The sequence below is a fragment of the Streptomyces roseoverticillatus genome, assembly GCF_000719265.1.
Taxonomy (GTDB): domain Bacteria; phylum Actinomycetota; class Actinomycetes; order Streptomycetales; family Streptomycetaceae; genus Streptomyces; species Streptomyces roseoverticillatus.
Window position 1 is genome coordinate 112,027 of record NZ_JOFL01000012.1, and the last position, 51,152, is coordinate 163,178.

49 protein-coding genes and 1 riboswitch (1 of these 50 running past the window's edge) are annotated in these 51,152 nt (G+C 72.6%); of the genes, 20 read left to right on the top strand and 29 right to left on the bottom strand.

Annotation, left to right across the window (positions count from 1 at the left end; all coding sequences use genetic code 11):
- Positions 1 to 1,145, bottom strand: the 5' portion of a protein-coding gene (locus IF61_RS0116710; RefSeq protein ID WP_052392748.1) for an MMPL family transporter. It extends 1,027 nt beyond the left edge of the window; 1,145 of the gene's 2,172 nt are visible here — the first part of the coding sequence; the start codon lies at positions 1,143 to 1,145; its stop codon lies beyond the left edge, outside the window.
- 220 nt (positions 1,146 to 1,365) lie between these two features.
- On the opposite strand from IF61_RS0116710, the gene IF61_RS0116715 reads away from it, so the two are divergent.
- Positions 1,366 to 2,511 (top strand): aminopeptidase P family protein, encoded by a 1,146-nt coding sequence (locus IF61_RS0116715; RefSeq protein ID WP_030367195.1) that lies wholly within the window; start codon positions 1,366 to 1,368, stop codon positions 2,509 to 2,511.
- A 69-nt stretch (positions 2,512 to 2,580) separates the two neighbouring features.
- Here IF61_RS0116715 and IF61_RS0116720 read toward each other — a convergent pair whose 3' ends face one another.
- The 3 genes from IF61_RS0116720 to IF61_RS0116730 form a co-directional block, all read right to left on the bottom strand.
- On the bottom strand, positions 2,581 to 3,075 hold the full coding sequence (locus IF61_RS0116720) for a GNAT family N-acetyltransferase (RefSeq protein WP_030367196.1): 495 nt from the start codon (positions 3,073 to 3,075) through the stop codon (positions 2,581 to 2,583).
- Positions 3,076 to 3,139: 64 nt separating this feature from the next.
- Complete coding sequence (locus IF61_RS0116725; RefSeq protein WP_078660266.1) at positions 3,140 to 4,783, bottom strand: MFS transporter; 1,644 nt, start codon at positions 4,781 to 4,783, stop codon at positions 3,140 to 3,142.
- A gap of 140 nt (positions 4,784 to 4,923) precedes the next feature.
- Positions 4,924 to 5,931 carry a zinc-binding dehydrogenase gene (locus IF61_RS0116730; protein ID WP_030367198.1) on the bottom strand — a complete coding sequence of 336 codons (1,008 nt, stop codon included), beginning with the start codon at positions 5,929 to 5,931 and terminating at the stop codon, positions 4,924 to 4,926.
- Between the two features lie 119 nt (positions 5,932 to 6,050).
- On the opposite strand from IF61_RS0116730, the gene IF61_RS0116735 reads away from it, so the two are divergent.
- Entirely contained in the window at positions 6,051 to 6,743 is a 693-nt protein-coding gene (locus IF61_RS0116735; RefSeq protein WP_052392756.1) for a pentapeptide repeat-containing protein, read from the top strand.
- A 76-nt stretch (positions 6,744 to 6,819) separates the two neighbouring features.
- On the opposite strand, the gene IF61_RS0116740 is transcribed toward IF61_RS0116735, so the two are convergent.
- The 4 genes from IF61_RS0116740 to IF61_RS0116755 form a co-directional block, all read right to left on the bottom strand.
- A complete protein-coding gene (locus IF61_RS0116740; RefSeq protein ID WP_030367200.1) occupies positions 6,820 to 7,317 on the bottom strand; it encodes a hypothetical protein in 498 nt (165 codons plus the stop codon).
- 151 nt (positions 7,318 to 7,468) lie between these two features.
- Positions 7,469 to 9,019, bottom strand: a complete 1,551-nt coding sequence (locus IF61_RS0116745) for a M4 family metallopeptidase (protein ID WP_397945925.1) — start codon at positions 9,017 to 9,019, stop codon at positions 7,469 to 7,471.
- A gap of 462 nt (positions 9,020 to 9,481) precedes the next feature.
- Positions 9,482 to 10,204, bottom strand: a complete 723-nt coding sequence (locus IF61_RS0116750) for a response regulator (protein ID WP_030367202.1) — start codon at positions 10,202 to 10,204, stop codon at positions 9,482 to 9,484.
- A 35-nt stretch (positions 10,205 to 10,239) separates the two neighbouring features.
- Entirely contained in the window at positions 10,240 to 11,367 is a 1,128-nt protein-coding gene (locus tag IF61_RS0116755) for a sensor histidine kinase (RefSeq protein WP_078660272.1), read from the bottom strand.
- Between the two features lie 272 nt (positions 11,368 to 11,639).
- Here IF61_RS0116755 and IF61_RS0116760 point away from each other — a divergent pair, with 272 nt between their 5' ends.
- Both IF61_RS0116760 and IF61_RS0116765 read left to right on the top strand, forming a co-directional pair.
- The gene (locus tag IF61_RS0116760) at positions 11,640 to 12,185 is read left to right on the top strand and encodes a GlcG/HbpS family heme-binding protein (protein ID WP_030367204.1); all 546 of its coding nucleotides are present in this window, start codon (positions 11,640 to 11,642) and stop codon (positions 12,183 to 12,185) included.
- A gap of 41 nt (positions 12,186 to 12,226) precedes the next feature.
- Positions 12,227 to 12,790, top strand: coding sequence for a GNAT family N-acetyltransferase (locus IF61_RS0116765; protein ID WP_030367205.1), 564 nt, complete (start codon positions 12,227 to 12,229; stop codon positions 12,788 to 12,790).
- 63 nt (positions 12,791 to 12,853) lie between these two features.
- On the opposite strand, the gene IF61_RS0116770 is transcribed toward IF61_RS0116765, so the two are convergent.
- From IF61_RS0116770 to IF61_RS0116785, 3 genes are all read right to left on the bottom strand, one after another.
- Complete coding sequence (locus IF61_RS0116770) at positions 12,854 to 13,048, bottom strand: antitoxin (RefSeq protein WP_030367206.1); 195 nt, start codon at positions 13,046 to 13,048, stop codon at positions 12,854 to 12,856.
- A gap of 239 nt (positions 13,049 to 13,287) precedes the next feature.
- Positions 13,288 to 13,488 carry a hypothetical protein gene (locus IF61_RS0116780; RefSeq protein ID WP_030367207.1) on the bottom strand — a complete coding sequence of 67 codons (201 nt, stop codon included), beginning with the start codon at positions 13,486 to 13,488 and terminating at the stop codon, positions 13,288 to 13,290.
- 329 nt (positions 13,489 to 13,817) lie between these two features.
- On the bottom strand, positions 13,818 to 14,393 hold the full coding sequence (locus tag IF61_RS0116785) for a TerD family protein (protein WP_030367208.1): 576 nt from the start codon (positions 14,391 to 14,393) through the stop codon (positions 13,818 to 13,820).
- A 226-nt stretch (positions 14,394 to 14,619) separates the two neighbouring features.
- Here IF61_RS0116785 and arfB point away from each other — a divergent pair, with 226 nt between their 5' ends.
- Positions 14,620 to 15,048, top strand: coding sequence for an alternative ribosome rescue aminoacyl-tRNA hydrolase ArfB (arfB, locus tag IF61_RS0116790; RefSeq protein ID WP_030367209.1), 429 nt, complete (start codon positions 14,620 to 14,622; stop codon positions 15,046 to 15,048).
- Positions 15,049 to 15,087: 39 nt separating this feature from the next.
- Here the strand turns inward: arfB and IF61_RS0116795 are convergent, their stop codons facing one another.
- A complete protein-coding gene (locus IF61_RS0116795; RefSeq protein ID WP_374206277.1) occupies positions 15,088 to 15,648 on the bottom strand; it encodes a flavin reductase family protein in 561 nt (186 codons plus the stop codon).
- Positions 15,649 to 15,979: 331 nt separating this feature from the next.
- Here IF61_RS0116795 and cdgB point away from each other — a divergent pair, with 331 nt between their 5' ends.
- Complete coding sequence (gene cdgB / locus IF61_RS0116800; RefSeq protein ID WP_030367211.1) at positions 15,980 to 17,740, top strand: diguanylate cyclase CdgB; 1,761 nt, start codon at positions 15,980 to 15,982, stop codon at positions 17,738 to 17,740.
- Positions 17,741 to 17,881: 141 nt separating this feature from the next.
- The gene (locus IF61_RS0116805) at positions 17,882 to 18,823 is read left to right on the top strand and encodes a carbohydrate-binding protein (RefSeq protein ID WP_030367212.1); all 942 of its coding nucleotides are present in this window, start codon (positions 17,882 to 17,884) and stop codon (positions 18,821 to 18,823) included.
- Here the strand turns inward: IF61_RS0116805 and IF61_RS0116810 are convergent.
- The 5 genes from IF61_RS0116810 to IF61_RS0116830 all read right to left on the bottom strand — a co-directional run bounded on the left by IF61_RS0116810 (position 18,807) and on the right by IF61_RS0116830 (position 23,978).
- Positions 18,807 to 19,652: a class II fructose-bisphosphate aldolase gene (locus IF61_RS0116810; protein ID WP_030367213.1), complete on the bottom strand. Its 846-nt coding sequence runs from the start codon at positions 19,650 to 19,652 to the stop codon at positions 18,807 to 18,809. The two genes, IF61_RS0116805 and IF61_RS0116810, sit on opposite strands and share 17 nt — an antisense overlap.
- 128 nt (positions 19,653 to 19,780) lie before the next feature.
- Entirely contained in the window at positions 19,781 to 20,713 is a 933-nt protein-coding gene (locus IF61_RS0116815) for a 1-phosphofructokinase family hexose kinase (RefSeq protein ID WP_030367214.1), read from the bottom strand.
- Positions 20,714 to 20,853: 140 nt separating this feature from the next.
- A complete protein-coding gene (gene nagA / locus IF61_RS0116820; protein WP_030367215.1) occupies positions 20,854 to 22,014 on the bottom strand; it encodes an N-acetylglucosamine-6-phosphate deacetylase in 1,161 nt (386 codons plus the stop codon).
- Positions 22,014 to 22,961, bottom strand: coding sequence for an ROK family protein (locus tag IF61_RS0116825; RefSeq protein ID WP_030367216.1), 948 nt, complete (start codon positions 22,959 to 22,961; stop codon positions 22,014 to 22,016). The genes nagA and IF61_RS0116825 overlap by 1 nt, the downstream gene beginning before the upstream one ends.
- Before the next feature lie 96 nt (positions 22,962 to 23,057).
- A complete protein-coding gene (locus IF61_RS0116830; protein WP_030367217.1) occupies positions 23,058 to 23,978 on the bottom strand; it encodes an SIS domain-containing protein in 921 nt (306 codons plus the stop codon).
- Positions 23,979 to 24,149: 171 nt separating this feature from the next.
- Between IF61_RS0116830 and IF61_RS0116835 the strand changes: the two genes are divergently transcribed.
- The 3 genes from IF61_RS0116835 to otsB are packed head-to-tail and all read left to right on the top strand — an operon-like array spanning position 24,150 to position 26,698.
- Positions 24,150 to 25,433: an ABC transporter substrate-binding protein gene (locus tag IF61_RS0116835; protein WP_030367218.1), complete on the top strand. Its 1,284-nt coding sequence runs from the start codon at positions 24,150 to 24,152 to the stop codon at positions 25,431 to 25,433.
- Positions 25,434 to 25,443: 10 nt separating this feature from the next.
- Positions 25,444 to 25,821 (top strand): DUF3263 domain-containing protein, encoded by a 378-nt coding sequence (locus IF61_RS34225; protein ID WP_030367219.1) that lies wholly within the window; start codon positions 25,444 to 25,446, stop codon positions 25,819 to 25,821.
- A 31-nt stretch (positions 25,822 to 25,852) separates the two neighbouring features.
- Positions 25,853 to 26,698 carry a trehalose-phosphatase gene (otsB, locus tag IF61_RS0116845; protein ID WP_030367220.1) on the top strand — a complete coding sequence of 282 codons (846 nt, stop codon included), beginning with the start codon at positions 25,853 to 25,855 and terminating at the stop codon, positions 26,696 to 26,698.
- A 14-nt stretch (positions 26,699 to 26,712) separates the two neighbouring features.
- Here otsB and IF61_RS0116850 read toward each other — a convergent pair whose 3' ends face one another.
- The 3 genes from IF61_RS0116850 to IF61_RS0116860 all read right to left on the bottom strand — a co-directional run bounded on the left by IF61_RS0116850 (position 26,713) and on the right by IF61_RS0116860 (position 30,113).
- Positions 26,713 to 27,510: an RAD23 family protein gene (locus IF61_RS0116850; protein ID WP_030367221.1), complete on the bottom strand. Its 798-nt coding sequence runs from the start codon at positions 27,508 to 27,510 to the stop codon at positions 26,713 to 26,715.
- A gap of 111 nt (positions 27,511 to 27,621) precedes the next feature.
- Positions 27,622 to 29,097 (bottom strand): alpha,alpha-trehalose-phosphate synthase (UDP-forming), encoded by a 1,476-nt coding sequence (locus IF61_RS0116855; protein ID WP_030367222.1) that lies wholly within the window; start codon positions 29,095 to 29,097, stop codon positions 27,622 to 27,624.
- Between the two features lie 41 nt (positions 29,098 to 29,138).
- On the bottom strand, positions 29,139 to 30,113 hold the full coding sequence (locus IF61_RS0116860; protein WP_030367223.1) for a glucosyl-3-phosphoglycerate synthase: 975 nt from the start codon (positions 30,111 to 30,113) through the stop codon (positions 29,139 to 29,141).
- 160 nt (positions 30,114 to 30,273) lie between these two features.
- A riboswitch (SAM riboswitch) is annotated at positions 30,274 to 30,426 on the top strand.
- On the opposite strand from IF61_RS0116860, the gene thrC reads away from it, so the two are divergent.
- Together thrC and IF61_RS0116870 are read left to right on the top strand one after the other, a co-directional pair.
- A complete protein-coding gene (gene thrC, locus IF61_RS0116865) occupies positions 30,420 to 31,736 on the top strand; it encodes a threonine synthase (protein WP_078660268.1) in 1,317 nt (438 codons plus the stop codon). (Overlaps the previous riboswitch by 7 nt.)
- A gap of 121 nt (positions 31,737 to 31,857) precedes the next feature.
- On the top strand, positions 31,858 to 32,133 hold the full coding sequence (locus IF61_RS0116870; RefSeq protein ID WP_030367225.1) for a MoaD/ThiS family protein: 276 nt from the start codon (positions 31,858 to 31,860) through the stop codon (positions 32,131 to 32,133).
- 32 nt (positions 32,134 to 32,165) lie between these two features.
- Here IF61_RS0116870 and IF61_RS35280 read toward each other — a convergent pair whose 3' ends face one another.
- Positions 32,166 to 32,342 carry an antitoxin gene (locus IF61_RS35280; RefSeq protein ID WP_107043050.1) on the bottom strand — a complete coding sequence of 59 codons (177 nt, stop codon included), beginning with the start codon at positions 32,340 to 32,342 and terminating at the stop codon, positions 32,166 to 32,168.
- A 36-nt stretch (positions 32,343 to 32,378) separates the two neighbouring features.
- On the opposite strand from IF61_RS35280, the gene IF61_RS0116875 reads away from it, so the two are divergent.
- The 3 genes from IF61_RS0116875 to groL all read left to right on the top strand — a co-directional run bounded on the left by IF61_RS0116875 (position 32,379) and on the right by groL (position 36,297).
- A complete protein-coding gene (locus tag IF61_RS0116875) occupies positions 32,379 to 33,581 on the top strand; it encodes an RNA-guided endonuclease InsQ/TnpB family protein (RefSeq protein ID WP_030367226.1) in 1,203 nt (400 codons plus the stop codon).
- Positions 33,582 to 34,036: 455 nt separating this feature from the next.
- Positions 34,037 to 34,243, top strand: coding sequence for a cold-shock protein (locus tag IF61_RS0116880; RefSeq protein ID WP_030367227.1), 207 nt, complete (start codon positions 34,037 to 34,039; stop codon positions 34,241 to 34,243).
- Positions 34,244 to 34,674: 431 nt separating this feature from the next.
- Positions 34,675 to 36,297, top strand: coding sequence for a chaperonin GroEL (gene groL, locus IF61_RS0116885; RefSeq protein ID WP_030367228.1), 1,623 nt, complete (start codon positions 34,675 to 34,677; stop codon positions 36,295 to 36,297).
- Between the two features lie 94 nt (positions 36,298 to 36,391).
- Here groL and IF61_RS0116890 read toward each other — a convergent pair whose 3' ends face one another.
- The 3 genes from IF61_RS0116890 to IF61_RS0116900 are packed head-to-tail and all read right to left on the bottom strand — an operon-like array spanning position 36,392 to position 40,060.
- Positions 36,392 to 37,954 (bottom strand): PTS transporter subunit EIIC, encoded by a 1,563-nt coding sequence (locus tag IF61_RS0116890; RefSeq protein WP_397945876.1) that lies wholly within the window; start codon positions 37,952 to 37,954, stop codon positions 36,392 to 36,394.
- A 7-nt stretch (positions 37,955 to 37,961) separates the two neighbouring features.
- Complete coding sequence (gene murQ / locus IF61_RS0116895; RefSeq protein ID WP_078660269.1) at positions 37,962 to 39,134, bottom strand: N-acetylmuramic acid 6-phosphate etherase; 1,173 nt, start codon at positions 39,132 to 39,134, stop codon at positions 37,962 to 37,964.
- Positions 39,135 to 39,178: 44 nt separating this feature from the next.
- Positions 39,179 to 40,060 carry a MurR/RpiR family transcriptional regulator gene (locus IF61_RS0116900; protein ID WP_043189454.1) on the bottom strand — a complete coding sequence of 294 codons (882 nt, stop codon included), beginning with the start codon at positions 40,058 to 40,060 and terminating at the stop codon, positions 39,179 to 39,181.
- Positions 40,061 to 40,279: 219 nt separating this feature from the next.
- On the opposite strand from IF61_RS0116900, the gene IF61_RS0116905 reads away from it, so the two are divergent.
- Together IF61_RS0116905 and IF61_RS0116910 are read left to right on the top strand one after the other, a co-directional pair.
- Positions 40,280 to 40,648: a hypothetical protein gene (locus IF61_RS0116905; RefSeq protein WP_030367232.1), complete on the top strand. Its 369-nt coding sequence runs from the start codon at positions 40,280 to 40,282 to the stop codon at positions 40,646 to 40,648.
- A gap of 10 nt (positions 40,649 to 40,658) precedes the next feature.
- Complete coding sequence (locus tag IF61_RS0116910; protein ID WP_030367233.1) at positions 40,659 to 40,925, top strand: DUF4031 domain-containing protein; 267 nt, start codon at positions 40,659 to 40,661, stop codon at positions 40,923 to 40,925.
- Between the two features lie 25 nt (positions 40,926 to 40,950).
- Here the strand turns inward: IF61_RS0116910 and IF61_RS0116915 are convergent, their stop codons facing one another.
- Positions 40,951 to 41,619: an HD domain-containing protein gene (locus IF61_RS0116915; RefSeq protein ID WP_030367234.1), complete on the bottom strand. Its 669-nt coding sequence runs from the start codon at positions 41,617 to 41,619 to the stop codon at positions 40,951 to 40,953.
- Between the two features lie 58 nt (positions 41,620 to 41,677).
- Here IF61_RS0116915 and IF61_RS0116920 point away from each other — a divergent pair, with 58 nt between their 5' ends.
- A complete protein-coding gene (locus tag IF61_RS0116920; protein ID WP_030367235.1) occupies positions 41,678 to 42,376 on the top strand; it encodes a copper homeostasis protein CutC in 699 nt (232 codons plus the stop codon).
- Positions 42,377 to 42,450: 74 nt separating this feature from the next.
- On the opposite strand, the gene IF61_RS0116925 is transcribed toward IF61_RS0116920, so the two are convergent.
- Positions 42,451 to 43,659 (bottom strand): MFS transporter, encoded by a 1,209-nt coding sequence (locus IF61_RS0116925; RefSeq protein ID WP_107043051.1) that lies wholly within the window; start codon positions 43,657 to 43,659, stop codon positions 42,451 to 42,453.
- 129 nt (positions 43,660 to 43,788) lie between these two features.
- Between IF61_RS0116925 and IF61_RS0116930 the strand changes: the two genes are divergently transcribed.
- Positions 43,789 to 44,109 (top strand): ArsR/SmtB family transcription factor, encoded by a 321-nt coding sequence (locus IF61_RS0116930; protein WP_030367237.1) that lies wholly within the window; start codon positions 43,789 to 43,791, stop codon positions 44,107 to 44,109.
- Positions 44,110 to 44,158: 49 nt separating this feature from the next.
- On the opposite strand, the gene IF61_RS0116935 is transcribed toward IF61_RS0116930, so the two are convergent.
- The gene (locus IF61_RS0116935) at positions 44,159 to 46,219 is read right to left on the bottom strand and encodes a HelD family protein (protein WP_030367238.1); all 2,061 of its coding nucleotides are present in this window, start codon (positions 46,217 to 46,219) and stop codon (positions 44,159 to 44,161) included.
- A 290-nt stretch (positions 46,220 to 46,509) separates the two neighbouring features.
- Here IF61_RS0116935 and IF61_RS35900 point away from each other — a divergent pair, with 290 nt between their 5' ends.
- Positions 46,510 to 46,650, top strand: coding sequence for a hypothetical protein (locus tag IF61_RS35900; protein WP_157848616.1), 141 nt, complete (start codon positions 46,510 to 46,512; stop codon positions 46,648 to 46,650).
- A 57-nt stretch (positions 46,651 to 46,707) separates the two neighbouring features.
- On the opposite strand, the gene IF61_RS0116945 is transcribed toward IF61_RS35900, so the two are convergent.
- On the bottom strand, positions 46,708 to 48,354 hold the full coding sequence (locus tag IF61_RS0116945) for a DNA repair helicase XPB (RefSeq protein WP_030367239.1): 1,647 nt from the start codon (positions 48,352 to 48,354) through the stop codon (positions 46,708 to 46,710).
- A 192-nt stretch (positions 48,355 to 48,546) separates the two neighbouring features.
- Positions 48,547 to 51,048: a helicase C-terminal domain-containing protein gene (locus tag IF61_RS0116950; protein WP_043189458.1), complete on the bottom strand. Its 2,502-nt coding sequence runs from the start codon at positions 51,046 to 51,048 to the stop codon at positions 48,547 to 48,549.
- Positions 51,049 to 51,152: the final 104 nt, after the last annotated feature.

Below are 51,152 nucleotides of genomic sequence, written 5' to 3' on the forward strand. Positions count from 1 at the left end.
GCGAGGGCGGCGAGGACGGCGGCGGAGAGGGTGGCGATGACGGCGGGGCGGCGGGCGACGAGCGTGCCGAGGCCGCCCGAGACGCGGTTGCGTGGGCGCTTCTTCCAGGCCTTGGAGGGCCAGAAGGCCTTGGTGCCGAGGAGGGAGAAGACGGCCGGCACGAGGGTGAGGGCGGCGACGAGGGTCACGCCGACGGCGATGGCGAGCGAGGGGCCCATCGCCCGCATCATGCCCATGGTGGAGAGCAGGAGGGCGAGGAAGGCGACGATGACGGCGCCGGCGGCGGAGGCGATGGTCTCGCCGACGCGGGCGACGGCGTTGGTGAGGGCCTCCTTGGGCTGCTGCCCGGCGCGCAGTTCTTCGCGGTAGCGGAAGAGGAGGAAGAGGATGTAGTCGGTGCCGACGCCGAAGAGGACGACGATGAGGATGGCGGAGATGGAGTTGTCGGCCTTGAGTCCGCCGAGGTGGGCGGCGGTGCCGATGAGTCCGAGGGCGACGGCGAAGACGAGGGCGATGATGAGGACGGGCATCAGCGCTATCAGCGGGCTGCGGAAGATGACCAGCAGCAGGATGATGATCAGGAGGAGCGTCGCCGACATGATCATCGCGTCGGTGTCGCCGGAGGACTCCTGAGCGTCCAGGTTGGTGGCGGCCTGTCCGGTGAAGCCGGCCTTCAGGTGGGTGCCGTCCAGCAGGCCCTTGGCGTCTTCGCGGAGGTCCTTGACGGCGTTGGGCAGGGTGGCGTCCTGGGAGTTCCTGTCGGTCGCGACGACGTTGGCGAGGGCGATCTCGCCGTTGGGGGAGACGGCCTGCGGGTTCGTCACGATGCGGGCGACGCCCTTGCGGTGCTTGTCGTCCAGGCCGCGGGTGACCTTGGCGACGTCGGCGCGGTCGGCCTCGGTGAGCTTTCCGCCGTCGGAGCGCTGGAAGACGACGATGGCGGAGGGCTGTTCGGTCTTGGGGAAGGCCTTTTCCTGGAGTTTGCCCGCCTGCACGGATTCATAATGCGAAGGAAGGAATTCCGTTTCATCGGTCGTGGACTTCAGCCCCGGGGCCAGCAGGACGAGGGCCACTGCGGCGACGATCCAGCCGGCGATGGTCAGCCATGGTCGGTGGACGGCGAACCGCCCGACTCGTCGGAACATGCTTGGTGCTCCTAGCTAGGTGATTCCCGCGGTCGCTTCAGGTGGGCGGACGGCAGGCAAGGCATGAACACGCTAGACAGCCCCGAATTGCCTCCACAACAAAATCGCCGGGAAATCGGTCCTGGGTCGGGGTCGCTCTCATCCGGCCGGATGAGGGAGTGTCACCCGAGAGGTAGAGAAACGCGGCGCCGGGCGCCTTCTCCCGGATTACTCTGCCCCCATGAGCGATGCCGCCGCCCCCGCCCCGACCCCGCCCGGTGGATCCGCGGGCGGGCCGGCCTATGCCGACCGCCTGGAGCGTGCCGCCGTCGAGGCCGCTGACTCCGGCCTGGCCGGTCTGATCGTCACACCGGGCCCCGACTTGGACTGGCTCACGGGCTACCGTCCGCCCCCCACCGAGCGGTTGACCGCCCTGCTGATCGCGCCGGGCGAGCGGCCGCGGCTGCTCGTTCCCGCCCTGGAGCGTCCCGACGCCGAACAGGCCCCGTCGGCCTCGTCGTTGTCGGTCACCGGCTGGAGCGACGGCCAGGATCCGTACGCGGCACTGGCTCCGCTGCTCGGGCCGAAGGGCCGCTACGGCGTCTCGGACAACGCCTGGGCGCTGCACCTGCTGGGTCTGCAACGGGCTTGCCCGGAGGTGTCGTACGGGGCGTTCACCGAGGTCATGCCGATGTTGCGGGCGGTGAAGGACGCCTACGAGGTGGAGCGGCTCGCGGCCGCGGGCGCGGCGGCGGATGCTGCGTACGAGGACGTGTCGGGGTTGCAGTTCGAGGGGCGGCGGGAGCGGGAGGTGGCGGCCGATCTGGCGCGTCTGCTGCTCGAACACGGCCATAGCCAGGTGGATTTCACGATTGTCGGATCGGGCCCGAACGGGGCCAATCCGCATCACGACGCGGGTGACCGGGTCATCGAGCTGGGCGACATGGTCGTCATGGACTTCGGCGGGCTGAAGGACGGCTACGGCTCGGACACGACGCGTACGGTGCACGTGGGGCAGCCGACGGCCGAGGAGCGCAAGGTGCACGACGTGGTGCGCGAGGCGCAGCAGGCGGCGTTCGAGGCGGTGCGGCCGGGTGTGGCGTGCCAGGAGATCGACCGGGTGGCGCGGCAGGTCATCCGGGCGGCGGGGTTCGGGGAATACTTCATTCACCGTACGGGGCACGGCATCGGTGTGACGACGCACGAGCCGCCGTATCTGGTGGAGGGTGAACACCTGCCGCTGGTACCGGGGATGTGTTTCTCCATCGAACCGGGGATTTACCTGCCGGGACGTTTCGGTGTACGGATCGAGGACATCGTGGTGTGCACGGAGTCGGGCGGGCGGCGGTTGAACAATACGGCGCACGGGATGCGGGTGGTGGCCTAGCGGCCACCGGTTCCGCTCCGGTGGCTTCTTACGGCTGCAGCCCCGGAGGTTTACGGCCGATGCGGCGGCTTACAGCTGCAGGTACATGATGTGCAGGCCGGTGTACGTGCCGTCGGGGAGGCGGTAGGCCTCGGGCAGGGTGCCGATGATGCGGAATCCGAGGGATTTCCAGAGGGCGACGGCGCGGGTGTTGGTCTCGACGACGGCGTTGAACTGGATGGCGCGGTAGCCCTGCTCGCGGGCCCGGGCGATGACGTGCTCGCCGAGGGCCCGGCCGATGCCGCGGCCGGCGGCTTCGGGGGAGACCATGAAGCTCGCGCCGGCGATGTGGGAGGCCGGGCCCATGTGGTTGGGGTTCATCTTGGCGGTGGCCAGGACGGTGCCCTCTTCGTCGACGGCGACGACCGTACGGCCGGGGGCGTCGAGCATCCACATGGCGCGGCCGGTGCCCTCGTCGAGGTCGCGCGGGAAGGTGTAGGTGAGGCCTGCGGCGGCGGTGTCGCGGACGAGGGGCCAGATGGCGGGCCAGTCGGTGTCGCGGGCGTCTCTGATCTCGGTCTTCATGGGGCTCAGGATGGGGGCGGATGCGGGGCGGGGCCAGCGATTTTCGCCGAGGGGCGCGGGGCGGTCACTGGGGGCCGTCCTCCGGCTCGTAGGCGCGCATGTGGTGCCGTTCCTCGGCCTCGGCGGTCTCCGCGCCGGGTGTGCCTGCCTCGACGTCCCCCAAGGGGCTCGCGTGCTTGGGCGGTCCGGCCGTGACCAGGATGCCGCCGGCGAGGCCGGCGAGGAGCATGATGCCCGAGCCCCAGGCGATGGCGATGTGGAAGCCGTGGACGACGCCGGACTTGACGACGGTGTCGCGGTCGGCGGGGGTCAGGGCGCCGCCGGTCGCCGCGGCGGTGGCGGCGGCGCTCTTGAGGTGCGCGGCGATGTACGTGGCGCCGGCTGACGTGGCGATGGTGTTGAGGAGGGCGGTGCCGATGGAGCCGCCCACCTGCTGCGCGGTGTTGACCGTGGCGGAGGTGACGCCGGAGTCGTGCGGGGCGACGCCGGAGGTGGCGGTGGCCATGACGGGCATGAAGATCAGGCCCATGCCGAGGCCGACGAGGAGCTCGGCGGGCAGGACGTGGCTGACGTAGGCGGGTTCGACGGGCAGGAACGTGAGCAGGAACAGCCCGCCGGCGGCGAGGACGGCGCCGGGCACCATGAGGGCCCGCGGGGGCACCTGGTTCAGCAGGCGGGCGGAGATCTGGGTGGACCCGGCGACGATTGCGGCGGTCATGGGGAGGAACGCGAGGCCGGTCTTCACGGGGGAGTAGCCGAGGACGACCTGCAGGTAGTAGGTCATGAACAGGAACATGCCGAACATGCCGATGACGGCCAGGCCCATCGTCAGGAACGCCCCGCCGCGGTTGCGATCGCGGACGATCTGCAGGGGGAGCAGCGGGCTGGGGGCGCGGCTCTGCCACCAGGCGAAGACGCACAGGAGCGCCACGCCGCCGCAGAGCAGGCCGAGGACGAGCGGGTCGCTCCAGCCGCGCGGCTCGGCCTCGCTGCAGGCGTAGACGATGGAGACGAGGCCGCCGCAGCCCAGGAGGACGCCGCGGATGTCCAGGCGGGGGCGTTCGCCGCGGCGGCGCCGGTCGTCGTGGAGGAAGGCGCCGGCGCCGAGCAGGGCGGCCAGGGCGATGGGCACGTTCACGTAGAGGCACCAGCGCCATCCGAGGTACTCGGTGAGCAGGCCGCCGGCGATCAGTCCGATCGCGGCGCCGCCGCCCGCGATGGCGCCGTAGATGCCGAAGGCCTTCGCGCGTTCCTTGCCGACGGTGAAGGTGGTGGTCAGCAGCGAGAGCGCGGAGGGGGCCAGGAGCGCGGCGAAGGCGCCTTGCAGGGCGCGGGCCATGAACAGCAGGCCGGAGGTGTGCGCGGCGCCGCCGAGGGCGGAGGCGGCGGCGAAGCCGACGAGGCCGGTCATGAAGGTGCGTTTGCGGCCGGCCAGGTCGGCGATCCTGCCGCCGAGCAGCAGCAGGCCGCCGAAGGCCAGGGTGTAGGCGGTGATGACCCACTGCCGGTTGCCGTCCGACACGTGGAGGGCGCGCTGTGCGGACGGCAGGGCGATGTTCACGATGGTGGCGTCGAGGACGACCATCAGCTGGGCGGTCGCGATGACGACCAGGGCCCACCAGCGGCGGGGGTCGGGTGCGGAGGGGGATATCGGTATGGGGCCTGTGTCCGAGGAACTCGTGGAACCCGTGGAACCCGTTGAACTCATGGGACCTGCCCTCACGGCCGTACGTGCAGAGATCCGCACTCCAGAGTAGGCCGATCGGGTGAGGGGCGCCTGTCGAACGCGGGGCTCCTTTTACGGCCCGGGTGCTACGGCACGGGTTCTACGGGGCGGGCGCTACGGGATTACGGGACGAGCACCACCTTGCCGACCGTCCGCCGGGTTTCGAGGGCCCGGTGGGCGTCGGCGGCCTCGGTGAGGGGGAAGCGGGTGACCAGCGGGGTGACGCGGCCCGTGGCGGCGTCGGCGAGGGAGGCGGCCTCCAGGCGGCGCAGTCCTTCGGGGCCGCCGACGCGCTCCAGCATGGCGGGGCCGAGGACGTTGCGGGAGGTGATGCCCCGCTCGGCGAGCTCCTCCTCGCTGAGCGTGAACGACGGTCCGCTGCTGGTCAGGCCGTCGGCGGACCAGCCGAAGACCAGGTGGTCGCCGCCGGGGCCGAGGAGGCCGACGGCGGCGCGGGCGGCCTCGCCGCCGACCCCGTCGAAGACGACGGTGGCGGCCCGTCCGCCGAGGGCCGCGCGGGCGGCGTCCGGCCAGGCGGGGTCGTTGTAGTCGAGGGCGACGTCGGCGCCCAGGGCGCGCACGCGCTCCGCCTTGACGGGGCCGCCGGCGAGGCCGACGACGGTGGCGCCCGCGTTCTTGGCGTACTGCACGAGGAGGGCGCCGATGCCGCCGGCGGCGGAGGTCACCACGGCGACGTCCTTGCTGCTCAGCTCGGCGAAGCTGAGGACGGCGAGCGTGGTGCGGCCGGTGCCGATCATGGCGATGGCCTCGGCTTCGCCGAGCCCGTCGGGCAGTTCGTGCACCTTCTCGGCGGCGGCGACGGCGAGCTCGGCGTAGCCGCCGGGGACCATGCCGAGGTGGGCGACGACGCGCCGGCCGAGCCAGCTCGCGTCGACCCCTTCGCCGAGGGCGTCGACCGTGCCGGCCACCTCGCGGCCGGGGATGGTCGGCAGCTCGGGTGCGGTGTGGACGGCGCTGCTGTAGCCGGAGCGCAGGGCGGTGTCGAGCAGGTGCACGCCGGCGGCGGCGACGGCGATCCGGAGCTGCCCGGGGCCGGGCACGGGGTCCTCGGCGTGCTCGTGGACGAGGTTTTCGGCGGGGCCGAAGGCGTGCAGTCGTACGGCGTGCATGGCGGTCTCCAGGGCGTTCTGCGGGGCGCGTGTCGCGCTGTTGATGTCTTTGAGTCTTCAACCTCAGCCAAGGTTGAGGTCAAGCGCCGCTGTCAGTGCTCTGTGTCACCGTGGACGGCATGACGACTCACGGCAGGAAGCGGACGCGTGCGACGTTCCCGGAGGTGAAGGTTCCGGAGGTGCGGCTGCCCCCGCTGCGGCCGCACGACGGTGCGGAGCTGGAGCCCGAGGGCGACTACGACGGCCTCGCCTTCACGGACGCCGGCTTCGCGGGGCAGTCGGGCATAGGCGCCCGCTTCCTGGACTGCGGGCTGTACCGCTGCGCGCTGGATGGGACGGAGCTGGTGGCGGCCCGGTTCACGGACTGCGTGCTGGACGGCGTCCGTGGCGTGGGCACCGACCTGTCGAAGGCCGGCCTGCGGGACGTGGAGATCCTGGACGCCCGGCTCGGCGGCGCGCAGCTGCACGGCGCGTCGCTGGAGCGGGTCGTCGTCCGCGGCGGCAAGATCGACTATCTGAATCTGCGCGGGGCCGCTCTGAAGGACGTCACCTTCGAGGGCGTCGTCCTCTCCGAGGCCGACTTCGGCGGTGCCCGGCTGGAGCGCGTCGTCTTCCGCGACTGCGCGCTGCGCCGCGCCGACTTCACGGGGGCCCGGATGACGGACGTGGACCTGCGGGGGGTGACGCAGCTCGACGTCGCCCGCGGCATCGAGCACCTGTCGGGCGCGGTGATCAGCCCGTCCCAACTCCTGGATCTTGCTCCGGCGTTCGCGGCGCAGATAGGCGTACGGGTGGAGCCGGCGGCGGGGTGAGGCCCGGGAGGGCTGTACGGCTATAGGGCTGCACGGCTACAGGGCTCTACGGCTACAGGGCCGCACGGCTATGCGGCTATACGCGCGGGAAGCGGGCCTGCAGGTCCCAGACGACGGGGTTGTCGGCAAGGCCCTCGTGCATGTCGCACAGGTCGGCGATCAGGTCGTGCAGGAAGTCGCGGGCCTCGCGGCGCAGCGCCCGGTGGTCGAAGGTGAGCGCGGGCTCGTCGGCCGGCATCCAGTCGGCGGAGACCTCCACCCAGCCGAAGCGCCGCTCGAAGAGCATGCAGTCCGTGGACTCGGTGAAGTCGAGCTCGGCGAACTGCGTGGCCGCCGAGCGGTTGCCCCGCGGGTCGCGGTCGATCTGCTCCATGACGTCGCACAGCGCCCACGCGAAGTCGAGCACCGGCACCCATCCCCAGGCTGTGGACAGCTCGCGGTCCGTCTTCACATCGGCGATGTAGACGTCCCCGCAGAACAGGTCGTGCCGCAGGATCCGCACGTCGGCGGTGCGGTAGTCCGTCTGCGGCGGGTCGGGGAAGCGGCGGGAGAGCGAGTAGCCGAGGTCGATCACGCCTCGATGGTGTCACGGCGGCGGGCCGGACGCGTAAACGTGTGCGAGCGGACCGGGCGAACGCGGGCGGGCGGGTCCCGGGCGGACGCGGACGAGTCCGGGGTGCCCCGCGTCGGCGGCGGGGCACCCCGGACTCATGTGCGGTTGATCGTTACTTCACGTTGATCGCGGTCCAGGCGGCGGCGACCGCCTTGTACTCCGCGCTGCTGGAGCCGTAGAGGTCCGCGGTGGCCTTCAGGGTGCCGGTGCGGGCCGCCTTGTAGTTCGTGGTGGAGGTGAAGTACGTGGTCAGGGCCTTGTACCAGATCTTGGTGGCCTTGTCCCGGCCGATCCCGGTGACCTTGGAGCCGTCGGCCGTCGGGCTGTCGTACGTCACACCGTTGATCGTCTTCGTGCCGCTGCCCTCGGACAGCAGGTAGAAGAAGTGGTTGGCCGGGCCCGAGGAGTAGTGGACGTCCAGGCGGCCGAGCGAGGAGGACCAGGAGTCCTTGGACTTGCCGTCCTTGCTGGGCTTGTCCATGTAGCGCAGCGGGGTGCCGTCGCCGCGGATGTTGATGGCCTCGCCGATGAGGTAGTCGCCCTTGTCGGTCGAGTTGTTGGCGTAGAACTCGGCGGCGGTGCCGAAGATGTCCGAGGTGGCCTCGTTGAGGCCGCCGGACTCGCCGCTGTAGTTCAGGCCGGCCGTGGCCGAGGTGACGCCGTGGCTCATCTCGTGGGCGGCCACGTCGAGCGCGGTGAGCGGGTTCTTGTTGCCCTCACCGTCGCCGTAGGTCATGCAGAAGCATTCGTCGTCCCAGAAGGCGTTGACGTAGTTGTCGCCGTAGTGGACGCGGGAGTACGCGGCGACGCCGTCGTTCTTGATGCCGGTGCGGCCCAGCACGTTCTTGTAGAAGTCCCAGGTGACGGCCGCGCCGTAGTGCGCGTCGACGCCGGCCTTCTGGTCGCCGTCGCCCCAGGTGTCGCTGGAGTTGGTGAAGAGGGTGCCGGTGCCGTCGGTGCCCTGGGCCAGGTTGTAGGTCTTGTGGCCGCCGCGCTCGCCGTCCACGAGCTGGTAGCCCGAGTCGCTCTTGGTGGTGGAGAGCGAGACGGTGCCGCTGTAGGTGCTGGTGCCCGAGCCGGTCTCGATGGCCTCGCGCTGGAACAGCTTCTTGCCGGTGTTGGCGTCGGTGATCACGTGCAGCTTGCTGGGCGTGCCGTCCTTCTGGACGCCGGTGACCACGGTCTCGTAGGCGAGGACGGGCTTGCCCTCGGCCGCCCAGATGACCTTGCGCGGCGCGCGGTCGGCGCCGGCCTTGGCGGTCTTCTCGTCCGCGGCGGCGCTGAGCGCGCTCTTCTTCGCGGCGGCGGGGGCCTGGGCGGGGGTGGTGCTGGGCACGGCTATCTGCGCGTCGGTCGCCTTGTCGACGCTCTTCGAGCCGCTCTTCGCCTCGTGCACGACGAGGTCGCCGCCGAGCACCGGCAGACCGTCGAAGGTGCGCTCGTAGCGGGTGTGGACCGTGCCGTTCGCGTCCTTGATCACGTCACGGACGACGAGCTTCTCCTTGCCGCCGAGGCCGAGCTTCGCGGCGGTGGAGGGAGCCGCGGACTGCGCGTCCTTGATCGCGGCGACCCGCTGCCCCGCGGAGACGGCGAGGGGCGAGGCCTCGCTCGCCTTGTCGGGGGTGGCGCTCGCGGAGCCGGTCTGCACGGCCACGACGACCATGGCGGCGGAGGCGACGAGCGCGGCGGCGCGCAGGGTGTTCTTGCGGGAGGTGGAGGTGACGCTTCTCAACTCTGTCTCCTATGTGCGGGCCGTGAACTCACGTCCCTTTGAGGGGGGTTAGGGCAGCACGGGTTACGGCTGCCCGGTGGTGCAGGAGTGGTGCAGGAGTGGATTGAGGAGAGAGTGCCATCCCCTGACCGACATTGACAGGGGCGCAACAAGGATTTGATCTGCCGTTCTCCGAAACGCGGTTGATTGGTTCCGCTATGCGGTGAACTGGCCGAGGCTGGTCTGGACTTGAAATCCGCCGCATCTCAGTTCGAGGACGGTAGTTGTATGCGATCTGATGAGATTGCATACAAGCGGAGCGATGCGGACCGCTACGAGGCCGCCGCCAGGCTAGGGCCGGCGGCATCAAGGTGGCGTGAAGTCAGGCCAACGAGTTGATAAAGCCCGGGGGTGTCAGGGCAGCAGGCGCTGTTCCTTCGCCACGGCGACGGCGCCCGCCCGCGTGTCGACGCCCAACTTGTCGTAGATCCGCCCCAGATGGGTCTTCACCGTCGCCTCGCTGATGAACAGTGCGCGAGCAATCTCCCGGTTGCCCACCCCGCGGGCGAGTTGGCCGAGGATGTCCCGCTCGCGGTCCGTGAGTGAGGGCCGTGCCGCGCCGCGCGCCCGTGCCATGACGCGGCTCGCGACGGGCGGCGACAGCGTCGTACGCCCCTCGGCCGCCGCGCGGATGGCCGAGAACAGCTCCTCCGGGCGCTCGGCCTTCAGGAGATAGCCCGTCGCGCCGGCCTCGATGGCGCGGGTGATGTCGGCGTCCGTGTCGTACGTGGTGAGGACGAGGACGTACGGACCGCCGCGTTCCGCTCCTGCGGCTGCGCGGGGTGCGGTTGTTGGGGTCGTGTGACGTGAGTCCGTGCGGGTCGCGGCCTCCGTGACGATGCGGCGCGTCGCCTCGATCCCGTCCATGCCCGGCCCCAGTTGAAGGTCCATCAGGACGACGTCGGGACGCAGCCGGGCGGCCAGCGCGACCGCCTCCTCGCCGCCGCCCGCCTCGCCCACGACCTCGATGCCGGGCGCGCTGGCCAGCAGCGCCAGCAACCCGGCCCGGACGACGGCGTGGTCGTCGCACAGGAGGATGCGGATGCGGGCGGGAGGACGGGCTTCAGGGTCGGTCACTGAGGTTCCAATCGGTTACTGAGGTGCCAGGTCGGTCACTGAGGTGCCAGGGGAATGCACACGGAGACGACGGTGCCCTCGCCGGGCGCCGACTCGATGGTCAGGGTGCCGCCGAGCTGCCGCACGCGCGCCCGCATCGCGGGCAGGCCGTGCCCGCGCCCGCCGGCGGGGGAAGGGGGCGCGCCCGGCGCGAACCCGCGCCCGTCGTCGGCGACGTCGAGGACGACCTGGTCGCCGAGGTAGCTCAGGGTGAGGGCGGCCGTCGCCGCGCCCGCGTGCTCGCGGACGTTCGCCAGGGCGCCCTGGGCGATCCGCAGCAGCGCGGCCCGCGCTCCGTCCGGCAGCGCGACCGGGACCCCGTCGAGGTGGAAGAGCACGGGCGCCCCGGTCCCCTCGGCCGTCTCCGAGGCGGCCAGCGCCCGCAGCGCGTCCTCCAGCCGCGCGCCGCCGTCGAACTGCGGAGCGGCCAGGTCGTTGACGAACCGGCGGGTCTCGGCCAGGCCGCGGGCGGCGATGTCGGCGGCGGTACGGGTGTGGCGCCGGGCGGCCTCCGGATCCGCCTCCCAGGTCCGGTCCGCGGCCTGCAACAGCATGCGCTGGCTGGACAGGCCCTGGGCCAGGGTGTCGTGGATCTCCATCGACAGCCGCTGCCGCTCGGCCAGCGCCCCCTCGCGGCGCTCGGTCGCGGCCAGTTCGCGGCGCGTGCGGACCAGGTCGTCGATCAGGGCGCGCTGCCGCTCCGTCTGGCGCTGCGTGTGGAGGAAGACGGCGGTGGCGATCGCGGCCACGGCGGGCGGGGCGAGCACGAGGGTGGGGTCGAAGCCGTGCGGCAGCCGGAGCTGGGCCACCACGACCAGGCCGGTGAGGAAGGCGACCAGGAGGACGGCGGCGCGGGTGGGCAGCGTGCGCAGCCCCGTGTAGAGCAGCGGCACCGAGCACCACGCGAAGCTCGGCGCGAGCACGACGAGGACGACCCACGTCGCGACGACTGCGGCCAGCCACAGCAGCTGCGGCCGGGGGCGGGCGAAGGCCGGGCTCAGCACGTAGAGCAGGGCGAGCAGCACGCTGAGGACGGTGATCCACGGGGTGCGGGGCTCGCCCGGGTGCCGGATGAGGAAGCGGGCGAAGGAGGCGGAGAGGAGCAGGAAGAAGGCGGCGTGCATGACGAGGGCGAGGCGGCGGGCGCCGGGTTCGTCGCCGGGATCGGGGCCGGGGCCGTCGTCGAGGCCGTCGTCGGGAAGGGTCACCTCCTGTTCCTAACCCGCGCAGGGGCCTCTCGCATCAGCCGATCGGTTGACCCCGGGGGCAGCCGGGACGCCGATGCCGGGGCGCCCGCGGTCGCGAACGATGGAGGCACAAGCAACCACTGGCCTGTTGAGGAGCCGAAATGAAGTCTGCGAAGCCTGCGGAGTCCGCGGAGTCCGCGAAGTCCGTGCTGCGGAAGCTCTCCGTCCGGAGCCGGGTGCTCGTGGGTGCGGCAGGGGCGGCCGTCGTCGCGGCCGGTACGTTCGGCGCGGTCTCCGCGACCGCCTCGCCCGCGGCGGAGCGCCAGGCTCCGGTGTCCGTGGCCGGCGGCGGCGTGACCGAGTCCGCGCACCTGTCGGTGGACGCGGCGACGCGCGCCGCCCAGGCCGCCCTGGCCGCGGCGAAGAAGGAGGGCCAGAAGGTGTCCGTCGCGGTGGTCGACCGCAACGGCAACACGCTGGTGACCCTGCGCGGCGACGGCGCGGGTCCGCAGTCGTACGAGTCCGCCGTGCGGAAGGGCTTCACGGCCGTCTCCTGGAACGCTCCCACCTCGGAGCTCGTCAAGCGCCTCCAGAGCGTCCCGAACCTCAAGGACATCCCCGGCACGCTGTTCCTGCCGGGCGGCACGCCGGTCCAGGTCAAGGGCGCACCGGTGGCCGGGATCGGCGTGGCCGGGGCCCCGAGCGGCGACCTGGACGAGAAGTTCGCGCAGGCGGGCGCGGCGGCGCTGCGTTAACCTGCGGCGACGTACAGGGCAGGGGTCAGGGAGGGGCGCACATGCGGATCGTCACGGTGCCGGAGCCGGAGACTCCGCCGGAGCTGCGGGCCGGTGCCGAGGCCCTGCGCGAGCAGGCATGGCCCGGCGGCGGCCCCCACGACCCGGCCCTGCGGCCCGTCGCCATGCTGCTCGTCGCACCCGACGGCGGCGTACGGGCGGCCCTGGACATCCTCTCCAAGGAGATCACCCACGGTGGCCGGACGTACCGGGCGTCCGGCCTCAGCGCGGTCGTCACGGACACGGCACACCGCGGCAAGGGACACGGGCGGCAGCTGGTGGCCGCCGCCCGTGAGGTGATCGCCGCGAGCGGCGCGGACGTGGGACTCTTCACCTGCGACCGCCCGCTGCAGCCCTTCTACGAGAGCGCGGGCTGGCGGACCCTCCCCGGTGCGGTGCTGATCGGCGGCACGCCGCAGGACCCCTTCCCCAGCGACCAGCCCGGCTTCGACAAGGTCACCATGGGCGCGTTCTTCACGGCGCGGGCGCGCGCGGACGCGAACGCGGGCATCTTCGAACAGAGCCGCATCGAGCTCTACCCGGGTGAGATCGACCGTCTGTGGTGATCGACCGCCTGTGGTGACGGCCCTTTGAACCCCGGGACCGAACGCCGGGACCGAGCCCCGGGATCAGGTCGGCGGCCGGTCCTCGGGCCGGTCCTGAGTGCCCAACTGCTCGTTGAGCTTCTGCTGGGCAGTGTCGACCTGACTCTGGTACTTGTTCTGGGTCTTGGCGTCCAAGGCGTCGCCCGCCTTCTCGACACCCTGCCGAGCTGTGTCCTCATGGCCCTTGAGCAGGCCCTTGAGCTTGTCGAGCATGGACATGGCCGTCCTCCTGACGGATCGCTGACCCAACCAGCATCTCCGCATTCGGCGCGGCCCGCATCCGCGGCCATAGCCCTGGGCTTCACCCAGCGATTATCCGGGTCACCCGGTGCACCACCCCGTGGATCACCCGGTGCCTCACCCCGTGCTGGTGTATCCGCAGCTCCAGCACTTGTACACGCCATTGCCCATCTGCTGCATCATGTTCTGGCAGTTCGGACAGGCCAGGGCCAGGTGTTTCAGGGGGCCGCGGCGCCCAGCCCCTTGGGGCACACGGGGCATACGCCGCGCACGATCACCGGGGACGTCGCATCGCCGGGGTTCTCCGCCACGACGACGACCCGCAGGGGCCGCCGGCACCCCGGGCACAGCTCGGGCTCGCGGTCCCGGTCCCTGATCGCCGCGGCAAGAATGCGTTCGAGTGAGTCGCCGTCGTCCATGGTGCGTGAGTCCTGTCTCCACGGGTCCCCTCCTTGGGTACACCTACCCGCCCCGAAGAAGCCCAACTCCGCTGCTCAGCAGGTGGTTACGGAGTGTGCGCAACCGGTCGGTCGTGTGGTATGGCGGGCATGCTCCCCTTGGTTCTACCCAGCTTCGCCGTGCTCCCAGCCCGGCGCCGTCGCCATCACGAGCACGCCCGCCGGCGCGGTAGGGAACCGGCCGCCCCGGCGCCACGAACTGAGCTCCGAGCCGGGCCCGCCCCGGACCGCTCAGGCAGGGGCCGCCCCGCACCGTAGGGCGGCCCCTCGTCCTGCTCCTGCTACTGCCGTCAGACGTTGACGCCGAAGTCCTGGGCGATGCCCTGCAGGCCCGAGGCGTAGCCCTGGCCGACCGCGCGGAACTTCCAGTCCGCGCCGTTGCGGTAGAGCTCGCCGAAGACCATGGCGGTCTCGGTGGCGGCGTCCTCGCTCAGGTCGTAGCGGGCGAGCTCGGCGCCGCCGGCCTGGTTGACGATGCGGATGTAGGCGTTGCGGACCTGGCCGAAGTTCTGGCTGCGGGCCACCGCGTCGTAGATGGAGACCGGGAAGACGATCTTGTCGACGTCGGCCGGCAGGGCGGCGAGGTTGACGTTGATCGACTCGTCGTCGCCCTCGCCCTGACCGGTGGTGTTGTCACCGGTGTGGACGATGGACTGGTCCGGCGTCGACTTGTTGTTGAAGAAGACGAAGTGGGCGTCGGAGTAGACCCGGCCGCCCGCGTTCACGGCGATCGCGCTCGCGTCGAGGTCGAAGTCCGTGCCGGTGGTGGTGCGGACGTCCCAGCCGAGGCCGACCGTGACGGCCGTCAGGCCCGGGGCCTCCTTGGTGAGGGAGACGTTGCCGCCCTTGGACAGGCTTACAGCCATGGGAATTGTCCCTTTCTGGTCAGGTCTGCATCGGTTCTGCAGCGGCACCGCGGCACGCGGGTCACCGTCACCCTTGATAACGCTGTCCGGGGGCCCCGGGGTTCCATCCGGCTTTACCTTCTTTGCATAACCCTGACGCGCGCCCCGGCGCCACATCCCTGACGCCGCCCCGGCCCGTGGCGCAAAACGGCGTGACGTGTCCCCGTCGACGCGGGATCATGGGGGCATGTCCGGCCCCTACGTCATCCGCGGTTCGGTCTCCCTGCCGGAGGCCGAGCTCCAGTGGCGTTTCTCGCGTTCCTCCGGCCCCGGCGGCCAGCACGTCAACACCAGTGACAGCCAGGTCGAGCTGCGGTTCGACCTCGCGCGCACGGAAGCGCTGCCGGAGGTGTGGAAGGAGCGCGCCCTGGCGAAGCTCGCGGGCAGGCTCGTCGGCGGCGTCGTGACCGTACGGGCCTCCGAGCACCGCTCGCAGTGGCGCAACCGCGAGACCGCCGCCGTACGCCTCGCGTCGCTGCTCGCCGAGGCGACGGCGCCGCCGCCGAGGCCGCGCCGCGCCACGAAGATCCCGCGCGGCATCAACGAGCGGCGGCTGCGGCAGAAGAAGCAGCGCGCCGAGACCAAGCGGGGGCGCACCGGCAAGGATTGGACGTAGGGCGCCCGCCCAGCGCGTTTGCCAGGAGCCGCCGGCCCTTCATCCCAGCTGCCGGTACTTCCCCTTGAAGTACATCAGCGGCCCGCTCTCCGTGCTCGGCGCCGTCGCCGTCAGCACCCTGCCGATCACCAGCGTGTGGTCCCCGGCCGTCACCCGCTGCTCCGTCCGGCACTCCAGCGCCGACAGCGCGCCCCGTACGACGGGCGCGCCGGTGGCCGTCCCCGGGGCGTGGGGGATGTCCTCGAAGAGGAGCCGGTCGCTGATCCTCCCCTTCATCGCGAAGCGCCCGGCGACGTGCCGCTGGCTTTCGGAGAGGACGGACACCGCCCACAGCGGCTGCCGCTCCAGAAGGTCGTCCATACGGGAATCGTTGCGAACGCTCACCATGACGAGGGGGGGTTCGAGCGATACCGAAAGGAAAGCGGTCGCCGTCATTCCGACGTCCTCGCCGCGCGGACCGTGTTCCGGGTCGTGCGCGGTCACCAGCACCACGCCGGCGGCGAGGCGGGCGAGGGCGGCACGGAACTCATCGGCGCTCACCCCTTCAGGATGGGGTATGGCGGTCTCGTAGGGCTGAGTCGTCTGCAACACGCTGTGCACGCTAGCCCGCCCACGGCACCCCCGCATCGGGCTGCAGGACCAGTCGGGTCCTAGGTCGAAAGGGTGCCGGAGCCCTTCCGGAAGTTGTTCATATGAGTTCGGGAAGGCGATCGGATGAGTGTCTGTACGGTTCCGGATTTGCGTTCACGAAGCATAGGAACTTCTTACGCCGCCAGTAGCGGGACCTCATCACGCATTGTGACATGAGTCACAGAGGGGCGTAATTGTTGACCCTGTGTACCGAGTGGTCAGCTCGCTGTGATTCAGTGGCCGTGGTAAACGGACGACAAGAAGCCTGGAGTTGCTGTCGAGGTCTCGGGGGAGAGCGAAGATGGAGACCGAGTCGGAGCCGTATGTCCGCCTGGCCACGTTGCGCGGGCTGCATCAGGTGGTGGCCGATCTGAACACGGCGCGAAGTCTCGCGGACACCTTGCAGACCGTCGCGGACGGCATCGTCACCGGGCTCGGGTACGAGCTCTCCGCCGTCAATCTCGTACGGCCCGACGGTGATCTCGTCGTGGCCGCCGTCGCCGGCAGCGCCGGTGCCGAAGCGCTGATGGCCGGGCGGGTCGGCTCGCGCGTCTCGTGGGAGCGGCGGCTCGCCATGGCCGACCAGTGGGGCGCGCTGCGCTTCATCCCGTACACGGAGGGCTGGGTCCTCGACAACGACGACGTGCCCCAGTGGCACACCGCCGGGCCCGCCCCCCGCTTTCCGGACGAGTGGCACCCCATGGACCGCCTCTTCGCGCCCATGTACACGGCGGGGGCGGCGGGCGGCGAGCTCCTCGGCGTCATCTCCGTCGACAAGCCGCGCAACGGCCGCCGGCCCGGCGCCTGGGGCCGCGAGGCGCTGCAGATGTACGCCTTCCAGGCCGCCATCGCGATCAGCAACGCGCGCCTGCGGGCCAACATGCAGCGCGCCCTCGTCCGCCTGGAGCGCGAGCAGCAGGCCCTGCGGGCCAGTGAGGAAAGCTTCCGCCAGGCCTTCGAGTACGCGCCCAGCGGCATGGCCATCGCCGAGATGGGCGGCGACCAGCACGGCCGCCTGCACCGCACCAACGACGCCCTGTGCCGCCTCCTCGGCCGCTCCGCGTCCCAGATGCGCCGCTATTCGTTCTCCGACCTCGTCCACCCCGAGGACATCGGCACCCTCCTGCGCACCTCTGCCGAGGGCGGCCGGGCCGAGCTGCGGCTCGCGCGCCGCGACGGCACGTACGTGTGGGTGTCGCTGCGCAACTCGGTCGTGGCCGACGCCGCGGACGGGCCGCGCTTCCTGCTCACCCACGTCGAGGACATCGAGGAGCGCAAGCGGCACGAGCTGCAGCTGGCCCACCGCGCCAGCCACGACTCGCTCACCGGCCTGCCCAACAGCGCCGAGCTGCGCGCCCGGCTCAGCAGCCGGCTGTGCGGCCGGGCCCCGGGCAGCGAGCCGCACGCGGCCGCCGTGGCGGCCCCGTACGGCTGTCTCGACGGCTTCGCGGAGGTGGAGGGCGTCGAGGGACCGGCCGGCCCCGCCGCGTACGGGCAGGAGGGCTCCTACGCCCACGGCTTCGGCTCCGACTGCGGCCCGGACCACGCGCCGGACTGCGGGCCCGACTACGCCCCGGACGAGTTCGGCTGCGGCACGCACGACGGTGCCTACCCCGGGCATGTGCACGCCATAGCCCCGGCCGAGGACGTCCCCGACGACGGGACCAAGGGCCTGGCCGTCCTCTTCTGCGACCTCGACGGCTTCAAGGCCATCAACGACCGCTTCGGCCACCACACCGGCGACGCCGTCCTCATAGAGGTCGCCCGCCGCCTCAGCAACGGCGTCCGCGAGGGCGACACCGTCGCCCGGCTCGGCGGCGACGAGTTCGTCGTCCTCGCCGACGGCCTCACCCGGGCGGACGCGGAGGACCTCGCCGTCCGGCTGCGCAGCGCGATCCTCCCGCCGATCAGGGTTGACGGGCGGGCGGTCCGGGTAGGCGCGAGTTTCGGCATCGGCTGGGCGGGCTGCGGAATGTCCGCCGACGAGGTGCTGCACTCCGCCGACCAGCGCATGTACGTCGAAAAGCGGTCGCGTGCCAAGGCCGGTCGACGGGCAGGCTGAGGCCGGGCTGAGGCGGCCCACCGCGAGGTGTCGCCGCGTCGCGGTAGTCTTCGCCGAAACGCGGCACCGCCGCCTACCGTGAAATCGAACGCAAAGATTTGGCCAGTGGGCGATGGGCCCATGGGTTGGGAGTGACAGGGGATGACGGCCGGTAATAACGGCACGGGTACGCCGGAGAGCGAAGACCCGTTCGCGCACCTGTACCGCTCGGAGGGCGGCGGGTCCAACGAGAGCGCACCGGCCGCGCCGCAGCCGGGGGTTCCCCGCACTTCGTACAACCAGGTACGGACGGTCGGTTCGCGCCAGTACGGCCCACGCCAGCCGCAGCCGCCGCACGCCCAGCAGCCCGCGCCCCACTACGCGGCCCCGGAGACCCTGCCAGGCGGCGCCCCCCGCCAGCCGGCGACCCCGGGCCACGGTGGCGGCCACAGCGGCGGCTCCCGCCCGAAGCGGACCGGCCTGCTGGTCGCGGCGATAGCCGTGGTCGCGGTGGTGGCGGGCGGCATCACGGTGGCGATGCTGACCAACAGCGGCACGAGTGACGACCAGGGCAGCAACCAGGCGGCGTCCGGGGGCGAGCAGAAGGACCCCCAGGGCGAGGACAAGAAGAAGCCGTCCAAGGAGCCGGAGAAGAAGAACCAGCCGAGCAATCCGTCGGCGGCCGGCAACCTGAAGCGGGATGCGTCCACCCTGAAGCTGGTGGGTGGCGCGACCACGGACACTGTGGTCAAGGGCACCAAGTCCGAAAACGGGGCCTACGCAGTGGTCACCAACCAGTCGGGCTCCGGTGTCGAGTGGGAGGTCGAGGTTCCGTCGACCGGTGCCTACCGGCTGTACGTCCATTACGGCGTGCCCGGTCAGGACGCCAACCTCGCGGTCGACGTCAACGGCAAGACCAACACTCTGCCGATGCGCATGAAGATCTGGGGGGACGTGAAGCCGGGTGAATGGCCCCCCAACTGGCAGCAGAGCTGGACCCGCGTCGACCTGAACCAGGGCAAGAACACCATCAAGATGTACTGCGGCAGCGGAAGCGGCTGCGATTCGCACCTCGACCAGCTGTGGCTCACCAACGGCGGCTGACCGTCCGGAGGAACCCCGCCACCGTTTCCGTCATGGCGGCCCGCGCAGGGGCCAGATAGCTGCGCGGGTCCGTAGTGGAGGGATGGGCCTCCAGGAAGGCCCTTACCGTTCCTGTGAAGGCCTTGTTCAGGGCCGTGCCCACGTTGATTTTCGTCATTCCCGCCGCGACCGCGCGGCGGAGTTCCGCGTCCGGGACGCCTGACGAGCCGTGGAGGACCAGGGGGACTGGAACGGCGTTCCGGAGTTCCGTGATCAGGGCGTGGTCCAGGGTCGCCGTGCGGTTCGTCATCGCGTGGGTGCTGCCTACGGCCACCGCCAGGGCGTCGACGCCCGTGTCCGCCACGTAGGCCGCCGCCTCGGCCGGGTCGGTCCGTACGCCCGGCGTGTGCGCGTCGCCCGCCTTGCCGCCCACGCGGCCCAGTTCCGCCTCCACCCAGATGTCGCGCTCGTGGCCCCAACGAACCGCCTCCGCCGTCGCTTTGACGTTGTCTCCGTAAGAGAGCTTCGAGGCGTCGAACATGACCGAGGTGAAGCCGTGGGCGTGCGCCCGGCGCAGGAGCGCCTCGTCCTCCACGTGGTCCAGATGGAGGGACAGGCGCGCCGGCGAGGCGGTCGCGACCGCTGCTGCCGCCGCCGCGATGGGGCCCGGCTGCCCGCCGTGGAACTTCACGGCGTTCTCCGAGATCTGCAGCACGGCCGGCCTGCCCGCCGCCTCCGCGCCCGCGGCGATGGCTTCCGCGTGTTCGACCGTGATGACGTTGAAGGCGCATACGGCTGCGCCTTCGGACCGGGCTTCCGTGATGAGGTCGGCGGTGCGTACGAGGGGCATGTGCCTTGCCTTTCCGCTCGGTGGTCCCACGGCTTACGGGCGGTCAGGCACCGCCGGGCCGCGTCGTGGAGGCTTGTCGCCGCTGCGGCGGGCACGAGGGAGCGCGGCGCCCTCGACCGGGGGCGTCCTCACGCCGCCGTCACCTTCACCCGCGGCAGCACGTCCTCATACGTCTCGGCGTCGAACTCGCCCGCCGTGGGGGCCTTCACCGTGGCGGCGGCCAGGGCGACCGCCCGCGCCAGGCGGTCCGGCCAGGGCAGGCCGTCCAGCCATGCCGACAGGAGGCCGGCCGCGGCCGAGTCGCCCGCGCCCGTGGGGTTGCCGGTGAGGCGGTGGGGCGGGGTCGCGCGCCAGGTGCCGTCGGGGGTGACGGCGAGGACGCCCTCCGGGCCGAGGGTCGCGGCGATGGCGTGGGCGCCGCGGCGGCGGGCGTCGAGGGCCGCGCGCAGCGGCTCCGTGGAGCCGGTGAGCGCGGCGAGTTCGGCGGTGTTGGGGGTGACCAGGTCGGGGCGGGCGGCGATGCCGCGGCGCAGCGGTTCGCCGCTGGTGTCCAGCAGGACGGGGACGCGGGCGGCGCGCGCCTGCCGTACGAGATGGGCGTACGCCCCCACCGGCACGCCCGGCGGGAGGCTGCCGCACAGGGCGACGGCGCGGGCCTCGCGCAGGAGGCGCGCGTAGGTGTCCGTGAAGGAGGCCCACTCCTCGGCGGTGACGTCGGGGCCTGCCTCGTTGAGCTGGGTGGTGTCGCCGGTGGAGGCGTCCACGACGGCGACGGTGCGGCGGGTGGTGCCGATGATGGGGACGAGGCGGTCGGTGATGCGCCCGCCGTCGCCGGGGGCGGTCTCCGCGAGGAGCCGGCGCAGGGTCTCGCCCGTCGTGCCGCCGGCGAAGCCCGTGACCACGGTGGTGCGGCCGAGGGCGGCCAGGACGCGGGCCACGTTGACGCCCTTGCCGCCGGCCCGTTCGGCGGCGGTCGTGACGTGGTGCGACGCGTGCGGCTGCAGCCGCGGAACGCGATAGGTCAGATCGAGCGCTGCGTTGAGCGTGACCGTGAGGATCACCGGCGTTTCCCTCCCTTGACCGAAGAACCGTGACCGTCGACCGCGAGCGATCATGCCAAAACAGCGGCGGCAGGCCCAGACCTCGGGACTGCCGCCGCTGTTCCGGCCGGCGTGCGACCGCGCGTCAAGAGCGGGAGGAATCAGCGCACTTCGGGCTTGACCACCCAGTCGCCCTTGCGCATGACGCCCACCAGGTCGTACGAGGCGTCGAGAATGACCAGATCCGCATCCTTGCCGGGCTCCAGGGAGCCGACCCGGTCGGCCACGCCCAGCAGGCGCGCGGGGGTCGCGGAGAGGGCCCGTACGGCGTCGCCCACCGGCAGCTCGTCGATCGTCACCGCGCGCTTGAACGCCGTGTCCAGCGTCAGCGTCGAGCCCGCGATCGAGCCCGCCGTCGGGCCGTCGGCGATGCGGGCGACGCCGTCCTTGACCTCGACGCTCATCGGGCCGAGCGGGTACATGCCGTCGCTCATGCCGGCCGCGCCCATGGCGTCGGTGATGAACGCGACGCGGTCCGCGCCCGCCCGGGCGAAGGCCAGCTCCAGGACGGCGGGGTGCAGGTGCGTGCCGTCGTTGATCAGCTCCACGGTGACCCGGTCGTCCTCCAGGAGGGCCGCGATCGGGCCGGGCGCGCGGTGCATCAGCGACGGCATCGCGTTGAAGAGGTGCGTGGCGACCGTCGCGCCCGCCTCGATGGCGTCCAGGGTCGCCTCGTACGAGGAGTCCGTGTGGCCCACGGCCGCGATCACGCCGTGGTCGGCGAGGAGGCGGACCGACTCCAGGCCGCCCGCCAGCTCCGGGGCCAGCGTCATCATGCGGGCCGCACCGCGGGCCGCGTCGACGAGCTTGCGGACGTCCGCCGGGTGCGGGTCGCGCAGCAGCTCCGGCTGGTGGGCGCCGCAGCGGTGCGGGGAGATGAACGGGCCCTCGAAGTGGATGCCCGCCAGGTCGCCCTGCTCGGTCAGCTCGGACAGGGCGGCCGCCTGCCGGGCGAGGTCGTCCAGGTCGCCGGTGACGGTGGAGGCGACCATGGTCGTGGTGCCGTGCGCGCGGTGCGTGCGGATCGCCGTGAGGGCCTCTTCCGGGTCGCCCGCGGAGAAGGACGCGCCGCCGCCGCCGTGGACGTGCATGTCCACGAAGCCGGGGACGATCCAGTAGCCCTTTCCGGAGAGGTCGAGCGTCGCTTGCTCGGCGGACTCGTTCGCGGCGATCCGCCGGCCCTCGACCGTCACCCGCCCGTCCTCGACCACGCCGGTCGGCAGCACCACGCGGGCGCCGGCGAGAACCGTTCGTTCGACCATCAGGCGGAAACCTCCGTGAGGTGGGTGGTGAGCAGGTCCCAGGCGAGCAGGCCCGCGCCCAGGCAGCCGGCGGCGTCGCCGAGGGCGGCCGGGATGACGCGGGGGAGCCGCTGGAACGTCATGCGGTCCGCGACGGCTGCGCGCAGCGGTGCGAAGAGGGTGTCGCCGGCCTCGGCTAGGCCCCCGCCGACGATCAGCGTGCGGGGGTCGAGGAGGGTGTGGGCGATGACGAGGCCGTCCGCGAGGGCGTCGACGGCCTCCTGCCAGACGGCCCGGGCGCGGGGGTCGCCCGCTTCGACGGCGCGGGCGCAGTCCGCGGCGTCGGCGTCCGGGGTGCCGGACGCCTCCGCCCAGGCGCGGCTGACCGCGGCGGCCGAGGCGACCGTCTCCAGGCAGCCGCGGCCGCCGCAGCCGCACGGCCTGCCCGCCGGGCCGGGGCGTACGGCGATGTGGCCGATCTCGCCCGCGCAGCCGTGGGCGCCGGCCTCGATGCGGCCGTCGATGCCGATGGCTCCGGCGATGCCGGTGCCGAGGGCGACGAACAGGAAGCGGTCCGCGCCCTCGCCGGCGCCGAGGCGGCCCTCGGCGAGGCCGCCCGTGCGGACGTCGTGGCCGAGGGCCACGGGGGTGCCACCGAGGCGGCGGCTCAGCAGATCGCGCAGCGGGACGTCGCGCCAGCCGAGGTTGGCGGCGTAGACGGCGGTGCCGGCGGCTGCGTCCACGATGCCGGGCACGGCGAGGCCCGCGGCGGCCGCGGGCTCGCCGTAGGCGGCCTCGCCGGTGGCCGCGAGCTCGGCGGCGAACTCCAGGATCCCGGCGACCACGGCCTCCGGCCCCTGCTCGCGGCCCGTGGGGCGGCGGGCTTCGTGCAGCAGCTCGTGGTCCGGGCCGATCAGGGCGGCCTTGATGGCGGTGCCGCCGACGTCGAGCGCGATGACGTGTCTCACGGGGACAGTGTCGCGTGTCCCCGGTCGAAAGGTCTAGTCCACTCACCCGTGGGTGGGTGTTTCCCGGCGGAAGCGGAGGCGCGCGCCCGGCCCGCGTCACCCCTTCAAGATCACGCTCCGCGTCAGCCCCCTCGGAGTGTCCGGGTCGAGGCCCCGGGACTCCGCCACCGCCACCGCGAGCCGTTGGGCGCGGACCAGGTCCGCCATCGGGTCCAGGCGGCGGCCGTCCGACACGAGCACGCCGCCCGTGCGGGAGACGTCCGCCTCCAGGCCCGCCGGCGCGGCGCCCAGGATCCAGGCCACGCGGCCCGGGCCCGTGATCGACACCGGGCCGTGGCGGTACTCCATGGCCGGGTACGACTCCGTCCACGCCCCCGCCGCCTCGCGCATCTTCAGCGCCGCCTCCTGCGCGAGCCCGTACGCCCAGCCGCCACCCAGGAACGTCCACTGGTCCGCGGACAGTACCGCCCGCGGCAGCGGCTCGATCACTGCCGTCTCCGCGTCCGACGCCGCCTCCGCGAGCCGCTTCACGCCCTCCGGCAGCCGGCCCGCCGCCTCCAGGCCCGCCCGCAGGAACGCCAGCGCCGTCGTCGCGAACCGCGTCTGGACGACCGACTCCTCGTCCGCCCAGGCCAGGACCACCGCCTCGTCGGCCGCCCGCACCACCGGCGAGGTTGCGTCCGCGGTCAGCGCGAGCACCTCCCACCGCTCGCGCACCTCCTCGATCAGGTCGAGGACCTCCGTCGTCGTCCCCGACCGCGTGATCACCACCAGCCGGTCGTACGTCCGCGACACCGGGAACTCCGACGCCGGGAACGCGTCCGTCTCCCCCTGGCCGGAGGCCTCCCGCAGCGCCGCGTACGCCTGCGCCATGAACCACGACGTGCCGCAGCCGGTGACGGCCACCCGTTCCCCGGGCCGGGGGAGGCCCGCCGCGCTCGCCGCGGCCTCGGCCGCCCGTCGCCAGCAGCCGGGCTGCGTAGTGATCTCCAGAGAGGTGAGAGAGGGCTCGGACATGCGCTTTCTTCTCCTTACACCGGTGATCTCCGTGTGATCCCCGTGCTTAGCAGCCCCCGCAGGCCGCGGGAAGGGCGATACCGAAGCGAAACCGGAACCGGCTGGAACGTATGGTGGCCCGCGGGGGAAACTCACGGTCTCCAACACAAACCCCGAAGGTGGGAAGCAGTAGTGCAGCGGCGGCGGTTCTTGGGTCTGACGGCGGCAGGTGCCGCCACGGCGGCGTTGGCGCCCGCACTGACGGCGTGCGGCAGCGACGGCGGTTCGGGCAGCAAGACGCTGCGCGTGGTCGCGGCCGACTACGGCGACAAGGCGGCGAACAGCTCCCAGAAGTACTGGGACGCCCTCGCCCGCGCCTTCGAGAAGGAGAACAAGGGCGTCAAGGTCGAGGCCACGGTCCTCAGCTGGACCGAGGTCGACAAGAAGGTCGCCGAGATGGTCGCGTCCGGCAAGGCCCCGGACATCGCGCAGATCGGCGCGTACGCCGACTTCGCCGCCTCCGGCAAGCTCTACAGCGCCGACCAGCTGCTGAAGATCCCCACCCAGGCCGACATCATCGCCTCGATCGCCCGCGCGGGCGAGGTGGCCCGCGTGCAGTACGGCCTGCCGTTCGTCTCCAGTACCCGCATGCTCTTCTACAACAAGTCCCTCTTCGCGAAGGCCGGCATAGTCAAGGCCCCCGAGAGCTGGGACGAGCTGCAGGCCGCGGCCAAGAAGCTCCAGACCGCGGGGGTCAAGATCCCGTACGGGCTGCCGCTCGGCCCCGAGGAGGCGCCCGCCGAGACCCTGCTGTGGATGCTCAGCGGCGGCAGCGGCTACACCGACCACGACGGCACGTACACGATCAACTCCGAGGACAACGTCGCGACCTTCACGTGGCTGCGCGACGAGCTCGTCGGCAAGGGCCTCGCCGGCTCCGGCGACCCCGCCCGCACCAACCGCCAGGAGATCTTCGACGCCTTCTGCAACGGCCAGGTCGGCATGCTCAACGGCCACCCGACGCTGATGAAGCAGGCCGAGGCCAAGGGCATCAAGTACGGGCTGGCCCCGCTGCCGGGCAAGTCCGGCAAGGCCAAGGCGACCATGGGCGTCGCCGACTGGATCATGGCGTTCAAGGCGGGCGGCCACCGCGAGGAGGTCGGCCTCTTCCTCGACTTCGTCTACAGCACCAAGAACGTCCTGGGCTTCACCGGCCAGTACGACCTGCTGCCGGTGACCAGCAGCGCCTCCGACAAGATGCGCGCCGACAGCGGCAAGGCACAGCTGAAGCCGTTCCTGGAGCAGCTGGACAACGCCGTCTTCTACCCCGTCGACAAGACCTCCTGGGCGAAGGTCAGCAAGACCCTCAAGGAGAAGATCGGCTCGGTGGTCACCAAGGGCGGTGACCCCGCGAGCGTCCTGGGCGAGATCCAGCGCGAGGCCGACGCCACGGAGCTGGCCGGCGCCGGAAAGTAGGCTGGGCGGCGTGAGCGACGAACAGCACGGCGGGCCCTCCGAAGGGGAGCACCCCGAGCAGGTCCTCCCGGAGGGAGCCCCCTCCGAGGGAGAAGCCTCCGAGGGGGCCGGCTCCGGGCAGGAGCTCTCCGGGCAGGAGCTCGCTGAGCAGGGTTCCTCCCAGCGGGAGCTCTCCGAGCTCGACCTCGCCGTGCTCGCCCTGGAACGCCGGGCCTTCTCCGGGCCCGGCGTCAAGGAGCGCGCCGTACGCGAGCGCCTCGGGATGACCCCGACCCGCTACTACCAGCTGCTCAACGCCCTTCTGGACGACCCGCGCGCCCTCGCCCACGACCCCGTCACCGTCAACCGGCTGCGACGCATCCGGGACGCCCGGCGCGAACGCCGCTAGCCGGCGGGTCCCGCCCAGTAGGGTCGGCCCCATGGGCAGCTACTCCCTCCCCGTCCCCTCCACCCCCGCCGGCTGCGACGGGCTCGCCGCCCTCCTCGCCGGCCCGCAACGCGCGGTCGTCGCGCTCGACTTCGACGGGACGCTCGCCGAGATCGTCCCCGACCCCGAGCAGGCCCGGGCGCACCCCGGCGCCGTGCCCGCGCTGGCCCGGCTCGCCCCGCGGCTCGGGTCCGTCGCCGTGATCACCGGCCGCCCGGCCGCCGTCGCCGTCCACCACGGCGGCTTCGCCGGGGTCGCCGGCCTGGAGCGGCTCGTGGTCCTCGGGCACTACGGCGCCGAGCGCTGGGACGCCGCGACCAACGCCGTGACCGCCGACGCCCCGCCCCCCGGCGTCGCGGCCGCCCGGACGGAGCTGCCGGGGATCCTGGCCGGCTCGGGCGCCGGCCGGGGCACCTGGATCGAGGACAAGGGCCGCGCCGTCGCCGTGCACACCCGGCGGGCCCCCCACCCGCAGGACGCGTTCGACGCCCTGCGCGAGCCGCTGAACACGCTCGCCGACCGGCACGGGCTGATCGTCGAGCCCGGCCGGCTGGTGCTGGAGTTGCGCCCGCCGGGCGTCGACAAGGGCGCCGCCCTCACCTCGTACGTGCGCGAGAGCGGCGCGCGCTCGGTCCTCTACGCGGGTGACGACCTCGGCGACCTCGCCGCCTTCGCCGCCGTGGAGAAACTGCGCTCCGAGGGGCTGCCGGGGCTGCTGGTGTGCAGCGGCAGCTCCGAGGTCGCCGAACTCGCCGGCCGCGCCGATGTCGTGGTCGACGGGCCGGGCGGCGTCGTGGACCTGCTGACCGCCCTCGCCGGCCGCCTCGGTGACGCCTGATCTTCCGGCCCCGCTCAGCCGTTGTCGTCCGGGTCGCCCGCCGTCTCGCCCTTCGCCCCCTTGTCCGTGACGCCGACGGCGTCCAGCGCCGTCGTCCAGTCGCGCGCGATGGCCCGCTGGGCCTTGACCAGGTCCGTCTTGCCGCTGCAGATGGCGTTCTTGAGCTTGGTCTCGACCGCGTCCTTGGGGTTGTTGGGTCCCTTGCCCTCTTGGTGGCCGGGCGAGGGCGGCTGCACCCACAGGTTGCGCGGGTCGTTGGGGTCGCCCCCGAGCTGCAGGCTGATCAGGTGGTCGTACTCGGCCTCGCGCAGCGACCCCTTGTAGCCGTACGAGGCGGCGTTGGCGGTCTTCTCGCGGCTGGTGATGTTCGTGGGCGGCCGGATGCCGGCGGTGTAGCCGCTGCGGCAGATCGTCGTCTTGAGCGTGGCCTGGGTGACCTTGGGGTTGGTCGCGCCCGGCGTGCACGCGGTGTCGGGCAGGGGCTCCTTGGCCGGGGTGAAGCGGTAGTGGCAGCTGCCGTCGGCGGACTGCTTCTGGACGGTGTAGGACGGCTGCGGGCCGGGGCCGGCAGGTATCGAACCGTCCGCGGGGACGGGGGAACCGGAGGGCGGCTTTCCGGACGGTGTGCCGGGCGGCGTACCGGATGGCGTGCCGGACGGGGCGCCTGCGGACGGGCCGCCCCCCGACGGTTCGGCGGACGCCTGCTTCTTGGCGTCGTCGCTCTTGGAGGAGCCCGAGGAGCAGCCGCCGACCGCGGCCACGACAGCGGCGCACGCCGCGGCAAGTACGGCCCAACGTGGGACATTTGACATGGATTCTGGCTACCCGGGCCCGGATGCGGGCAGCCAGGGGCGCTGAAGCGCCGGCCGCTCGGACCGCGGCCGGGGGCGCGCGGTCCGGGCTCCGGCGCGGGAACCGGGAGGCTAGAGCGCCCGCAGCTGGTCCGTGAACCACCGCGCCGGCGGCAGCGCCGTCGCCGCCGCGGCCAGCCGCTTCGTGCGCTCCGCCCGCTCCCCGGGGTCCATCAGCAGCGCCAGGTGCAGCGCGCGCGCCGTGGCCTCCACGTCGTACGGATTGACCAGGATCGCCTCGTCGCCCAACTCGGCCGCCGCGCCCGCCTCCCGCGACAGCACCAGCGCGCACCCGTGGTCGGAGACCACCGGCACCTCCTTGGCCACCAGGTTCATCCCGTCGCGGATGGGGTTCACCAGGGCCACGTCCGCGAGCCGGTACGCGGCCAGCGAGCGCGCGAAGTCGTCCTTGACGTGCAGGGCGACCGGCTCCCAGCCCTCCGTGCCGAACGCGGAGTTGATCTCGCGGGTGACCCGCTCCACCTCGGCGGTGTAGTCGCGGTAGACGGCGAGGTCCTGCCGCGACGGGTAGGCGAACGCGATGTGCACGACCCTGCCGCGCCACTGCGGGTGCTCCTCCAGCAGCCGCCGGTACGCGTGGAGCCCCCGCACGATGTTCTTCGACAGCTCCGTGCGGTCCACGCGCACGATCGTCCTGCGGTCCGGGCCGATCTGCGCCCTCAGCGCCGCCATGCGCTCCTCGACGTCCGCCCGGTGCGCCCGCTCGCGCAGGAAGTCGCCGTCGGCGCCGAGTCCGTGCACGCCCAGCCGCGTCGCCCGGCCCTCGAACCGCACCTCGGCCGCCCGCCCCTCGCCGTCGCGGACGACCTCCGCGCCCAGCACGTCCGCGCAGCACGCGGCGAAGGCCTCGGCCCAGCGCGGGGTCAGGAAGGCGGCCCGGTCACCGCCGAGCACGCCGCGCAGCAGTTGCCCGGACACGTCGTCCGGCAGCATCCGGAAGTAGTCCGGCGGGGCCCACGGGGTGTGCGAGAAGTGGCCGATGCGCAGGTCGGGGCGGCGAGCCCGGAGCAGGCCCGGCACGAGCGCCAGGTGGTAGTCCTGCACCAGCACCGCGGCGCCCTCCGCGGCCTCCTCGGCGACGGCCTCCGCGAAGGCCGCGTTGTACGCCTCGTAGGCGGCCCACTGCTCCCGGAACGCCTTGTCGAAGACGGGCTCCAGAGGCGTCTGGTAGAGCATGTGGTGCACGAACCACAGCACCGAATTGGCGATGCCGTTGTACGCGGCGGCGAACGTCCCAGGAGGGATGTCCAGCATCCGCACGCGGTGCCCGCCGGTGTCGACCGGGTCTAGTCTCCGGCCGGCCGCGCGGGCCGCCTCGCGGTCGCCCTCGCCGAGCGCCGCGCACACCCACACCGCTCCGGCCTCGCGTTCTATCGAGCTGAGCCCGGACACGAGCCCGCCGCCGCCCCGCCCGGCCACGAGGCTGCCGTCCGCGCCGCGCCGGTACGAGACCGGGCCGCGGTTGGACGCGACGACGATCGGTGCGGCGGCGGCGATCGATGCGGTGGGCACGTGCTCAGCGACCATGTGCCCAGCCTTGCCCCGGGGAGAACCGCTCAAACGTACGCTTACGCGGCGTGCCGCTTCGCGTACTCGGGTATTCCGGCCATCGGTGGCCGCTCCTCGGTGTCCACCGCGTACGTCCTCGGAACAAATCCTTCCGGGGCCCGCTCGAACTGCGTGATCGCAGGTCGCACCAGGTGCCCGCGGGCCAGCCGGAGCTGCGCGGTGCGGTAGATCGCGGCGGCCATCCGGCCGAGCGCCTGCCCGTCCTGGTGGCGGTGCTTGCGCACGCCCACGTCCACCTGGGCCAGCGCGTCCAGCCCCACCGTGTGCAGCGCGTCCACCAGAAGGCCCAGTTCCACGCCGTAGCCGACGGGGAACGGCAGCCGTTCGAGCAGGGACCGGCGGGCCGCGTACTCGCCGCCCAGCGGCTGCACGAAACCGGCCAGCTGCGGCCAGTGCAGGTTCAGCAGGGGGCGGGCCACGAGCTCGGTCACCCGGCCGCCCTGGCCGGCGGTCCCGGCGGAGCCGGGCACATCGAACTCCGGGCCCAGCGGCCGGTCGTACATCGCCTTGACGAACTGCACGCCCGGATCGGTCAGCAGCGGGCCCACGATCCCCGACACGAAGTCCGCCGAGAACTCGCGCAGGTCGGCGTCCACGAAGCAGACGACGTCGCCGGTCGTCGCCAGCAAGGAGCGCCACAGCACCTCGCCCTTGCCCGGCAGCGCGGGCAGGCCCGGCAGCACCTCGTCCCGGTGCACCACGCGCGCCCCGGCCGCTGCCGCGACCTCGGCCGTGCGGTCCGTGGAGCCCGAGTCGATCACCACCAGCTCGTCGACGAGCGGCACCGCGTCCGACATCAGCTCGCGGCGGATCACCTCCACGATGGCGCCGACCGTCGGCTCCTCGTTCAGCGCCGGCAGGACCACGCTCACCGTGGTGCCGGAGTCCCGTTTGGCGGCCAGAAGCACGTCGAGCGGACGATCAGCAGCGGACCAGGACCGCTCGGCCAGCCAGCGCTCCACCTCTTCCAGCACGTGTACGACTCCTCGTTGTGGTGCGTTGTGACGCATCTCGCGGTGCGGACGGCCCTCTCAACGAGCCGTCGCTTCCGTTACAGTCTTGAACAACGCGGACCGCCGTCCTATGTCGGGGTCGCGCGTGCCACAAACGCCTGGGCCCCGCCCAGCGCCATACCGCTCATCCAGAGGGGCAGAGGGACACGGCCCGTTGAAGCCCCGGCAACCCTCCAGCCGGTCTTACGTCGACGACACCGTTCGACGCGAGGCTCCCGGCGGGGAAGGTGCCAATTCCGTCTCGTGGCGACGTACGCCGCGAGGAAGATGAGGAGAAAGGGCCTCGCCTCCATGGCTGTGCAGTCTGTTGAACCCTCTACCACTTCTGTGGACCTCGGACCCGCCGTGGCACTCTCCTGCCGCGAGTGCGGAGAGCGCTTCGGCCTCGGTCCCATCTTCGCCTGCGCCCTGTGCTTCGGCCCCCTCGAAGTCGCCTACGATCTGCCCGCGGGCGGGCCCCGTCAAGCCGCTGACCTGCGGAAGCGGATCGAGGACGGCCCCGCGAACATCTGGCGCTACGCCCCCCTGCTGCCCGTCCCCGCCGACGTCGCGGACAAGCCGAACCTCAACCCCGGCCTCACCAAGCTCGTCAAGGCCGGCAACCTCGCCCGCGAACTGGGCGTGACCGGCGGCCTGTACGTCAAGGACGACTCCGGCAACCCGACGCACTCCTTCAAGGACCGGGTCGTCGCCATCGCCGTCGAGGCCGCCCGCGCCTTCGGGTTCACGACGCTGTCGTGCTCGTCCACGGGGAACCTGGCGGGCGCGGTCGGCGCCGCGGCCGCCCGCGCCGGATTCAAGTCGTGCGTCTTCATCCCGCACGACCTGGAGGCCGGGAAGGTCGTCATGGCCGCGGTGTACGGCGGCGACCTCGTGGGCATCGAAGGTACGTACGACGATGTCAACCGCTTCTGCAGCGAGCTCATCGGTGACCCGCTGGGGGAGGGCTGGGGCTTCGTCAACGTCAACCTCCGGCCGTACTACGGCGAGGGCTCGAAGACGCTCGCCTACGAGATCTGCGAGCAGCTGGGCTGGCGGCTGCCGGACCAGATCGTCGTGCCGATCGCCTCGGGCTCCCAGCTCACGAAGATCGACAAGGGGCTGAAGGAGCTCGTCGCGCTCGGGCTGGTCGAGGACCGTCCGTACAAGATCTTCGGTGCCCAGGCGGAAGGGTGCTCGCCGGTCTCGCGCGCCTTCAAGGACGGGCACGACGTCGTACGGCCCGTGAAGCCGGACACGATCGCGAAGTCGCTCGCCATCGGCAACCCGGCCGACGGGCCGTACGTGCTGGACATCGCGCGGCGCACGGGCGGGGCGGTGGAGGACGTCACCGACGAGCAGATCGTGGACGCGATCCGGCTGCTCGCGCGGACGGAGGGGATCTTCGCGGAGACGGCGGGCGGGGTGACGGTCGGCGTGACGCGGAAGCTGATCGAGAGCGGCCTGCTCGACCCCTCCCTCACGACGGTCGTGCTCAACACGGGGGACGGGCTCAAGACGCTCGACGCCGTTGCGGCGGGGCCGACGGCGACGATCCGGCCGTCGCTGGAGGCGTTCCGCGCCGCGGGGCTCGCTGCCGGCTGACGCCTGCGGGCCGTTGTGCCCACCCTCCCCCCCCCCGCTACCGCTGGGGGTGTCCCCGGCCCCCGGCCGCGTGGAACGCCTGCCCACAACTTGTTTCGAATCGTTTCGAGGGAGCTTCCCCATGAGCGTCACCGTCCGCATCCCCACCATCCTCCGTACCTACACCGGTGGGAAGGCCGAAGTCCCCGCCCAGGGGTCGACCCTGTCCGAGGTCATCGCCGACCTCGAGGCCAACCACACCGGCATCGCCGGCCGCGTGCTCGACGACAGCGGCAAGCTGCGCCGGTTCGTGAACGTGTACGTCAACGACGACGACGTCCGCTTCGAGCAGGGTCTTCAGACCCCCACCCCCGACGGCTCCGCCGTCTCCGTCATCCCTGCCGTCGCCGGCGGCTGATCAGGTCATCGGCGGCAGCCGCCCCGCGAGGTTCAGCCTGAGGACTCACTGCCGGGTCGATCAGGGTCGGTCCTCGGTGAGCCAAGGATGCCTTCCAACAGGTAGATGAGATCGGCGTTGAGAGACCGTCGTTCGCGTTGCGCGTGGGCGGCCCAGCGGGCGTGGAGGTCCGCGGGGAGCCGGACGGTGGTGCGCACTTCTTCGTTCATGCCCCCAGAGTAGGTTTTCGGCGTTACGGTGACACCATGGCGACATCACACGAGGGGGAAGGGGCCGGGTACGCCCGGCACACCTACCGGCTCCGTTTGTCGTCAGCCGCGCTACCGGTCCTGCTGTCCGAGTGGGACCGGTGCCGGTGGGTGTGGAACCAATGCGTTGCCCGGTCCAGGGCGACGCACAAAGCTGGAGAGAGTTGCGGGCCGGCCCTGCTCGACAGGAAGCTGACGGGTTGGCGCGCCGAACACGCGTGGCTGCGTGAAGGCAGCTCGGTGCCGCAGCAGCAGGTCATCCGTGACTTCGCCAGGTCTCGCGCCAAGGCGCTCAAGGACATCAAGGACCGGCTGCCGTTGCGGCGGCGGGCCGGGATGCCCGGGCTCAAGAAGAAGGGTGTTGCGGGCCCGAGCCTCAACTACACCCGGCGTGGCTTCCGGCTTAAGGATGGTCGGCTGCATCTGGCGGGTGGCATTGCCCTGACGGTGGTGTGGTCCCGTGACCTTCCCTCTGCCCCGACGTCAGTGCGCGTCTACCGCGACAGCCTTGGCCACTGGTACGCCTCCTTCGTGGTGAAGGCCCAGGTGCAGCCGCTGCCTCCCTGCGGCCAATCCATAGGCATCGACTGGGGCGTAAAAGAGACCGCGACCACCACCAGCGACGGTCACGACCTCCCGCACCCCGAACACGGGAAGAAGGCCGCTGACCGGCTTGCCCGGTATCAGCGGATGATGGCCCGCAGGAGGCCGAAGCGCGGTCAGGCCGCGTCGAGGGGTTACCGAGTTGCCCGCCAGCAGGCCGCGAAGGTGCACAAGAAGATCGCGCGGCAGCGGCAGGACACGGCCCGTAAGTGGGCCAAGCGCGTGACGGCTGACTTCGACCAGATCGCTGTGGAGGATTTCCGCCCGAGGTTCCTTGCCAGGTCAACCATGGCGAGGAAGGCAGCAGACGCGGCGATCTCGGCCACCAAGCACGAACTGATCAACATGGCGCGCAAGCATCAGCGCACCCTGCGCTTGGTGCACCCCGCGTACACCACCATGGACTGCGGACACTGCGGAGCGAGAACCAAGCACGCACTGCCGCTGTCGGAACGCATCTACACCTGCACCGCGTGCGGAGTCGTCTCCTCCAGGGACAAGAACTCCGCTCGAGTGATGCTGGCCCGGGCTGGTCTCAACCCGGCTGGCGCTGATCGCAGAAGACCTGACGGCTTGCCGGGCAGTCAGGCGGCGTGAGCCAGGAATCCCCGTCCCGGCAGGGAGGGGAGGATTTCAAAGGGTTCTTCCGTTATACCCGAACGAGCGTTCCGGGAGTCGCCTCGTCTGTAAGTGGAGGGGCAGGCTCCGGCTGTTGAGCGCGATACAGTTGGGGCGATCCCCGCCCGGCGTCAGTGCCGAACGCATATGAGAACCCGTCAAGTTGTGCGCGAAGTGTGTGCACGAAATGCCGGGTTGGTTGCGTTTTTCCCGGCCCGACTTGCCCTGAAATACCCGGAGTTCAGCCGTTTCTCTCGATCGGCCAGGCCCGGAATTCTCGTCCGAGTGACCTGTTGCAGACGGCATCCGTGCAGATACATTCAGCCGCGGTCGACGCGTTCCGGCGCACACCCACTGGGCTGCCAGGGGGTGAGGTCTGACCCGGGTCCGCGAAGTGCGGTCCTGCGCAAGGGCCAGTAATAGGGGAGTTAGGCATGGCTCAGGGCACCGTCAAGTGGTTCAACGCGGAGAAGGGCTACGGCTTCATCGCGGTCGACGGTGGTGCGGATGTATTCGTCCACTACAGCGCGATCCAGATGGACGGTTACCGCACCCTCGAGGAGGGTCAGCGGGTCGAGTTCGAGATCTCGCAGGGCCAGAAGGGGCCGCAGGCGGACATGGTGAAGCTGCAGCAGGTCTGACGCGGCGCATCGACCACCGGCTCGCTCGGTTTGCGGAGGGGTCCGCACCTCTACTCGAGGTGCGGACCCCTCGCGCGTGTGCGGGTGCCTCTGTATGGGTACGGCTCCCCGTTGTCCTCGTCGCCGTCCTCCCCCGCCCCCCCCGTGTCCCCTCCGGGTGTACCGAGGGCCGACCGCTTGCGCACCCGGCTGCCGCTGGGAGGTCCCCCCTGCCACTTGCGGAGGGTGTAGAGACCGAACCGCTTGCACTCGGGGTGGTCGAGTGCTAATCATTGGGCTTAGCACTCTCCGAGTGAGAGTGACAGATTTGGACCGTCGGTGAGGTCCGTGGGCCAGGCGGGGCAAGGAACCGCAGGGTACGCAGGCCGTCCGTCGCGGGCGCCGGTGCGGTCCGGAGCAGTCTCCACCCCGTCCTGGGAGGACCACTTCACATGGCCAAGATCATCGCGTTCGACGAGGAGGCACGGCGCGGTCTCGAGCGCGGGATGAACCAGCTCGCCGACGCCGTCAAGGTCACCCTCGGCCCCAAGGGCCGCAACGTCGTCCTCGAGAAGAAGTGGGGCGCCCCCACGATCACCAACGATGGTGTGTCCATCGCCAAGGAGATCGAGCTCGAGGACCCGTACGAGAAGATCGGCGCCGAGCTGGTCAAGGAGGTCGCGAAGAAGACGGACGACGTCGCCGGTGACGGCACGACGACCGCGACCGTCCTCGCCCAGGCGCTGGTCCGCGAGGGTCTGCGCAACGTCGCCGCGGGTGCCAACCCGATGGCGCTGAAGCGCGGCATCGAGAAGGCCGTCGAGGCCGTCTCCGGTGCGCTGCTCGAGCAGGCCAAGGACGTGGAGACTAAGGAGCAGATCGCCTCCACCGCCTCCATCTCCGCCGCCGACACCCAGATCGGCGAGCTGATCGCCGAGGCCATGGACAAGGTCGGCAAGGAAGGCGTCATCACCGTCGAGGAGTCCCAGACCTTCGGTCTGGAGCTGGAGCTCACCGAGGGTATGCGCTTCGACAAGGGCTACATCTCGGCGTACTTCGCCACCGACATGGAGCGTATGGAGGCGTCCCTCGACGACCCGTACATCCTGATCGTCAACTCGAAGATCTCCTCGGTCAAGGACCTGCTCCCGCTGCTGGAGAAGGTCATGCAGTCGGGCAAGCCGCTGCTGATCATCGCCGAGGACGTCGAGGGCGAGGCCCTGTCGACCCTGGTCGTCAACAAGATCCGCGGCACCTTCAAGTCCGTCGCCGTCAAGGCCCCGGGCTTCGGCGACCGCCGCAAGGCCATGCTGGGCGACATCGCCATCCTCACCGGCGGCACGGTCATCTCCGAGGAGGTCGGCCTCAAGCTGGAGAGCGCCGGTCTCGACCTGCTCGGCCGCGCCCGCAAGGTCGTCATCACCAAGGACGAGACGACCATCGTCGACGGTGCCGGTGACAGCGACCAGGTCCAGGGCCGCGTCAACCAGATCCGCGCCGAGATCGAGAACAGCGACTCCGACTACGACCGCGAGAAGCTGCAGGAGCGCCTGGCGAAGCTGGCCGGCGGCGTGGCCGTCATCAAGGCCGGTGCCGCGACCGAGGTCGAGCTCAAGGAGCGCAAGCACCGCATCGAGGACGCCGTTCGCAACGCGAAGGCGGCCGTCGAGGAGGGCATCGTCGCCGGTGGTGGCGTGGCCCTGCTGCAGGCCTCCCAGGTGTTCGAGAAGCTGGAGCTCGAGGGCGACGAGGCCACCGGTGCCGCCGCCGTCAAGCTGGCCCTGGAGGCCCCGCTCAAGCAGATCGCGGTCAACGCCGGTCTCGAGGGTGGCGTCGTCGTGGAGAAGGTGCGCAACCTGACCCCGGGCCACGGCCTCAACGCCGCCACGGGCGAGTACGTCGACCTGGTCGCCGAGGGCATCATCGACCCGGCCAAGGTCACCCGCTCCGCCCTGCAGAACGCCGCGTCCATCGCCGCGCTCTTCCTCACCACCGAGGCCGTCATCGCCGACAAGCCGGAGAAGGCCTCCGCGGCCGCTCCGGGCGGCATGCCGGGCGGTGACATGGACTTCTGATCCGCTCCGGATCACTTGTCCTGACGCTGTACGCACCCGAGGGCGGTGCCCCCAGATCCTGGGGGTGCCGCCCTCGGGCGTTACCCCGTTGTCCTCAATCGCCGGACGGGCCCGAAAGCTCTCGGGCCCGTCCGGCGATCGAGGACCGGTCTTCCGCGTTCAGCTCCGCCAGAGAGCGTCGGCTCAGGCCGAACGCGTACGTCACCACGAAGCCCGCCGCGTAGCCGACCAGCAGCCCCGCCCCGTAGACCGCCGCCGTCGTGCCCAGGCCGCGGCTGCCTTTCAGCAAGGGGAACAGGGCCCAGCCCGACGGGCCGATGGCGGTCGAGCCGACCTTGTCGCCCAGCTGGGCGAGCAGTCCTACGAAGCCCCCGCCGAACGCCCCTCCCACGCATGCCGTGACGAACGGGCGGCCCAGAGGGAGCGAGACGCCGTAGATCAGGGGCTCGCCGATGCCCAGGAGGCCGGCCGGCAGGGCGGAGCGGATCGTCCTGCGCACCGAGCCGTTGCGCGGCAGCCGCGCGTAGACCGCGAGGGCCGCGCCCACCTGGCCCGCGCCCGCCATCGCGAGGATCGGCAGGAGGACCGTGTAGCCCTGCTCCTGGATGAGCGTCGCGTGGATGGGGATGAGGGCCTGGTGCAGGCCCAGCATCACCAGGGGCAGGAACAGCCCGCCCAGGACGAAGCCCGCCGCCGCGCCGCCGTTCGCGAGCAGCCGGTCGGCGAAGCGGCCGATGGCGGTGGCGACCACGCCCGCCGCGTACATCAGCCCGTACAGCGTGACCAGGCCCGCCACCAGGACCGTCACCGCCGGGGTGACCAGGACGTCGAGGGCCTCCGGCACCCGGCGCCGGCACCAGCGCTCGACGTGCGTGGCGAGCAGGGCCGCGGCCAGCGCGCCGAGGACCCCGCCCTGGCCGGGGGCGAGCCGCTCGCCGAACGCGGTCACCCGCTCCACGCCCGGGAAGACGGTGACCGCCGCGGCGGCGCCGCCCAGGACGGGGGTGCCGCCGAACTCCTTGGCCGTGTTGTAGCCGACGAAGACGGCGATCAGGGACATGAAGCCCGACGCGCACGCGGTCAGGGCCGGGACGAGCGCGGGCAGCCGGTGGAGGTTGGCGAGCAGCCCGGCCAGGCCCGCCACGATGCCGCAGCCGATCAGGGCGGGGATCAGCGGGACGAAGATCTGCGCGATCCGGCGCAGGAGCTCTTTGACCGGGGTGGCGTTGCGGGCCCTGCGTTCGGCCCGGAGCGACGCACCGCGGTCGGCGAGGGCCGAGGCGGTGACGGGCTCCACGGACTCCACCCGTTCTACGCGCTCCACGCGTTCTACGGGCTCCACGGGCTCCACGGTCGCCACGTGCCGCGCGAGCTCTACGTGCCGCGCGAGCTCCGGCGCGACCTTGGCCACTACGCCCGGACCGAGCACGACCTGCAGGGCCGTGCCGTCCTCGACGACGCCCAGGACCCCCGGCAGGGCCCGCAGTTCGTCGCGCCGGACGGCCGGCGGGTCCAGGACGGTCACGCGCAGGCGGGTCATGCAGTTCGTGACGGACGTGAGGTTGCCGGCGCCGCCGAGGAGGGGGAGGAGGAGCCCGGCCATCCCCGGCGGGCCGTCGTCCGGTGCGCACGATGCGTCCGGTGCGTCCAGTGCCATGGCGCGGTTACCCCTGTGCCGTTCGGAGCGCGGTGCGCAGATGGCCTCCGGATTCATCCAGGAGGCGGGCGGCCGTGGGCCCGTCGACGCCGCCCAGGACGACGAGGATCGCGTTCTTCACCTCGCCGCCGGTCTCCGTCAGGGCGGCCTCCGTCTCCCGCTCGCCGGCGCCCGTGGCCAGGGCGACGATGTGCCGGGAGCGGGCGCGCAGCTTCTCGTTGGAGGCACGCACGTCGACCATCAGGTTCCCGTACGTCTTGCCGAGCCGGATCATGGTGATCGTCGAGAGCATGTTGAGGACGAGCTTCTGGGCGGTGCCGGCCTTCAGCCGGGTGGAGCCCGTGAGGAGTTCGGGCCCGACGACGACCTCGATGGGGTGCTCGGCGGCCCGGCCGAGCGCCGAACCGGCGTTGCAGGCCACCCCGATCGTCAGCGCCCCGGCCGCGCGGGCGTGCTCGACGGCCCCGATCGCGTACGGGGTGCGGCCGGAGGCGGAGATGCCGACGACCGTGTCGGCCGGGCCGACGCCGAGCGCGGTCAGATCACCGGCGGCCAGCTCCTTGCTGTCCTCGGCCCCCTCGACGGCCGTGACGAGCGCCGCGGCGCCGCCCGCGATCACGCCCATGACCTGCGAGGGGTCGGTGTTGAAGGTCGGCGGGCACTCGCTCGCGTCGAGCACTCCGAGGCGGCCGGCGGTGCCCGCGCCCGCGTAGACGAGCCGCCCGCCGCGGGCCATCCGGGCGGCGGTCGCGTCGACGGCGGCGGCGATCTCGGACAGCTGTGCGGCGACGGCGGCGGCGACGCCGGCGTCCTCGCCGTTCATGATCCGCGCGATGTCGAGGGTGGGCAGCCGGTCGATGTCCGCGAGGTCGGGGCGGAACGCCTCGGTGGTGAGCGCGGCGAGCTCGGCGCGGAGCGCGCCGTGCGCCGGCGGTGCGCCGGATGGTGCGGAAGCGCGCGGCGGGGTGGGGCCGCCGGATGCCGGGGGCGGGTCGGACGGCGCGGAAGGGGCTGCCTGCGCGGAAGCGGAGGAGGCTGCCTGTGCGAGTGGGCCGGCCGTGACGGAACGGGCGCCGGACGGTGCGGACGCGCCCGGGGAGGCGGGCGTGCCGGACGGTGCGGGCGGCTCGGAGGGCGCGGCTGCGGCTGCGGCGGATGACGACGAAGCAGAAGAGGCCATGGGCGGACGGCTCTTTCCTTGCGGGCCGGGCGGGCCGGCTCCGGTCAGCGCGGGGAGCGGGGGGCGTGCCGGTGGGCGAGTGCTTCGTACGAGGCGGACAGGGCCGGTGCCGCGGTCTCGTACGTCCGCTGGGCGACGCCGATGAACAGGCAGTCCACCACGAGGAGCTGGCTGGTGCGGCTCGACATGGCGGCGGGCCGCAGCTCGCTCTCCCGAGCGGAGGAGGTGGTGAGCACGTGGTCCGCGTACTGGGCGATCTCGCCGTCCGGGCGGCCGGTGATCGCGAGCGTCGTCGCGCCGTGCTCGAAGGCGACCCGCAGCGGCTCGATGACGTCGGTGGTCCGGCCCGAATGGGTGATGGCGACCGCCACGTCGCCCGCGCGCAGTTGTACGGCGTTGGTGACGGCGAGGTGGGGGTCGGCGGGCGCGTGGGCGATCAGGCCGATGCGGAGCAGCTTCTGGACGAGGTCCTGGCCGACCAGGTGGGAGGCGCCGATGCCGTAGACGTCGATGCGCCGGGCGCCGGCGAGCGCGGCGACGGCGGACTCCAGCTGGGCGGTGTCGAGGGCGGCGGCCGTGTCCGCCAGGCACTGGGCCTCTTCCTGGGCGAGCTTGGCGACGACGGCGGGCAGCGGGTCGTCGACCGCGATGTCGGCGGTGACGGCGGGGGCGCGGCCGGCCGCCTGTTCGGCGGCGAGGGCGGCGAGGGCGAGCCGCAGGTCGCGGTAGCCGGGGTAGCCGAGGAGGCGGGCGGTGCGCACGACGGTGGCCTCGCTGGTGCCGGTGAGCTCCGCGAGGCCGGTGACGGTGAGTGCGGCGGAGCCCGCGGGGTCCCTGGCGACGGCCTCGGCGACGCGCTGCATCGAGCGGGTCATGGAGGGCGCGAGGGTGCGGACCTTGGCCGCGAGGGCGCCGGGGGCGGGCACGGTGTGACCGGTAGCGGCGGGACCGGTGTGACCGGTGTGGGCGTACGTGGCGGCGGGGGCCTCGGCCGGTGCGGGGACCGGTCGCTCGCCCCCGGAAGCTCCGCCGGCTCCGGCAGATCCGCCGGCTCCGGAAGCCCCGGTAGTTTCTTTCAATTTGCTGCTCACCTTTTGAAAGGTATTTTCAGGGTGGTGAACCGTCAACCGCCCCGGTCCGGGACAATGGACCGTATGGAGCTCGAACAAGCGCTGCACACGGCGCGTGCCCTGATCCTCGCCGACCTCGTCGCGGGTGACGTGGCGGAGGCCGACGTCGTCTCGCTCGTCGAGGACGCGGTGGCGCAGCGCCGGTGGTGGGTCGAGCAGTGGCCCGAGGGTGCCGGGTTCGTGGTCGGGCTCATAGCCCAGGACGTCCAGGACGCCCTGCTGGAGCGGCACGGCCGCTGGCCGCTGTGCCCGGTCTGCAGCCAGGACGGTGACCTGCACGCCCTGGAGGTCGAGCCGGAGCTGGGCCCCGACCCGCACTGGGCGTGCACCAAGCAGACGGTCCTGGTCGCCCCGGTCGGTTCGCTCTCCGACGCGCTGCGGTGAGGCGCCGCCGATGACGCTCTACATCGACCCGCCCGTCTGGCCCGGGCACGGCCGCATGTGGTCCCACCTGATCAGCGATGTGTCGTTCGACGAGCTGCACGCCTTCGCGGCGCGGCTCGGCGCTCCCGCGCGCGCGTTCGACCGCGATCACTACGACGTGCCGTCGACGTCCTACGGGGATGCCGTGCGGCTCGGCGCGGTGGAGGCGAGCAGCAAGGAGCTGGTGCGGATGCTGGTGGTCGCGGGGCTGCGGCGGCCGAAGCACGAGCGGCCGTAAGGGGTCTGCTCGCGGGGGCGGCCGGTCAGCCGGTCAGCAGGCCGAGCTCGGTGGTGACGTTGCGGCGCGCGACCGCTTCCCAGCGGTCGTAGCCCAGCGGCGTGCGGAAGAGGCGCGGCAGCTCCAGGAGCTGTCGCAGCACCGCCGAGCGCCCCTCGCGGAAGGCCTCGTCCGGCACGAAGCCGTACTCCTCGCGGACGGCGGCGGCGTAGGCGGCGTACTCCTCGGGGGTGCCCGCCAGCACGGCCAGATCCGCGTCGGACAGCACCTCGCCGTCGCGGTCGCCGGCCCGCGGGTTGTGGCCGACGGTGAGCCGCACCAGCCGGGCGACCTCGGCCGTGCGGGCGGCGCCGATGCCCAGCTCGGGCAGGGCGCGCTCGGCGAGGTGCGCGCTGCGCTCCTCGTTCTCGGAGCGGTCGGGGCGGTAGACGGCGTCGTGGAACCAGGCGGCGAGGCGGACCGCTTCGATGTCGCCGGCGTGCGCGGCGAGCTCGTCGACCCGGTCCAGGACCGCCGCGAGGTGGTCGATCGTGTGGTAGCGGCGCTGCGGCTCCGCCCAGCGGCGCAGCAGGTCGTCGGCGTACGGGCCCGGGTCCGGGGCGTCCTCGGGGGCGGCGGCGCGGGCGCGCTCGACGGTCTCCTGCCAGCGGGCGCGCAGGGCGGGGCCGGACGGGTGCTCGCTCGGGAGTGTCATAGGCCAATTGTGGAACACCGCTTTTGGCGCGGGCCGCGCGTATGGCAGGCTGTGCAATATGTCTAGACCAATTCTTGAAGTGATCGCGCTCGACCCGCGGGACGCGAGGGCGGCGCAGGACGGCGGAGCGGACCGCCTCGAACTGGTCACCGACATGGCCGCGGACGGCCTCACTCCGCCGCTGGAGACCTTCACCGCCGTACGGGATGCCGTCGACATCCCCGTACGGGTCATGCTGCGCGCCGCCGACGGCTTCTCCGCGGGTGATGCGGCCGCCCTGGCCGCCCTGTGCGACACCGCCCGGGCGCTCGCCGCGGAAGGCGCCTCCGAGTTCGTCCTCGGCTTCCTCACGGACGACGGCCGGGCCGACCTCACGGCCGTCTCCGCCCTCGCCGACGCGATCGGCCCGCGGGCGCGCTGGACCTTCCACCGCGCCATCGACCGGGCGGCGGACCGGGACGCGCTGCGCAAGCAGCTCGCGGACCTGCCCGGCCTGGACACCTACCTGACGGCGGGCTCCGCGTCCGGCGTCGACGACGGCCTGCCGACCCTCGTCGCGGAGGCGGGCCGCTCGGACGAGCCCGGCTACGAACCGCGGATCATGGTCGGCGGCGGCCTCCAGCTCAAGCACCTCCCGGTCCTGCGGGGCGCCGGGATCTCCGCCTTCCACATCGGCGGCGCGGCCCGCCCGGACGGCTGGACCGGCCCGGTGGACGCGGGCGCGGTGCGGACGTGGCGGTCGGCGCTGGACGCGTAGCGGGGCGTCCTGGCGGCGGGGCGCCGAGCGGAGCGTCCGGCGCGGCTCGCGCCTTGCGCCGAGGCGGACCGGTTCTAGCTCTTCAGCGCGGCTTCCGGTGCCGGAGTTGACGCCACGTCATTAGCCCGGTCGTGGACCTTGCCCGCCGCCGCGGGCCGCGTCGTCCTCGCCGCCAGCGCCATCGCCCCCACTCCCAGCACTGACGCCGCCAGCGGGAACCGGCGCTCACCCAGGAGGGCGATCGCCAGGCTGCCCGCGGTGCCGCCCGCGGCCATGCCCAGGTAGAGGGCGCTGCTGTTCAGGGAGAGCAGCAAGGGGGCGTTGCCGGGGCTCAGGGAGGCGAGGCGGTGGGGCTGGGCGACCGAGATGGACCAGCCGGCGAGCGGGACCAGCAGGGCGTAGAAGAGCGCGCCCGGCATAGTCCGGCCCAGCCACGGCAGGGCCGCGAAGCACACCACCGAGAGCACGCTGCCGGTCAGCAGGACCTTCCGCACGCCCCAGCGGTCCACGGCGCGGCCGCCCAGCCAGCTGCCCGCGACCGACGCGACGCCGGTCGCCAGCAGGACGGCGCTGAGCCGGTCCGCGTCCCCGCCCGTGGCCGGGCGGACGGCCGTCCCCAGGTAGATGTAGACGGACTGGAAGGCCAGGAAGAACGTGAAGGTCGTCGCGACGGCTCCCAGCACCCGTCCGTCGCGCAGCGGCGTCAGCCGTTGCCGCAGGCTCACCGACCCGGCGGGCGCGGGCAGTTCGCGGAGGAAGGCGGCCAGGCCCAGCAGGGCCACCGCGCCGAGGGCGGTGACGAGCCACATCGTCAGCCGCCAGTCCGCCCGGCCCACGTAGGTGCCGAGCGGCACGCCCAGGGCCGTGGCCACGGTCATGCCGCCGAGGACGGTCGCGATGGCCCGGCCGCGCCGCTCCGGCGGGACGAGGGCGGTGGCCGCGGCGCTGGCGGTCGGGGTGTAGAGCGCCGCGCCGGCGGCGGCGAGGACGCGGGTGGCGAGCAGGGTGGGGTAGTCGGGGGCGAGGGCGCTCAGGGCGTTCGCGGCCGTGAACACGGTGAGCGCGATGAGCAGCAGGCGGCGGCGCGGCCAGCGCGCGGTCACGGCGGCCAGGACGGGCGCGAGCAGCGCGTACGAGAGCGCGAAGACCGTCACGAGCTGCCCGGCCGCCGGTACGGAGACGCCGAGGTCGCCGGAGATCCGGCCCAGGATGCCGGCCATGACCATGGTGTCGGTGCCCACGGCGAAAGTGCCGAGGGCGAGCAGGAGGAGTCGTAGGCGCACGGGGGCCTTCCCATCGGACCGGTGAGACGAGTGATTGATCGCTTCAATCGTTGGATACTCGTCAAACAATTGATGATGGGTGGATGATTGTCAAACAGTCATCGGGGGGTTGATGGAGAGGAAGAAGCCATGCCGGACGAGTGGCTCCCGCAGCCCGCGACCGAAGACATCCAGCTCGTGAAGGTGCTGCACGCGCTCGGCGACCCGGTGCGCCTGCAGCTCCTGTCGATCTACCTGGAGGGCCGGGAGGTCAGCTGCGCCATGGACGGGCTCGGCCTCGACCACCTGCACAAGTCCACGGTGTCGCACCACATGAAGGTCCTGCGCGAGGCGGGCGTGACGGCGACGCGCGTCGCCGGCCGCAACCGGTTCGTACGGCTGCGGCGGGACGATCTCGACCGGCGCTTCCCGGGGCTGCTGGACGCCCTGCTCAAGGGGTTGGAGGGGTAGTCCCCCTTCGACTCGAATTCGAGCCGAATTCGAGTCGAAAAGGCTCCGGCTACCCCAACTGCCCGGGCAGCGCCTCCGCGTGAAGCACCGTCAGCCCCGACACCGCTCGCGTCAGCGCCACGTACAGCCGCCGCAGCCCCGTCCGCTCGTCCGGCTCCCCGGCGACGACCGCCGCCGGCTCGTCCAGCACCACGTAGTCGTACTCCAGGCCCTTCGCCAGGGACGCCGGCACCAGCGTCAGACGGGCCTCCGCCGTCGTCTCCTCGCCGGGCGCCAGGTACGGCAGGCCCGCCTCCGCCAGCAGCGCGCCCAGCGCGGCGATCCGCGCGTCCGCCGCAATCAGGCCGGTCGACCCCTCGCGCGCCAGCGACTCCCGGCACGCCGCCACGACCGCCCCGTCCAGCTCCCCGGCGGCCACCGGGCGGACCGAGAAGTCGCCGGCCGCCTCACGCACCGACGTGGCCTCGGCCAGGCCCGGCGCGATGGCGGGCAGCAGGCGCGACGCGTAGGCGATCACCTCGCGCGGCACGCGGAAGCCCTGAGTGAGCTCCTCGACGGCGGCCTCCGGCTTCCCGAGGTGCGTCAGCGCCTCCTCCCAGCTGGACGTCGCCCACGGCGTCGTGCCCTGCGCGAGGTCGCCGAGGATCGTCGCCGAACCGGTCGTGCAGCGGCGGCCCACCGCGCGGTACTGCATGGGCGAGAGGTCCTGCGCCTCGTCCAGCACCACGTGGCCGAGCGACGGCGTGCGCGCCACCAGGTCCGCCGCCTCGTCGATCAGCACCGCGTCCGCAGCCGACCACTTCGCCGACTTCACGCCGCGCGCCGGCTTCGCCCACAGGACCTCCGCCTGCTCCTCCGCCGACAGCACCCCCTCCGCGTGCTCCGCCAGGAACTCCGCGTCGGACAGCAGCCGCAGCACGAGCTTCGCCGGGTCGACCGCGGGCCAGACCGCCTTGACGGCCGCCTTCACGGCGGCGTTCCGCGCCACCGCGTCCTGCACCCGGTCGTCCGGCGCCTCGCCCGCCTGCTCCATGCGCACCAGCACGGCGTGCGCGATCCGCTGCGGCAGGGCCTCGCGCGCGGCGCCGTAGCGGATGTCGCGGTCCAGGAGCTCGCGGACGATCTCCTCGATCTCGTAGGCCGGCACCCGCCAGCGCCGCGAGCCGCGCACCACGACCACCGGCTCCTGAGGCATCGTCACCCCGGACCGCACGGCGCGCCGCAGCACCTCCGCCATGCGGGCGTCGCCCTTGATGCGGGCCGCGGTCGCGGAATCGGTTCCCCGCACCTCCACGTGCGCGACCAGGTCGTCCACCGTCGCCTGCGCCACGTTCAACTCGCCCAGCGCGGGCAGCACCTGCTCGATGTAGTGCAGGAAGGACCGGTTCGGGCCGATGACGAGCGTGCCCGTACGGGCGAGGCGCTCGCGGTGCGCGTAGAGCAGATAGGCCACGCGGTGCAGGCCGACCGCCGTCTTCCCCGTGCCCGGCGCCCCCTGCACGCACACCGTGCCGCCGATCCCGGCGCGCACGATCTCGTCCTGCTCCGGCTGGATCGTCGCCACGATGTCCCGCATGGGGCCCACGCGAGGGCGCTCGATCTCCGCCTGGAGCAGCTTGCTGGCCTGATCGGCGGCCGCCGCGTCCGTCAGGTCCTCGTCCTCGTACGCGGTGAGGTCGCCGCCCGTGTAGCCGAAGCGGCGGCGCATCCGCACGTCCATCGGCTCCTTCTTGGACGCCCGGTAGAACGGCTGCGAGACCGGCGCGCGCCAGTCGATCACCATCGGGTCGCCGTCGGCGTCGTGGACGTGGCGCCGCCCGATGTAGAACCGCTCGCCCTCCGCGCCTTCCGCCTGATCGGCGCCCGGCGCGTGCGCGTAGTCCAGCCGCCCGAAGAACAGCGGCGTGTGCGCGAGGTCGGCCAGCGCCGTGATGCGGTCGTCGATCTGCCGCTGCAGGACGGCGGCGTTGACCCAGTTCGCCGTCACGTCCTTGATGTCGAGGGCCTCGACGTCCTCCCGCATGGCGCGCAGGGCGGCGCGGGAGGAGGAGAGGTGGGTGCGCTCCCGCTCCAGGGGATCGTTCGCGGTCGGTGCGTGTGGCGCGGGCACGGCAGAGCCTCCAGGCGTACGGCGGAACGAACGGGAAGCCTCCGGTTTCCGGCCGGACGGCGGCGCTCCCAAGGTGTTGTGGGAGGCGGCGGGAAGGGGAGATTCTAGTCAGCGGGCCGGGGGCGCGCGAGCGAATTTCCCGCGCCCCGAGTCTGCCGGAAGGGCCGGTTGTCAGGGTCGGCGTCCACCTCCCGTAGGGGACGCCATGATCCTGGGGTCGTAGGCGCGGGCCTGCGCTTTTACACCGGCAGGCCGATGTCCGGGGCGCGTCGGGAAACCATCATGGAGACATGAACACCGCAACCGGGAACCCGGACTCCGCCGCCATCGAATCCCCCTTCGCCCACGCCCTCCGCGCGATCAAGGCCTTCGCCGGTGCGGCCGTCAGCGTCGTCGTCCTCGGCCAGTACGCGGAGACGCGCAAGGCCTGAGCCCGGCCGCTCTTTGAAGAGCGGCCGGAGCGGCCGGAGCGGCTGGAGTCCTACGGCTTACGCTCCATCGCCCGCGAGCAGCTCGTCCGCGTCCACGATCCGGTACGCGTAGCCCTGCTCGGCCAGGAACCGCTGCCGGTGCGCCGCGAAGTCCTGGTCGATGGTGTCGCGCGCGACCACCGAATAGAAGCGCGCCTCGTGCCCGTCCGCCTTCGGGCGCAGCACCCGGCCGAGGCGCTGAGCCTCCTCCTGCCGCGAGCCGAACGTGCCCGAGACCTGAATGGCGACCGTCGCCTCCGGCAGGTCGATCGAGAAGTTCGCGACCTTCGAGACGACGAGCACCGAGAGCTCGCCCTCGCGGAAGGCGTCGAAGAGCTTCTCGCGCTGCGCGTTGCTGGTCTCGCCCTTGATCACGGGGGCGTCGAGGTGCTCGCCCAGCTCGTCGAGCTGATCGATGTACTGCCCGATGACCAGCGTCTGCTCGCCCTTGTGCCGGGCCACGAGCGCCTCGGTGACGCGCCGCTTGGTGGCCGTCGTCGCACAGAAACGGTACTTCTCCTCCGGTTCCGCCGTCGCGTAGGAGAGCCGCTCGGAGTCGGTGAGGTTGACGCGCACCTCCACGCAGTCCGCGGGCGCGATGTAGCCCTGCGCCTCGATCTCCTTCCACGGCGCGTCGAAGCGCTTCGGGCCGATGAGCGAGAAGACGTCCGACTCGCGCCCGTCCTCGCGCACGAGCGTCGCCGTCAGGCCCAGGCGGCGGCGGGCCTGCAGGTCGGCCGTGAACTTGAAGACCGGCGCCGGCAGCAGGTGCACCTCGTCGTAGACGACCAGGCCCCAGTCCCGGGAGTCGAACAGCTCCAGGTGCGGGTAGATGCCCTTCCGCTTGGTCGTGAGGACCTGGTACGTGGCGATGGTGACCGGCCGGATCTCCTTCTTCGTACCGCTGTACTCACCGATCTCGTCCTCGGTCAGCGACGTGCGCTTGACCAGCTCGTGCTTCCACTGGCGGGCGGAGACCGTGTTGGTGACGAGGATCAGCGTCGTCGCCTTCGCCTTGGCCATCGCCCCGGCGCCGACGAGCGTCTTGCCCGCGCCGCACGGCAGCACGACCACGCCCGAGCCGCCGTGCCAGAAGCCGTCGACGGCCTGCTGCTGGTACGGGCGCAGCGCCCAGCCGTCCTCCGCCAGCTCGATGGGATGGGCCTCGCCGTCGACGTACCCCGCGAGGTCCTCCGCGGGCCAGCCCAGCTTGAGCAGCGTCTGCTTGATCTGACCCCGCTCGGAGGGGTGCACGGCGACCGTGTCCGGATCGATCCGGGAGCCGACGAGCGGCTGGATCTTCTTCGAGCGGAGGATCTCCTCCAGGACGGGGCGGTCCGTGGACTCCAGCACCAGCCCGTGCGTGGGGTGCTTGACCAGCTTCAGCCGCCCGTAGCGGTCCATCGTCTCGGCGATGTCGACGAGGAGGGCGTGCGGGACGGGGTAGCGGGAGTACGTGACGAGGGCGTCGACGACCTGCTCGGCGTCATGGCCCGCGGCCCGGGCGTTCCACAGCCCCAGCGGGGTGACCCGGTAGGTGTGGATGTGCTCCGGGGCCCGCTCCAGCTCGGCGAAGGGGGCGATGGCGCGGCGGCACGCGTCCGCCTGCTCGTGGTCGACTTCCAGGAGCAGCGTCTTGTCGCTCTGGACGATCAAGCAGGACACTCGTACCTCCACTACCGGGCCGGACCGGCCCCTCGCGCCAAACTCCTCAGTCTACTTGCACGGGCGTGGAGGCGGGTGGGAATCGGGCGTGGGCCGTTCCGGGGGCGGTACGGGGGCGGTCGGGGGGCGTACGTGCCGGGTGCCGGGGCGCGGGGCCGTAGGGCCGTATGGCTGTAATCGTCCAGGGCCCGGTCAGGCGTGCTCGTCCGCCAGCTCCGCGACGCCCGTGATCCGGTGCAGCGGGTACGTGCGGACCTCGTCCGCCGTGTGGTCGTAGCCGGTCACGAAGCCGCCCTCGACCCGTACCGGGGCGATCACGCGCTGGCTCGCCGCGCCCTCCGCGTTGACGTAGCCGATCCACACCGCGGACCCCGTCATGACCGCGGCCTGCATCGTCGCGAGGGTCTCCGCGGACGTCGTACGGGGCAGGCCGCCGCCGGCCGGGGCGGGCGCGGCGACCGGCTTGCGCTCGGCCGTCGACGCCATGTCGCCGGCCCGGATCGCCCGTACGGCGGCGCCCAGCAGCGTCTCGTCGGGGACCGGCGGGCCCTCCGGGACGGGGACGGGCGCGGTGCGCGGCGGGGTGCGGCGGGCGTCGGCGCGCGTGACGACGACGTCGCCCTCCGCGGACTCGGCCGCCGGGGCGTACCCCATGGCCCGCAGGCCCTCCAGAAGCTCGTCCGGCGCGGCCTGCGCGGCCAGCACGGTGGGCGCGAGGCGGCGCAGCCGCAGCGGGGCCGAGCGGCGGTCGGCGAGGATCTCGGCGAGCACCGCGTCGTCGTCGCAGCGCAGGTACGAGGAGGCCGCGCCGACGCGCAGGTGGCCGTGGCGGCGGGCCACGTCGTCGACGAGGTAGGCCAGCGGCTGGGGCACGGGCGTACGGGAGTGCCCGGTGAGGAACGCCTTGAGGTCGGTCGCGGTCTGCCCGGCGTCCAGCGCGCGGCGCACGGAGGCGGGCGTGAAGCGGTAGACCGTGGCCCCGCCCTTGGACTCGACGTCCGCGAGGACCGACAGCATCTGCGCGAGCGGCCGCTTCAGCGGGCCGGGAGCGACGGCCGTCAGGTCCGCCTGGAGCAGGATGTGGTCGAGCGGCTCGGGGAGGAGCGGGGCGAGGGCGGTGGCCGCGCGGACGGCGAGGGCGCCGGCTTCGGCGTCGGTGAGTGGTCCGGCGGATTCCGTGTCGCCCAGGAGGGCGCGGCCCGGTGCCGAGAGCGCGCCGCGGTTCGTGACGCCCAGCAGCTCGGCCTCGGTGAGGGCCCAGCGGGCCAGGCGGGTGCGCAGGTCCTCCGCGCCCGGCTCGGCCGGGGTGCGCGGCGGGCGCTCCCAGTGCAGGCGGGCCAGCAGCGTCTCCGGGGTCACCGACGCGCCGTGCGGGAGCGTGGCCAGGAGGGCGAGGACGCGGTGGCGGACCTCGGGGGCCGGGGAGCGGTCCAGGTCCGGGCCGAGGGCGTTGAGCGGGCGGGACTTGGCGTCCCGGCCGCCGGCCAGGCCCGCGGTGCGGGTGGCGGCCAGCCAGGCCGTGGCCAGCCGGGCCCAGCGCTGCTCGGCCGGCAGGTGCAGCCAGTCGTCGTAGGCGGGAGTGGGGGCGTAGCGCTCGTCGACCTCCCCGTCGGAGGCCAGCAGCCCGGCCGCGTGCGCCAGCTCCGTCCAGAAGGCGGCCGCGGACTCCGTGGTGTCGAGGAGGGTCGCGGTGCGCTTGAGGTCGCGCACGCTCAGGCCGCCGGCGCGCAGCACGAGCGGGCCGTCCGACTCCCAGGCCGCCAGCAGCTCCTCCACGGTGGCGAGGGCGGTGAAGGCCTGCCCTGCCGCGCCCGCGTCCACCGTGCGGGCGGAGTGCGGGGTCGCCGGGGCGAGCTCGGGGGCGGCGGGCTCGGGGGCGCGGTGGGCGCGGCCGGCACGCAGGTGCAGGGCCACCTCCCGGGGGAGCACGACGCTGCCCGGCGTCGCGGGCAGCAGCAGGCCCCGGTCGAGGAGCCAGCGCAGGTGCGGGGCGGGGTCGGCGGTGACCGTCCCGTACGGCGGGCCCCACCGCAGGCGGTCGAGGACCGCCGAGGCATCCCGGGGCGCCTGCGCCAGCAGCTCCGCCATGCGGGCGCGGTCCTCGAACAGGGCCGTGAGCGCCGCGACGGCCGACACCGGGTCGTGCGTGCCCGGCAGGCCCGCCGCGGCGATGATCTGCTGCACGCGGCCCGGCGACATGCCCGCCGTGGCCTCCGCCACGGTCGGGCCCAGGCCGGTGGGGGACGGGTGCGCGGGGCTCGGCGCGAGCAGCTCGCGGGCGGTCCGGACCAGGCGCAGGCGGTCCGCGGTGCCCCAGACGAGGGCCTGGTCGCGCAGCGCGGCGACGGCCCTGGGCAGGGCCTCGGCGATGCGGGGGTCCTCGGGGGCGTCCCCGGTCATCAGGGCAGCGAGCCTGCCGTACGGGCACGGGTCCGGGGCGACGGCCAGGGCCTCCGCCGTCTGCAGGACGAAGCGGTCCAGGCGCTCCAGGGCGCGCAGGACGGAGGCGCGGGTGCCGGCGCGGGTCGCCAGCTGGGTCAGGTCGCCCGGCACGGGGTTCAGCAGATCGGGCCGCGCGCGCAGCAGCCCGGCGAGCGCGCCGTCGGGCCGCGCCCGCAGCTCCTCGGCCAGCGTCCGCGGCCCGCCGCCGCGCGCGGCGCCGCCGCTACTGCCTGTCTCCCGCGGTGTGGTCATTCTGTTTACGGTACCGGGTTGCGGGGCGCGGGCCAGGGGGTTGCGCGGGCGGTGGGGTGGTTCGCCTGCGGGGCGGGTGCTGGGGCCGGGGCGTGGGGGTGCCT

What these genes read in the sequence shown, in the direction of transcription:
- IF61_RS0116930 (WP_030367237.1), top strand. Translation starts at nt 43,789, where the DNA reads ATGCCGGACGAGTGGCTCCCGCAGCCCGCGACCGAAGACATCCAGCTC.
- otsB (WP_030367220.1), top strand. Translation starts at nt 25,853, where the DNA reads ATGGGCAGCTACTCCCTCCCCGTCCCCTCCACCCCCGCCGGCTGCGAC.
- groL (WP_030367228.1), top strand. Translation starts at nt 34,675, where the DNA reads ATGGCCAAGATCATCGCGTTCGACGAGGAGGCACGGCGCGGTCTCGAG.
- IF61_RS0116910 (WP_030367233.1), top strand. Translation starts at nt 40,659, where the DNA reads ATGACGCTCTACATCGACCCGCCCGTCTGGCCCGGGCACGGCCGCATG.
- IF61_RS0116850 (WP_030367221.1), bottom strand. Translation starts at nt 27,510, where the DNA reads ATGTCAAATGTCCCACGTTGGGCCGTACTTGCCGCGGCGTGCGCCGCT.
- murQ (WP_078660269.1), bottom strand. Translation starts at nt 39,134, where the DNA reads ATGGCCTCTTCTGCTTCGTCGTCATCCGCCGCAGCCGCAGCCGCGCCC.
- arfB (WP_030367209.1), top strand. Translation starts at nt 14,620, where the DNA reads ATGTCCGGCCCCTACGTCATCCGCGGTTCGGTCTCCCTGCCGGAGGCC.
- IF61_RS0116770 (WP_030367206.1), bottom strand. Translation starts at nt 13,048, where the DNA reads ATGTCCATGCTCGACAAGCTCAAGGGCCTGCTCAAGGGCCATGAGGAC.
- IF61_RS0116920 (WP_030367235.1), top strand. Translation starts at nt 41,678, where the DNA reads ATGTCTAGACCAATTCTTGAAGTGATCGCGCTCGACCCGCGGGACGCG.
- IF61_RS35280 (WP_107043050.1), bottom strand. Translation starts at nt 32,342, where the DNA reads ATGAACGAAGAAGTGCGCACCACCGTCCGGCTCCCCGCGGACCTCCAC.
- cdgB (WP_030367211.1), top strand. Translation starts at nt 15,980, where the DNA reads ATGGAGACCGAGTCGGAGCCGTATGTCCGCCTGGCCACGTTGCGCGGG.
- IF61_RS0116830 (WP_030367217.1), bottom strand. Translation starts at nt 23,978, where the DNA reads ATGTCCGAGCCCTCTCTCACCTCTCTGGAGATCACTACGCAGCCCGGC.
- IF61_RS0116715 (WP_030367195.1), top strand. Translation starts at nt 1,366, where the DNA reads ATGAGCGATGCCGCCGCCCCCGCCCCGACCCCGCCCGGTGGATCCGCG.
- IF61_RS35900 (WP_157848616.1), top strand. Translation starts at nt 46,510, where the DNA reads ATGAACACCGCAACCGGGAACCCGGACTCCGCCGCCATCGAATCCCCC.
- IF61_RS0116870 (WP_030367225.1), top strand. Translation starts at nt 31,858, where the DNA reads ATGAGCGTCACCGTCCGCATCCCCACCATCCTCCGTACCTACACCGGT.
- thrC (WP_078660268.1), top strand. Translation starts at nt 30,420, where the DNA reads ATGAGGAGAAAGGGCCTCGCCTCCATGGCTGTGCAGTCTGTTGAACCC.
- IF61_RS0116875 (WP_030367226.1), top strand. Translation starts at nt 32,379, where the DNA reads ATGGCGACATCACACGAGGGGGAAGGGGCCGGGTACGCCCGGCACACC.
- IF61_RS0116905 (WP_030367232.1), top strand. Translation starts at nt 40,280, where the DNA reads ATGGACCGTATGGAGCTCGAACAAGCGCTGCACACGGCGCGTGCCCTG.
- IF61_RS0116915 (WP_030367234.1), bottom strand. Translation starts at nt 41,619, where the DNA reads ATGACACTCCCGAGCGAGCACCCGTCCGGCCCCGCCCTGCGCGCCCGC.
- IF61_RS0116755 (WP_078660272.1), bottom strand. Translation starts at nt 11,367, where the DNA reads ATGCACGCCGCCTTCTTCCTGCTCCTCTCCGCCTCCTTCGCCCGCTTC.
- IF61_RS0116745 (WP_397945925.1), bottom strand. Translation starts at nt 9,019, where the DNA reads ATGGTCGTCGTGGCCGTGCAGACCGGCTCCGCGAGCGCCACCCCCGAC.
- IF61_RS0116735 (WP_052392756.1), top strand. Translation starts at nt 6,051, where the DNA reads ATGACGACTCACGGCAGGAAGCGGACGCGTGCGACGTTCCCGGAGGTG.
- nagA (WP_030367215.1), bottom strand. Translation starts at nt 22,014, where the DNA reads ATGGTCGAACGAACGGTTCTCGCCGGCGCCCGCGTGGTGCTGCCGACC.
- IF61_RS0116950 (WP_043189458.1), bottom strand. Translation starts at nt 51,048, where the DNA reads ATGACCACACCGCGGGAGACAGGCAGTAGCGGCGGCGCCGCGCGCGGC.
- IF61_RS0116730 (WP_030367198.1), bottom strand. Translation starts at nt 5,931, where the DNA reads ATGCACGCCGTACGACTGCACGCCTTCGGCCCCGCCGAAAACCTCGTC.
- IF61_RS0116810 (WP_030367213.1), bottom strand. Translation starts at nt 19,652, where the DNA reads ATGCCCCTCGTACGCACCGCCGACCTCATCACGGAAGCCCGGTCCGAA.
- IF61_RS0116725 (WP_078660266.1), bottom strand. Translation starts at nt 4,783, where the DNA reads ATGAGTTCAACGGGTTCCACGGGTTCCACGAGTTCCTCGGACACAGGC.
- IF61_RS0116890 (WP_397945876.1), bottom strand. Translation starts at nt 37,954, where the DNA reads ATGGCACTGGACGCACCGGACGCATCGTGCGCACCGGACGACGGCCCG.
- IF61_RS0116805 (WP_030367212.1), top strand. Translation starts at nt 17,882, where the DNA reads ATGACGGCCGGTAATAACGGCACGGGTACGCCGGAGAGCGAAGACCCG.
- IF61_RS0116855 (WP_030367222.1), bottom strand. Translation starts at nt 29,097, where the DNA reads ATGGTCGCTGAGCACGTGCCCACCGCATCGATCGCCGCCGCCGCACCG.
- IF61_RS0116785 (WP_030367208.1), bottom strand. Translation starts at nt 14,393, where the DNA reads ATGGCTGTAAGCCTGTCCAAGGGCGGCAACGTCTCCCTCACCAAGGAG.
- IF61_RS0116880 (WP_030367227.1), top strand. Translation starts at nt 34,037, where the DNA reads ATGGCTCAGGGCACCGTCAAGTGGTTCAACGCGGAGAAGGGCTACGGC.
- IF61_RS0116765 (WP_030367205.1), top strand. Translation starts at nt 12,227, where the DNA reads ATGCGGATCGTCACGGTGCCGGAGCCGGAGACTCCGCCGGAGCTGCGG.
- IF61_RS0116720 (WP_030367196.1), bottom strand. Translation starts at nt 3,075, where the DNA reads ATGAAGACCGAGATCAGAGACGCCCGCGACACCGACTGGCCCGCCATC.
- IF61_RS0116780 (WP_030367207.1), bottom strand. Translation starts at nt 13,488, where the DNA reads ATGGACGACGGCGACTCACTCGAACGCATTCTTGCCGCGGCGATCAGG.